The following is a 55,584-nucleotide window of genomic DNA, read 5'->3' as shown; positions in this document are numbered from 1 at the left end:
GAGTGCAAACCCCGATCCGACGAGAAGAATGGCGTCGGTTAGCGCAGCATTTTCCTGATGACGCGCAAGCCATCCAGTAATGGACGCATCCGTCAAAGGCAGAGCGTTAAGAACCAGAGGCAGAAAACGTCCCAGGTTGAAGACCAGGAAGATGCCAACCGCGAATGCAAGCGAGCCGGAGAAGAGAGCCGCGCCCGTCACAGCATAGAGAAGCGGGGTCTGGACATAGGTGAGATAGTTCAAGCCGAGCGAAAAGCCGTAAAGGAGGCCGATCATCCACTTGGGGAAACGCTGCCGCGCATCATGGGGAACTTGGCAACGCCGCTGCGGATAGGGCACCTTGATGAAACCGAACTGGTGCGCGCCGTAGACGACCAGAAGAACTGCGAAAATCGGAAGCGTATAGGGAAGATAGGCTTGCACGCCGAGCGCAGAGCCAACAAGGCCCAACGTACCGCCGATAACAAGCGCTCCGAATGCGTAGCCGACGGCATGAGCGACGAGCGTGGGAGACCAGGCAAGAACATTGCGAAGTGAGAACGTCCCGTTGGGGCGCAACAGACAGACACTCGAGTATCCGCAGGGCGACCAAGTAGACAGCAGACCGCCCGCGAATGCGATCCCGATCAGCAGCCACATGGTTGACGTTTCGAGCGCAACGCCTGCTGCAAAGTAATGGGCAGCAACGACGCCTGCACCGGCACTGAACGCCATCAGGGCGAATCGAGTGAGTTTGGAGCGTGGCTCCGCAAAAACTATCGCGTCAGCGACGCGCTCAACGCTGTCCGCCCCACCGGCAACCGCGCCGGTGTGGTCTTGCCAAGTTTCGGCCATTCTACAGCCTCCAAAAATGTAAGTGCGCTTCCAGGTTATTGTTATTGTCCGGCACGGAGCCACGTTGGGCAGCCGGATTAGTCGGATCGTCGGCGACTGCGCGCCGCAGCGACCACGAATGGCCTCCTTCAAAACCGACTTGCTGCAGGGGAACGCAACAGGCCGACATCTCACCCTCGCCGTCCACACGAGATCCGGACGACGTCACGTCAGCACTGCGTTGCACGATCGCGTGGAAACGAACGGAACTATTTCAATGCGACATTGAGTGCAGAATGACGGGGCATCTTTTCATCCGCCTCGAACCACCCTTACAATTTTGACAGGAAGCAAAGTTTGCGCGCTCAGAGCCTCGAGAGCCCCTTAACCACATAGCCGGACCGCAACCGCAATCCCAGTTGCGGCCGCCTCGTATCGGGAACGTTCGGGAAGTGGATGAAGACGTTGAGGCCGGGCTTGTTGTCCGACAACTCGATGCGCGCGCCGTGCAGCTCTGCGATTGCGACCGCAAATGGGATCCCGAGCCCATGGCCGGGCTTGTCCCCCGAGACGTCAATTCGATAGAACCGCTCAAATAGATTTTCGATTTCCGCAGCGGGAACGCCGGGGCCGTTATCGCTGACTGTAACGTTGAGACCGTCGACACCCTGCTGCATGTTGATGCGCAATGTTGTGCCGCTAGGGCAATACTGGATTGCGTTTTCCAGGAAGTTCACGATCATTTCCATCAGAAGCTCGCGATCGCCACTCACCGGGCGCACACGGCTTGTCGTAATGGACGATTCCAACTTCAGCCCATGGTCGGAAATGATGGGCTCATAGATGTCGATGATGTGAGCCAGCAGCGCGGGCATATCGACATCGACGAAGCGTGAACGCCAATCCCCAGACTGCAACTGACCGAAGTTGAGCAGCGCTTCGAACATGGCCACCAGGGAATCGATCTCCTGGATGCATTCATCGATTTTTCGCAGGAATTCAGGATTGCCGGCCTCGCACTTGCTTGCCAGCTCCAGCCGCTGCCGAAGGCGGGTCAGTGGCTTCTTTAGATTGTGAGCAATATCCGAGGACGTGTTGTTTAGATTCTGGATCAGCGTCCGGGAGTACGCGAGTGACCCATTTATCGCTTCAGCGAGATCGCCAAGGGGCGTGTCGACGCTCGGGATCATCACGCGGCGTTCCACATCGCCGGCCGCAAACGCAAACAGCGCTGCCTTCATTTCTTTGACAGAGTCTCGCGACTGTCTCGACAACAGCGCCGCAACGAGCCAAGCCACGCTGAGAGCAGCCGCGAGCAGGAGCGCAAAAGCTCCAAGCAGCATGTCGCGCGTTTGCGCCACACCCACTTCGCTCTGTCCGACGAGCAGATTTCCAGATGTCAACGGCGCCGTTGCAACGTGCACGCGGCGCGTAAAGAGACCTCTGCCGACGATGAAAGAGTGGATGGATTGCGACGCCGCACGCCAGGCATCCTGAGGAGAAACGAGTTCCGAAGTATGTAGGATCGTAACGCCCGCTTCGTGCTTGATTGATAGGAACGGATCTTCCTGCTCGCCCCAGAGCTTCCTATCTTGAGCCAGCTCGATCAGTTTCTCCAGCCCGTGCTGGCGTTCGTACGCGACCAGCGTCTCAAGGACGCCCGCGACCCTCGTCTCGGTTCGATCAACGAGCGTCCGGTTAGACCCCAGAAAGACATTCGAGAAAATAAGGCTAAAGCAAACGGTGATAAGAACACCAGTGCCCGCAAAAATCTGAAGCTGGCGCCGCGTAAACTGAAAGTCAGCCTTCATATATGGAATAACCGCAACCGCGAACCGTGTGGATCAACTGTGTTCTAAAGGGCTTATCGACCTTTGTTCTCAGTCGCGAAATATAAGTCTCCACGACGCTCGTTTTGGGTTCGAAACGAAATCCCCACACACGCTCCAGGAGCATCGTCCTCAGAACCACGCGCCCTTTGTTGCGCAGGAGAATTTCCAGTAGCAAACACTCTCGCGGCAGCAAGTTGAGCTGCTGACCACCGCGCGTAACGATGCGATGAGCAACATCCATCTCTAGATCGCCCACGGTCAGCTTCTCGTGCTCACCCCGCAGCGGAGAGCGTCGGCCCAGCGCATTCACACGCGCGAGAAGTTCCGAAAAAGCGAACGGTTTCACGACATAGTCGTCGCCGCCGACGTCAAGTCCTTGCACCCGATCGTTAATCCCGCCGAGTGCAGTGAGAAAGAGAATCGCAACCTTTCGCCCACTGCTCCGCAACGTGCGCGCGACGGACAACCCGTCCAGCCCCGGAACCATACGGTCCAAGATCACGAGATCGAAGTCCTCCTGAATGCCCAGGAGAACGCCGTCCTTTCCGTCAGTCACGACATCGACGGTGTGGCCGGCCTGGCGCAGGCCGTTACTCACGAACGCCGCGGTTTCGACGTCGTCTTCGATCATCAATATTCGCATAACCGATGCCTCAATGCGTCAGTCCGCGCGATCAACTTTCTTGCCTCATACTCAAAATTTGACAGTGGTGCAACAAACCACCGCAGGTCGAATTCAAACGTCGAATTTATGTTCGACATCTCGCCTTGGGGTTGCGAATTTTCGCCGAACCCCTTCTGAATCCATTCCTTCCATTACATTCCATGTAAGATTTTTGTTTTGATTGCCGAGCCCAATGCGCACGACCAATGTGAGTGAAAGTCACGTGAACGGATAGGCGCTGTGCGTCGCATCCAACAACGCGGCTCTCTTGGCTGGCTCATCGCGCGCGGGGGCTCTATGGAAGACGAACTCTCTTCACGAAGCGGGAAACACGAAAGCGAGGCTTCTCTTCCCTCCGCTCCTCGACGCAAACCTCCGTCGCAATCACCACAGGTCAGCCGCCGCGATTTCCTCGGCAACGTCGCGAAATCCGCAGGCGTCGTGTGTCTCGCAGCCGTCGCGCTCGATCAATATGTTCGAACAGCTCGCGCGACCCAGGCCAAAGCGCTGAGGCCGCCAGGAGCAATCAAAGAGGAGGACTTTCTCGCAGCATGCGTGCGCTGCGGTCTCTGCGTGCGCGCTTGCCCCTACGACACCTTGCGCTTGGCGACCATGGGAGACGAGGCAGCACTCGGAACGCCCTATTTCATTGCTCGCGATGTACCATGCTTTATGTGCGAGGACGTCCCCTGCGCCAAGGCGTGCCCGACCGGTGCCCTTAACAGCGAGATCCCGAACATTCGCGCGGCCGACATGGGCCTTGCGGTCCTCGTCGATCATGAGACATGCCTGAACTACAAGGGCATGCACTGCAGCATCTGTTATCGCGTTTGTCCCATTCGCGACGAAGCGATCACGCTCGAGAAGCAAGTGATCAACGGCCGCCAGATGGTCATACCCACCGTTCATTCATCGAAATGCACGGGCTGCGGCACATGCGAAAAGCAGTGCGTTCTTGAGGAAGCCGCGATCCGCGTTCTGCCGCGACCGCTCGGACAAGGCAAAGCCGGCCGGAACCACGCTGGACGCCCCATAACGGGTCACGGAACCCTGAAGAGGGATCTGTGAGATGAATCCCAAGGCGATCGTCGCGAAGTTGACGTCGGAGTCCCGGTCCTATGCAGCGACGCGTCGCGGCTGGCTGTTCGCACATCGATTTTGGTTGCTGCGCCGCACCTCACAAATTCTGGTCCTAGCCATCTTTCTGACGGGACCATGGTTCGCAGTCTGGATCGCGCGGGGTAATTTTGCATCCAGTGAGATCCTCGGAATACTGCCCCTTAGCGACCCCTTCATCTTCCTGCAGTCGATAGCAGCGCGGCACAAGCCGATCGCCCTCTCGGTCATCGGCGCGCTTACGATCACCGCATTTTACTTTCTCGTCGGTGGACGCGCGTACTGCAGCTGGGTGTGTCCCGTCAATGTCGTCACCGACACTGCCCATTGGCTGCGCGACAAGCTCGGTCTTACGCGTGATCGGAAGCTCGACAGGCGAACCCGGCTCTGGATCTTGGTGGCCGCCTTCGTCGCTTCGTTTGCTACCGGCACCATCGCGTGGGAATTCCTGAATCCCGTCAGCATCCTTCAGCGCGGTATCATATTCGGCATTGGCGCTGGCTGGGGCATCATCGCTGCCGTCTTCATGCTCGATCTCTTCGTGACGCGACGCGGCTGGTGCAGCCACTTGTGCCCTGTCGGGGCTTTCTACGGACTGATTGGTTCGCAGAGCGTCATTCGCGTAACCGCGGCAAACCGCACGGACTGCACAGACTGCGGTGCCTGTTTCAAGGCGTGCCCGGAACCGCACGTCATTACACCCGCGCTAAAAGGGACGGGAACGCATCTCATACTGTCGGGAGACTGCACGAACTGCGCAGCGTGCATCGATTCCTGCTACATCGACGTCTTCCAATTTGCCAATCGATTGAGCAGCGAAGTTGGATCAGAGAACCCACAAACGGCGAAGCCTGCGTAGGCGAGCCAGTTTGGTCGAACCTAGCGAAAGCTCAGCTCGCGATTGGCCGCAGGCTGAGGGCGTTCCTGATCTCATCGAGGATGGCTGGATCGTCGATGGTCGCGGGAGTCTTGAAATCGGCTCCATCCGCGATCTTCTTGATGGTGCCGCGGAGGATCTTGCCTGATCGCGTTTTGGGCAGGCGTCCGACAATGCGCACCGTCTTGAACGCCGCGACCGGGCCGATCCGCTCGCGCACGAGCGCGACGATCTCTCCCTCGATATCCTTTGCATCCCGCTCAACGCCGGCCTTGAGCACGATGAACCCGACCGGCAACTCGCCCTTCAGCGCATCGGCAGCGCCAATGACTGCACACTCGGCCACATCCTTGTGAGACGAGAGGACCTCCTCCATCGCTCCCGTCGAAAGCCTGTGTCCGGCGACGTTGATGATGTCGTCGGTCCGCCCCATGATGAAGAGGTAGCCGTCTTTGTCCCGGAAACCCGCATCGGCGGTTTTGTAATAGCCCGGAAAATGATCGGTGTAGCTCCGGCCGAAACGCTCCTCAGCGTTCCAAAGCGTCGGAAAACAGCCCGGAGGCAGCGGAAGCTTGACGACGATGTTTCCAAGCTCCCCCGTCGCGACCTCGTGGCTATCCTCGTCAAGAACGCGAATATCGTAGCCCGGCATTGGGACCGTCGGTGAGCCCGGCTTCACCAATAGCGCGCCGAGCCCTACCGGATTGGCGGCAATGGCCCAGCCGGTTTCCGTTTGCCACCAATGATCGATGACCGGAATGCCGAGAGCCCACTCGGCCCAGCGCACCGTGTCCGGATCGGCCCGCTCACCCGCCAGGAACAGCGTTCGAAGGCTCGACAGATCGTAGTGCGCCACCAGGCCCGCGTTGGGATCCTCTTTCTTGATCGCGCGAAGGGCGGTGGGAGCGGTAAAGAACGCCGCCACCTTGTGCTCTGAAATCACGCGCCAGAACGCGCCTGCATCAGGCGTGCCCACCGGCTTGCCCTCATAGATGATAGTGGTGTTGCCGTTGAGAAGCGGGCCGTAGATGATGTACGAGTGGCCGACCACCCAGCCCACATCCGAAGCCGACCAGAACACCTCCCCCGGCGCAACCCCGTAAACGTTCTTCATCGTCCACATGAGGGCAACCATGTGCCCACCGGTGTCGCGCACGACGCCTTTGGGCTGCCCGGTGCTCCCCGATGTGTAGAGAATGTAGAGTGGATCGGTTGCCTTTACAGGAACACACGCAGCCTTCTGCCCGGCAGCGCGCGTCTGCGCGACGAGCTCGCTCCAATCGAGATCGCGGCCTGCTTGCAGAGAGGCCGTTTCCATCGGACGCTGTAGGATGACGCAATGCTCTGGCTTGTGCGTGGCCGCTTCGATGGCCGCATCGAGCAGAGGCTTATATTTGACGACGTGCTTCGGCTCGATCCCGCAGGAGGCCGAAACGACGACCTTAGGCTTAGCATCATTGAGACGCACCGCAAGCTCGTTGGCGGCGAACCCGCCGAACACCACAGAATGGATCGCGCCGAGTCGCGCTGTGGCCAGCATGGCGATGGCGACTTCCGGCACCATCGGCATATAGATCAGCACGCGATCGCCTTTCGAGACGCCGAGCCCCGCAAGCGCCGCAGCGAAAACCTCGACCTCGTCGAGCAGCTGCGCGTAGGTCAGCGTACGCTTCGTGCCGGTGAGCGGGCTATCGTAGATGATGGCAGCCTGTTCACCGCGGCCTGCCGCCACGTGCCGGTCGAGACAATTGTGAGCCGTGTTGCACTCGGCCCCCACAAACCAGCGACCATAGGGACCGTTGCTCGCATCGAATATCCGGTCGGCCGGCTTGAACCAGTCGACGGCCTTCGCCGCCTCCGCCCAAAAGGCCTCCGGATTGGCAAGCCATCCGTTATAGATGTCCCAGTATTTGCTCATTCGCTTGCTTTGCGTTCAAAAAGGTCCCGGACCGCGATGCGATCCGGGACCCGGGATGTTGCCGCCCGCTTTAGATGCTGTCGATTGCTTCTGCAGACTCAGGCAGGATCTGCCCCCCGTCGACGACAATCGTCTGTCCGGTGATGTAGGACGCCTCCTGCGAGGCCAGGAACAAAGCTGCGTAACCGATGTCCTCCACCTTGCCGAGACGCTTGAGCGGAATGGCCTTCGCCATGCCGTCCAGATAGCTCTGGCCGAGGTCCTGCAGACCTTCAGTGATGATATTGCCGGGCATCACCGCATTGATCGTCGTGTTGTAGCGCGCAAGCTCCATGGCCGCCGTCCGGAGAAAACCGAGCTGGCCCGCCTTCGAGGCGCCGTAGTGAGACCAGCCGGGATAGCCCGTGATCGGTCCGGTAATCGACGACGTGACGACCACACGTCCCTTACCCGCCATCTGGAAGGCCGGAATGCAGGCCTTTACGCAGAGGAATGTGCTCTTGAGGTTGGTATCCATTACCTGATCCCAGTCATCCGGCGAGAGATCGACGATCTTCTTCTGCGGGAAGACGCCGGCATTGGCACAAAGAACATCAACCTTGCCGAACGTTTCGAGCGTCTTGGTCACGAGACCCTGCACGCTTCCCCAATCGGAAACATCCGAGGCGTGCGCGACAGCCGTTCCGCCCGCAGCGCGGATCTCGTTGACGGTCGCCTCGGCGTCGCTGAGACCGCGCGCCGTCACCATCACCTTTGCGCCCTTCGCAGCGAAAACCTTCGCAATTCCCTTTCCGATCCCTTTGGAGCCACCCGTCACGATGACGCTCTGGCCGGCGATTGAGGTCAGCATTCTCTAAGTCTCCCGTATCAGTCCGAGGATTTGCGCGTGAAGCGGTTGATGAGCAGCGGCACAGTAAGGGCGATCGCGACGAGCACGATGGAGGCCGCGACCGAAAGCACACCCACTGTAGGCACGAGCGGAGAGTAGCCAGACACCATCTTGGCGTAGAGCCACTCGGGTAGAGTGAGGTCTGCTCCCGTCGTGAAAAGCGACAAGGGAAAATTGCCCCAGCTCAGGAGGAACGAGAACAGGCCCGCCGCCACCACACCCGGCATAAGCAGCGGAATGGTGACCTCGCGCAGGATCTGCCACGTAGAGCAGCCCATATCGCGGGCCGCCTCCTCCAGAGCCGGATCAAAGCTGTAGGCGCGAATGGCGATGATCAACGTGGCGATCGGCGCAATCCACACCAGATGGGCGATAATGGCCGTGTGCCACGTCGGCGTCACGCCGATGGCGTTGAACCACATCAAAAGTGCAAGCCCCAGAACCGACTGCGGGAAGAAGATCGGCAGCAGAATAAGCTTCTGATAGAGCCGCCGGTAACGCCACTGGTAGCGCGCGAAAGCAAGGGCTCCGAAAAAACCGAGCACCATCGAAACGAGCGTCACAATCACCGCGACCTGGAGCGAGATCCAGAGAAGATCTGAGACCGTCCCACTTTCCAGCGCCTGAGAGTACCACTGTGTCGTGTATTGGCGGATGGGAAACGAGAGATAGCGCGACGTGGAGACTGACGCGAACCCGATGGCCACCAGCGGCAAATAAAGGAATGCTAGGATCAGGACCCCATAAGCGTAGAGACCTGCCCGGCCGGCCTTGGAAGGATGCATCAGCGCTTCCTCCCCATGATGGCGTCGAGATCGATGCGCGTAACGCCGAAGATCGCAAGGCTGCCGACGACAGCGATCAGCGTCATCGCCAGCGCCGACCCGAGCGGCCAATTCTGGCCATAGGTGAAGGAGCGTTCGATCTCGTCGGAAATGACGATGACGGCCCGCCCTCCGAGCAGCTTCGACTCGGCGATCGCACCCGCTGTCAGAACGAAAGTGATGAGGCAGCCCACGGCAATGCCGGGTGCAGAAAGCGGCAGCTCGACCTCGCGGAAGATCTGCCATCTGGTCGCGCCGAGATCGAACGCAGCCTGTCGCGCATCATCGGGCACCATGGCGATGCCCTGCGCCAGCGGAAACAGCATGAACGGCAGATAGACATACACGAGCCCGAAGATGATGACGGGAACGTTGTAAAGCAGGCTGTCGAAAGATTGCCCCGTCCAGCTCCGCCAATAGCCTTCGATCAGCCCGCCCTTCATCAGCGTCAGCACCCAGCCGAACAGACGAATGTTTTCAGAGACGAACAGCGTCATCACCACGCCAATCGTCAGCACGAGCGTGAATCGTCCGAAGACCTTCGCCATCGCGAACGCTAGCGGCCAACAGATGATGAAAAGGATCAGTGTTGCCGCGAAGGCCATCGCGAGAGACACGAGCAGCGACTCCCAATACCCCTCCTGCACCATGATCGCGTAAGAGGAAAAGTCCGGAAAGTTACCGAGCGAGAACACCTTCTGCGGCATCACCGAGAATGCAGCGACCACGCCCAAGGGGGCCAGGAAGCCGGCCGCGAGAAAGAGGCTGACCGGAAGGGCGCTCAGGAGGCCGAGGCGTTGGTTGAGCCGCTCCACGCTACTCCTCCTGAATGAGATGCGCGCGATCGAGATCGAAGCCGATTTTCGTGCTTTGACCCGGCTCCCACGAGACACGGTTTTCCCGCGACAGCTCTACCGTCGCCTTGTACCCCGTATCGAGCTGGACCAGGTATTGCACGCGCGAGCCGAGTAGATACTCGGACTCGACAATTCCCTTGGCTGTCACGTCGGCAGTCTCTGCAAGGCCGAGCAGGCGCACGCTTTCCGGCCGCGCCATGAGATAGCCCCGAAATCCAGGACGCAATCCGCCTTTCGCTGCACACGCAGGATCGATCGAAAGATGCTCGAAGGAGACGCTATTTGCGGTGCCGTTTGAGCGGAACAGGTTCACCTCGCCCATGAACTCCGAAACAAAGCGGCTCTTTGGCTTGGCATAGATCTCTTCAGCGGGGCCGAGCTGCTCGAACCGCCCCGACCGCATGATCGCGATACGATCCGACATCACCATCGCCTCTTCGAGGCTGTGTGTGATGTAGATGAACGTCTTTCCCGTTCTCTGGTGAAGGTCCTTGAGCTCCTTCTCCAGCATCTTGCGAAGCCTGAAGTCGAGAGCCGACAGCGGTTCGTCGAAGAAGAGAATTTCGGGATCGAACGCGAGCGCGCGAGCAAGCGCCACGCGCTGGCGCTCGCCGCCCGAGCACTGTTGAATGCGCTTGTCGTAGTAGTGCTGAGGCAGCCGCACTAGATCGAGAAGCTCCAGCGCGCGAGCCCGGCGCTCGGCCGGATCGACACCGCGGATCTTCAGCGGGAACTCGATATTCTGTCCGACGGAGCGATGTGGAAACAGCGCGAGCGACTGGAACACCATGCACGTCGGACGCTTGTTCGCGGGAACGTTGTCGATCCGCCGGTCGCGCAGCCAGATCTCGCCGCTCGTCTGCTCCTCCATGCCGACGAGGAGGCGAATGAGCGTCGTCTTTCCGCTGCCAGACGGCCCGACGATTGCGAGAAACTCGCCGTCGTCGACGGTCAGATTGACGGAATCGAGCGCCGTGAACTCGTCGAAAGTCTTCTTGAGGTCGACAACGCGGAGGATCGGCGAATTCATCTGTGTGTGTCTGGAGGTATCGGCTTCACGGGAAAAGTCCGCCTTCCCCTGGGGAAGGCGGACCGGTGTTGCGATGTTCATCGACGCTTCGCTGCCGTATAGATCTTCAACAGCCCGTCATAGTCGGGAACGATCGAGAAGTCGGCCGAGCGCGAAAGCTCTTCCGACAGGCTGTCCCACTGGATCGCATCCAGCTCGGTGTTGTTCCACAGCTTGAAGATCTCCGGATTGCCCATCTGGCTCACCGGATTGTACGTGCCCTCCGCGAAGCTGACGGCCTTCGCGATTTCGGCCCTCTGCACGAACTCGAGGAAATCTTCCGCAAGCGGGCTGACATCGGGATTGTTCACCACCGAGGTCAGCTCGACCCACACCACGCCGCCCTTTCCGTTCACAGGGCCGCTGTTGGGCGTAATCGCGCGAATGTTGGTGGCGCCATCGAAGCGAGCCGGGCTCGCCGTATAGGTGCCGCCCGTGAAATACGCGTCGATCTCCCCGTTGATCAACGCCGTGTTCATCGCCACGAGATCGTCGCTCAGCATCTTGGCGCCGCCGAACACCGTCTTCGTAACCTCGGTGAACTTGGTGATGCCGTCCTCGCCCACCGGCTTGAACGGATCGATCCCGGCCGTAAGGCACAGATGGATGACGTTCCAATTGTCGTAGGTGAGAACACCGAAACGGCCTTTCATGGCCGGATCGAGAAAGATGGACCAGCCCTGATCCTCGGCGGCCTTGCGGCTGATCTTGTCCGTATTGACGACGAAGCTGAACGGCCCGTAGCGCTGAGGCATGCCAATCAGCTCGCCACCTTCGGCGAAGGCGAGTGGATAGGGAGCCGAAAACTCCGGAGACATCTTCGCGAAATAAGGAAGAAAGCGATCCTTGTTGAGCGGCTTGATGAGCTTTTCAGGAAAGAGTTGCTGGCGCGCCCATGGCTGATTGACGTTGATCAAATCCCAGACTTTCAGCTCGCCTGCGCGGAGCTTGTTGATCATGTCGGGATCGGAGGTGCCGCTTTCCGCGCGCGCCGTTACGCCCGGAAAAGCCTTGCGGAACGGGCCCAGCACGTTGTCCGTGTTGTAGCCTTCCCAGCACAGGATGTTCATTTCTTTGTCGCGCGCGGCGAACGCCTGACGCACGGATCCGAACGCGGCAAGTCCCGCGGCGGCTCCCACGCATTTCGTAAAATGACGACGAGTGAGCTCCATCAAACCTCTCCCTGGGATGGCTCGGTGTTTCCCCTAGATTTTTTGGACCTGATTTTTTTTGCGGTCCTAATCTTGGCCCGGCGCGCACGTGTTCGCATCACGCCGAATGAGCGTAGGATCATCGGTAATTGTTGTGAAACGCAAGCGGAATGTTGCAGAACGAAGAGTTTTTCTTTATCTCCATTGGAAGCGAGCAAGCAGGACGCAACCGATGGCTGGACTTTACGAAGACGGATTCGTTGAACAATTGCGCCAGGGCTTGTGTGGCCTGACGCGGGATTGGGGGCTTGCGTCAGACTGCAACGTAACCACTTTGAATATATCGGAAAATGCCACTTTCAAGGCCGTCGATCGGAGCACGGGAAAGCCGATAATTCTCCGCGTCCACCGTCCCGGCTACCACGCGCGTGACGAGATCGAATCCGAGCTTGAGTGGATTCACGACCTGCGCCGGGAAGACATTGTTGCAACTCCCAAACCTTTGCCCCGGAAGGATGGCAGCTACATCGGCAGCATGTTCGCAGCGGGCGACGATCGCCACGTCGTCGCTTTCGAATTCATGAGTGGATCTGAGCCGGCCCAGGGCGACGGCATCGTCGCCGGTTTCCGCGAGCTCGGCGCAATCAGCGCGCGGCTCCACCGCCATGCACGCGCCTGGCGGCGCCCCTCCGCGTTCCGCCGCAAGACGTGGAATTACGAGACGATGCTCGGCGCGACGCCGCTGTGGGGCGACTGGCGCGATGCGCTCGGCCTCGACGCATCTGGCAAAGCCGTCCTTGAGCGCACAAGCCGCGAACTGCAGACGTTCCTCGCCGAATTCGGAGAAGGACCGGAGCGTTTCGGTCTCATCCACGCAGACTTGCGGTTAGCCAATCTCCTCGTCGACGGAAATCGCCTGGGCGTCATTGACTTCGACGACTGCGGCTTCAGCTGGTTCGTCTACGACTTTGCCTCCGCCGTGAGCTTTTTCGAGCACGAACCAATCGTCGCCGAACTGCAGGACTCATGGGTCGACGGCTATCGCTCGGTCGCCCCGCTCTCGGACGCGGATGTCGCCGCCATTCCGACCTTCGTCATGCTTCGGCGCTTTCTCCTCACCGCCTGGGTGGCAAGTCACGCCGAAACCCCGACAGCGCAGTCGCTGGGAGCGCCTTTCACCCGCGGCACCGTAGAGCTTGCGGAAGCGTTCCTTTCAAAAACAGAGCAATAGGTGCGCGCTGACTATGGCCAAGAAGAATACCAAGACGCAGCCTGCAGCCCGTCAGATTCTGGACATGAACGCGTTCGACGCGGAGACGAGCGCGAGCACGTCGAGTCCTCTCCTGCAACGGCGCATTGCCAACGTGGGCGCTTCGGCGGTCCTGTTCTATCGCGAGCCGCTGGAAATGGTGTCCGCCAGCGGATCGTGGATGACGGCCGCGGATGGAAAACGCTATCTCGATTTCTATAACAACGTCCCTTCGGTCGGTCACACCCATCCGCGCGTCGTGGCGGCGGTGACGGACCAGATCTCGAAACTCAACATCAACTCCCGCTATCTCAGCAGCGTCGTGGATCTCTATCTCGACGCCTTGAAAGCGACGTTCCCCGCTTCTCTCAGCAACGTCGTGTTGTCGTGCAGCGGCAGCGAAGCGAACGACCTCGCCCTTCGCATCGCGGCAGCGACATCGAGAGGAACAGGGATCATCGTTTCCGAGAACGCCTATCACGGCAACACGTCGATCATTTCGGACATTTCGCCCTCCGCATTGAAACGGCGCAAGCTGCCCGATCATGTCGTAACGGTCCCAGCGCCGTCGCACGCGGGCCAGAGCGGCTCGATTGAGAACGCGTTTGCGGCCGACATGACGCGGGCCATCGCGGAGCTCGAAAGGCGGGGCCACAAGTTTTCGGCATTCATTTGCGACTCGATCTTCTCGAGCGATGGCGTCTACGCCGATCCTCCGGGCTTCCTGCGCAAGGCGGTCGAGATCGTGCACAAGGCGGGCGGCCTCTACATCGCCGATGAAGTGCAGCCGGGCTTCGCCCGAACAGGGGAAGCGTTCTGGGGATTTGCACGCCACGGCGTGGTGCCCGATGTCGTAACCATGGGAAAACCCATGGGCAATGGCTTCCCGATGGCGGGCCTCACCACCCGTCCGGACCTGCTCGCGCGCTTCTGCGAGGATACAGGCTACTTCAGCACGTTCGGAGCAAACCCTGTTGCGGCGGCGGCCGGAATGGCCGTGCTGAACGTCATCCACGACGAGCAACTTCAGGACAATGCGCTGCGCCAGGGGAAACATATCACGGCGCGGCTGCTGGATCTCGCTGCAAAAGACGACCGCATCGCGGAGATACGTGGTGCCGGCCTCTTCCTTGGGATCGAGCTCTGCCGTCCCGGGCAGAAAGAGCAGCCCGACGCTGAACTGGCGTCGAGCGTCATCAATGGTCTCAAGGATCGCGGCGTGTTGATCGGTGCGGCGGGACGGTTTGGCAATACGCTCAAGGTTCGCCCGCCGCTCTCGCTCACCGAGCAAGAAGCCGACATCTTTGTCGACCGCCTGGAAGAAGCGCTGTCCGCTATCGCGGCAACCTGAACAAAGCCGAGCAAGCGGCCTATTCGGTTTCAGCGATTTTCAGCTCGACATCAGCCGTCTGCATGGCTTTGAGAAGCGCGTTTTGAGGCACCTCGTTAGTCACCAGAAGATCGACTTGGCTCCAGCTCGCGTAGCGGGCCGTGTACATCTGATCAAACTTGGAGTCGTCGGCCACGATCATGCGGCGGTTGGCCCGCTGGATCATCGCGGAATATACATCCGCCATCTCGATGAGAGCGTCACTCGCCCCGTCCGGCGCGAGACCGCTGGCACCGAGAATGACCCACTGCGCGTTGTATTGCTCGAGAAACCGCAGCGTCTGGGCACCGTACATCGCGCCCTCGCCCGCGTGATAGAAGCCCGGCGTCATCAAGACCGTAATTGTCGGATTGGTCGCCAGCGCCGTGGCAATCGCGAACGAATGCGTGATGACGGTGACGTTCTGCATGCCTGACGCCATGCGCCTGGCGACGTGCAGCGTCGTGGCCCCCGAGCCCATCATAAAGACACGTGCGCCGTCGAACATTTGACACGCCGCCTTTGCGATCCGTGTCCGTTCGTCAATCAAAAGCGTATGCCTCTGCGCAACGGAGGGTTCTGCGGCCTTCCGCAGAATAGCACCCCCATAGGTGCGGCTGATCAACCCCTTGGTCGTCAGCTCATCGAGGTCGCGGCGGATGGTCTCGGTTGTAACCCGAAGCGCCTCCGCCAATTCGCTGACGCGCAGCGTCGGCCGATCCGAGAGCAAGGAAACGATTTCCCGCTGGCGAACGTTCTTTTTGCTCATGTCTTGGGTCAGAGGGAACTGAATGGTCTCGCTCCACAGGTCGCGTGACGAAGGAAAGGAGTCTGCAGGCAGGCGACGAGAAAACCCTATCTTACGCACCAGGAACGCGCCGTCTAGAAGGCGACCTTGATTTGGGTTGCACCGCCGATGTACGCAAAAGCTAATGCGCTTCAGGAGCAGCTCGGCGCGCTCGTGAGCGAATGTTCGTCAACGTCGGTGGAGCACAGTGATGGCGCATCCCGTAGTGGCCGTTGTGGGATTGGGGGCCTATGGGGCAGCGACCGCCTATCAGCTCGCAAGGCGCGGCGCGACCGTGCTCGGCTTCGACCAGTTCGCGCCACCCCATGCGTTCGGTTCGAGCACGGGCGAAACACGCATCACGCGCTTCGCTGTGCTCGAAGGCGAGGAGTACGTCCAAGCCGCCATCCGGAGCGTCGAGATCCTGTCCGAGTTGCAGGAACGTCGCGAGGAACACCTGTTCTTGCGCAACGGGTTCACGCTCATCGCCAATGACGCGGCGGACAACGCCATCGTCCACGGTGAGCGAGGAGCCCTCAGGCGAACCATCGCGCTTGCGCAGAAATTCGAGATCCCACATCAGATCTTTGAGCGCGGAGCACTAGCGAAGATCTTTCCGGGCTTCGCCGTGCGCGGTGACGAAACAGCCTACTACGAGCCGGGATCCGGCACGCTGTTCCCTGAAGCCTGCATCGCGGCACAACTCGACGAGGCCCGATCTCTCGGGGCCACGCTTCGAACGAACGAGCGCGTGCTCGCCATCGAGCCCTCCGGCCAGGGCGTGGAAATTCGGACCGGCGAGGGCAGCTATCGCGCCGATCACATTGTCGTCGCAGCCGGCGCATGGGTTCGCCAGTTCATACCCGAGCCTATGCGCGCGAAGTTCCGCATCACGCGGCAGGTGTTGTATTGGTTTGCGCACGAAAACCCGACCGCGTTTTCTTCGTCCAATCACCCGAATTTCATCTGGCCCCATCTGGATCAGAACGGGGCGGGCACCTTTTTCTATGGCTTCCCGTGTCAGGCGAATGGCGACGCCGTGAAAATCGCCACGCAATCGGATGATGACATTGTCACCGACCCCGACCGCCCATCGCCGCCTGCTAGCGAAGCCGAGGCGCAACAGATGTTCGCGGTTCACGCACTCGGACGCTTTACCGACATCACGCCGCGGCTGAGGAAATCGGCGACCTGCCGCTACACGAACACACCGAAGGCGAAAGCGCTGATCGCGCAACACCCCGACACGCCGCAGGTGACGATCGTCTCGTCCTGCTCGGGCCACGGATTCAAGCTGTCAGCGGCCATGGGCGAAGCGCTCGCCGAACGCGCCTTGGGTCAACGTCCGAGCCGCGTCGATCTCGATCACTTCGGCTGGGACGCGCTTTGAGCGGAGCTCAATTCTTGCTGTGAGCGGATCTCAGTCCCTATTCTTGAGCATGAAGGCGACACGCGTGAAGTTGACCATCAGATCCTCCTTCACCGACGGAGGCAGACCGACACGATCGATGGCAATCGACATGCATTGCAGCCACTGGTCCCGCGCCGCCGCGCCGATCTCAACGTGCTCGTGCATTTCGCGCACGTTGGAATGCCCGTACTTTTCGATATAGAGGCGCGGCCCCCCGAGAAAACCGGACAGAAAGTTGAATTGCTCGATGCGCGAATGCGCAACGCCATGGCCGCGGAGGTGGAGCAAGTGCAGCTCGCGTCCCTCAGGCTCAAACTCGATAATGTCGTAAAATGTCTCGATCAGAGATCGAAGCCCCTCTTCGCCGCCCACGCGGTCGTAGAGAAGCCGCTCGTCCCGTTTCGCGCCGACACCATACCTGCCGAGCTCAACATCGGGGCCAGATGCGTCAGTGGGCACTGCTGTCCTCCCGCCATAAGATGCATTATGGATGCATGTTTATCAGGACAGGGGCCTCAGGTCCAGAAATTGCGTTCACAGGGCTGATTTGAATCAGATTGCCTTGTCTTCGCGGAAACGCCCGAAGGATTTCATCACGCCGTCGCCAAACATCGTGACCTCATAGGTCTCAGGCTCGCCGCCTTCCATGCCTGGAGATCCAATCGGCATGCCGGGCACCGCCAGCCCGCGCGCGGAGGGCCTTTCGGCGAGCAGGCGCTTGATCGCGACGGCCGGGACGTGCCCCTCGATGGCATAACCGCCGATTTCTCCGGTATGGCAGGAGGCCAGCTCAGGCGGAACGCCAAGCCGCGCCTTGATCGCCTTCATGAGCGGCGCATCGTTGACTGTCACGCTGAAGCCATTGGCGACAAGATGATCGACCCATTTGTGACAGCAGCCGCATGTCGGATTGCGAAACACGACCATGGGAGGCAAAGGCTCGGCGCGCACCCCGCTGGCAAGCACCAATGGCCCCATGGAGAGCCAACCCAACACGAGACGGCGATCGAGCAACGTCGGCTTGGCCACGATCCACTCCTTCGACGATCATCGCGCACTGCGCGCAATGACTTCCATCAGCTCTTCGATCTTCTGTTTCTGATCGGCCGAGTTGCCGCTCGCCATGGCGTGCGCAACGCAATGTCCGATGTGATCCCGCAACACATCCTGCTCGACACGGCTCAGCGCGGCGCGAACCGCCGCGATCTGCGTGACGATATCGATGCAGTAGCGATCCTCCTCAACCATGCGGCTGAGGCCGCGCACCTGCCCCTCGATGCGAGAGAGACGTTTCAGGCGGGAAGCTTTATTGGCGTTCGACATACTTGACGGATACCGTATGGGGGTATATCTGTCAATGCATACCCCCAGGGGGTATAAGAGGCGACGGAGGATGTTTTGTCATGGCCCAGCACGAGACCCATAAGCACGGCTCCTGTTGCCAGCACGGAAGTCAGGGACACGCAGCAGGACACGGCCAATCGGGCGTGAAAGACCCCGTTTGCGGCATGACCGTAGATCCGGCAACCGCCAAGCATCGGCACACCCACAACGGCGAGACCTATTACTTCTGCGCCGCGCGCTGTCGCGAAAAGTTCATCGCCAATCCGGCGCAATATCTTGATCCCGCGCAAACCAACGCCAAGGAGGAAGCCCCTCCCGGCACGATCTACACCTGCCCTATGCATCCCGAGATCCGCCAGGTCGGACCGGGATCGTGCCCCATCTGCGGCATGGCGCTCGAACCCGAAGTCGCGACCGCCGACGCCGGACCGAACCCGGAGCTGGTCGATTTCAAGCGCCGCCTCTGGATCGGTCTCGGACTGACGCTGCCCGTATTCGCGCTCGAGATGGGCAGCCACGTCCTGGGACTTCATATGCTCCCCGGCCAGACCTCCAATTGGATTCAGCTTCTCCTCGCAACGCCCGTCGTCCTATGGGCCGGCTGGCCGTTCTTCGAGCGCGGCTGGGCGTCGATCAAGACGCGCAACCTCAACATGTTCACGCTCATCGCAATGGGAACAGGCGTGGCGTGGGTCTACAGCATCGTCGCCACCCTTTGGCCTGGGCTTTTTCCAGCCTCCATGCGCGGTCATGACGGCTCGGTCCCGGTCTATTTCGAAGCCGCCGCCGTCATAACCGTACTCGTGCTCGTTGGTCAGGTGCTGGAGCTCAACGCTCGTGAGCGCACCAGCGGCGCCATTCGCGCGCTTCTCAACCTCTCGCCAAAGATGGCGCGTCGCATCCGTAAAGACGGCACGGACGAGGACGTGAGCCTCGATCAGGTCGTCACCGGTGATCGCTTGCGCGTACGCCCTGGCGAACACATTCCTGTCGACGGCGCAATTCTGGAAGGTCGCAGCACCATCGACGAGTCGATGGTGACCGGCGAGCCCATGCCTGTGACAAAAGCAGTCGGCGACGATGTCATCGGCGGCACCACGAACCAGTCTGGCGCCTTCGTCATGCGCGCCGACAAGGTCGGACGTGACACGATGCTGGCCCGTATCGTGCAGATGGTGGCTGACGCCCAGCGCAGCCGCGCGCCGATCCAGCGCCTGGTCGATCAGGTCGCGGCCTGGTTCGTTCCCGCAGTCATTCTCGTTGCGCTGCTCGCCTTCGCCGCCTGGTCGATCTGGGGGCCGGAGCCGCGCTTCACGTATGGATTGGTCGCTGCCGTCTCCGTCCTTATCATCGCCTGCCCTTGCGCGCTCGGCCTCGCCACGCCGATGTCAGTCATGGTCGGCGTCGGCCGTGGCGCCAAATCCGGCGTCCTGGTCAAGAATGCCGAAGCACTCGAACGCATGGAAAAGGTCGACACGCTCCTCGTCGACAAGACCGGAACGCTGACCGAGGGCAAACCGCGCGTCGTCGCCGTGCGAGCAGAAAACGGACTCGATCGAAACGAGCTGTTGCGTCTCGCAGCCAGCCTTGAGCGCGGAAGCGAGCACCCGCTCGCGTCAGCCATCGTGCAGGCTGCACAGGAGCGTGGGCTGACATTGACGGAACCCAAGGGGTTCGACTCGCCGGTCGGAAAAGGCGTCCTCGGATCGGTGGACGGCAAGTCGATCGTCATCGGCAACCGCCGCATCATGGCCGATGCCGGCATCGCAACCGACAACCTCGACGAGGCGGCCGACGACATGCGCCGCGACGGCGCCACAGCTATCTACGTCGCCGTCGATGGCAAAGCCGCCGGCCTCATCGCGATCGCCGACCCGATCAAAGCCACGACGGCAGCCGCAATCGCCGCTTTGACGAAGGATGGCATTCACGTCGTGATGCTGACGGGAGACCAGCGCACCACGGCGCTCGCCGTCGCGAGGCAACTGGGCATCGACGACGTCGAGGCTGAAGTCTTGCCGGAGGACAAAAGCAAAGTCGTTGCGCGCTTCAAAAAGGAAGGCCGCGTCGTCGCCATGGCGGGCGACGGCATCAACGATGCACCGGCACTCGCCGCAGCCGACGTCGGCATCGCCATGGGCACCGGAACCGACGTGGCGATGGAAAGCGCAGGCATCACGCTCATGAAAGGTGATCTTACAGGCATCGTGCGCGCCCGCGCTCTATCCGAGGCGGCCATGGCGAACATCCGCCAGAACCTCTTCTTCGCCTTTGTCTACAACGCAGCCGGCGTGCCGATCGCGGCGGGTGTGCTGTATCCGGTCTTCGGACTCCTGCTCTCGCCCATGATCGCCGCAGCCGCAATGTCGCTCTCATCCGTCAGCGTCGTCGCCAACGCGCTGCGCCTGAACCGAGTCAAGATCTAGCCCTCTGGAACCGGAACTTTCTCGACATGCAAATCACGGAGACCGCATGAAACGTTCGCTCGCGCTCGCGCTTCCCATGGCCGCCATCCTGGCCGCATCTGCCTTGGCGCAGGACCCGCACACAGGGCATGATCGCGGAAGCCACGATCCTTTAGCAGCAAGCACGGCAGCGAAGAGCGAAGCGACGAAGGCCTTCGAAGACGCCAACAAGAAGATGCACGACCAGATGAATGCCGCACTGACTGGCGACCCTGACGTCGACTTCATGCGAGGCATGATCCCCCATCACCAAGGCGCAATCGAAATGGCCGAGATCGTGCTCAAGTACGGCAAGGATCCCGAAACGCGCAAACTGGCCGACGAAATCGTCAAGGCCCAGACCGCCGAGATCGCCTTCATGAAGGACTGGCTGGCGAAACGCCGCAAATAGCACGCAAGGAAGGGCGCCCTGACCGGCCCCGCTGACAGACGGAAACAGGGCGCCCATCTCGTGCGCGCAGAATACGGAAAATTGAACTTTAGCGGCGTTTCGAAACCCGGAAGTCACCTGCCGGGTTTCGAACGAGGTCATAGTGTCCGATAATTAGTAGCCCTTCGGACACCAGGATTCCTTGGACGACTTGCAGGACACGGGGAACGCGTTTGCCATTTTTTCCGCGGCAGCCCATTCGTCATCATCGATGCCGTTGTTCACATCAGCGTCCATCGCCGTAAAGGTCGGCGCCGGATCGAGCTTCAGCTTCGACACGTTTGCCTCGTACTCCGTGCGGCTGATACGGCCATTGCCATCAGTATCGAGAGTTTTGAAGCTGCCCGCCCAATCAGCCAGCGCCGCAGAGGCCGGAAGCAGGGCTGCTACTGCAATAACGAATACTTTCCTCATCGTTTCATCTCCCATTGGTGTCGTCTTGCTCTCTTGAGCTTCGATGGCTTGGAAACGAGAGAACGCGCGCCGGGAACGTAGCTCGGCGTCATATCCGCTCACATCCGCTGCCCGTCGAATGAGGGCGCGCCTGCGACACTTTCACAAGGTCAGGAGAGGCAAAGTTGCATGGGACTTTTTGCAGATCTCGTCGGACCAATCGGCATCGAATACGGGATTGGACCCAGCAATGTCAGGTACGAACCTGCGAAACCAGAATGCGCGTGGTGAATGGGTAACGCCTTGGAAGGAAAAACGGCTCCGCCGCTCGCGAAAAACCTCCCGCCACACCCCTGGTCCGCCTAAATATAACATCACTATGAATCGACGCGGGTCTGACCCCGACCTCGACGCAAGGAGCGCCGTCATGATGAAAGTTACGCTCGCCGCAGCCATTGGCGCGCTGGCGCTGGTCTCGCTGCCGCTCGACGCAGACGCCGGCGAACGGCGCGTCAAGCGCGAACGCGAAGTCGCGCGCGACTGCACCCCCTATAACGGCCCCTTCGGCTACTACGGCAATCCCTGGTGCGACGGTGGTTATAAGTACGCGGAGGATTACCCGCCCGGCACCGGTCCCTACTTCGACGTTATGGACCTTCCGCAGGTGCAGCGTCTCCGTCGCCGGATGGAATAGTCGCGCGGAACTTTACAATCGTGTGATGTTGGCTTGAGCAACGCCCTAACTCGGCGCGTTGTCATGAGTCTGCCCATGTTTCAGTGACTTTGTGATCGCTCACGCCACGATCGGAGTGATCATGAGAAAACTGAAATTGATCGGCGCCATTGCCGGTCTGACTTTGATGGGACTATCCGCCGCCAGTGCGGCCCCCGGCTTCTCCACCGCAAACGTCAATGTCCGCACAGGTCCCGACACGAACTTTCCGAGCGTCGGCGTCATCCCTGAAGGAGATCCCGTCGAGATCGCAGGCTGCCTGCGCGACGAATCCTGGTGCGATGTGATCTGGGCGGGCAACAGAGGCTGGGTCTACAGCGAGTACCTCGCCTTCGAGAGCCGCGGCGAGTACGTCTCGCTGCCGGACGTTGGCCCTGCAGCGTATAGAGTTCCGTTTGTGACGTTCGTCGCCGGCGACTACTGGGACCGCTACTACCGCGGCCGTCCCTGGTATCACGACCGTGCCCGTTGGGTCGATTTCCGCTGGCGCCCGCGTCCGGGCTGGCGTGCTCCGCCGCCCGGCCCGCGTCATCCCGGCTGGTGGCGCGCGGGTTACCACGCCCCGCGGGGCATGGGTCCGCCGCCCGAGCGCTGGAGGCGGATGGAACGCCGGGACGACCGTCATGACAGGCGCGACGACAGACGGCACGACAGGAGGGACGACCGGCGCGACGGTATCCGCACCTGGGATTACGGCGGCGGTCGGCATTGAGCCGAACAAAAGTTGCAGAAACGACATCTAAAGCCCCGGAAATCCGGGGCTTTTTTCATATCTCCGCTAGCGCAATCGAGTCTTGACAATCGGGACGAACAGCGTGAACATAACAAGAACATCCACAACGTTTACCGCCAGACTGCAAAGCGTCGCCCCCGCACCGGGGTACATTTTTTGTCGATACATCGAGTCGGAAGGAACGGCATGACCGAACCCACCATCAGCTGCCCGAACTGCAGGACCGAGATCAAGCTCACGGAATCCCTTGCAGCCCCGCTGCTTGCGGATACCCGCAAGCGGTTTGAGCAGGCCCTCGCCCGCAAGGATTCCGAAATCGCCGAGCGCGAGACCGCCGTGCAATCGAGACAGGCCGCGCTGGAGAAGGAAAAGGCCTCACTCAGCGAGCAAGTGGCTGCGCGGGTCGCAGCCGAGCGTGAGCGCATCGCCGCTGAGGAGGCCAGGAAGGCGAAGCTTCTCGCAGCGTCCGACATGGAGCAGAAGAACAAGCAGCTCGCCGAGCTTCAGGACGTCCTGCGGGAACGCGACGGCAAGTTGGCCGAAGCGCAGAAGGCGCAAGCCGAGCTGATCCGCAAGCAGCGCGAACTGGACGACGCCAAACGCGAGATGGACCTCACCATCGAAAAGAAGGTGCAGGAGTCGCTGAGTGACGTGCGCCAGAAGGCGAGGCTCGAGGCAGAAGAGGGCCTCAAACTGCGCGTGCTCGAGAAAGAAGAGCAGATTTCTTCCATGCAGCGCCAGATTGAGGAGCTGAAGCGCAAGGCCGAGCAGGGCTCGCAGCAGCTGCAGGGCGAAGTGCTTGAGCTCGAGCTCGAGGCCTCGATCCGCAGCAAGTTCCCGCGCGACATCATCGAGCCTGTACCCAAGGGCGAGTTCGGCGGCGACGTGCTCCAGCGGGTGCACGGGCCTAACAACCAGCACTGCGGCACCATTCTCTGGGAGTCGAAGCGCACCAAGAACTGGAGCGACGGCTGGCTCGCCAAGCTGCGCGAAGATCAGCGCCGGGCCAAGGCCGAGATCGCCCTGCTCGTCTCAAACGCGTTGCCGAAGGACGTGGTGGCGTTCGACTTCATCGACGGCGTTTGGGTCGTGGAGCCGCGCTGCGCGCTTCCGGTCGCCATCGCGCTCCGCCAATCACTGCTGGAAATTTCAGCGGCACGTTACGCAACTGACGGCCAGCAGACCAAGACGGAGATGGTTTATCAGTATCTGACCGGCCCACGCTTCCGGCACCGCGTCGAAGCGATCGTCGAGAAGATCAAAGACATGCAGGAGGATCTCGACCGCGAACGCAAGATGATGACCAAGCAGTGGGCCAAGCGCGAGCAGCAGATCCGCATCGTTATCGAATCCACCATCGGCATGTACGGCGACGTGCAGGGCATCGCCGGCAAGGCCCTCGACGAGATCGAGGCCTTCACGCTGCCGATGATCGAAAGCGGTCTCGATAGCGAACGCGAAGACAACGTGAAGAAGCTGGCAAGCTGAGCCCTTAGACCTCAGCCTTCACGTGCAGCGCCTGCGTTGAACTGAGACTCCAGGCTGGCGTAGAGGTGGTGCATGTCGAAGACCGCCCCCTCCAGAAAGACGAGGCCACCGGCCTCGTCCCACACGCCGCCTCCATCCTCGTGCACCCAAACGTAGTGCCCGGCGGAATGCAGAAGACGATAGTTGATCGTCCAGTTCTTGCGGCGCCCAAGGCCTTGCACCACGGCAAGATCGACGGCAGCGCCGTCATCCGGATGAATAAGCGACGCAAACGAACGTACGCGATTGCCGAGCACCTCCGATGCATCGAAACCGAAACACCGCTGGAAGCCGGACGTAAGCTCGAGCATCGTGAACTCCCTGTCGGCTCTACACCGATAGAGGAAGCCGTTCATGCGGCCGAGCACGCTTTCGAGAAATGGAGCTTCGCCATCCGGTGATGAGCTCATGCACGAGTCTCCCGACGTTTGGTCGAAGCGATACCCGACACCATTTCGCGTTACATCGTCAATGCGACCCAAGAGGCTCCGTGTGCGTGAAGGATGAATTCTCCACGCGAACGAACACGAAGATGGATCAACATGCTCCGCTCTGATCAAAAATTGATCAGCACGTATCGCCGGAAGCAGGGCTCCGCGAACTCAGCCGACGAAAGCGCGGGAACTTTTCTCTGGTCTACCGGCCGCGCAGAACGTTGAAACGCTGGACCCACCTCCAGGCGAAGCCTAGACAAGAGAGGAGGACTGAAGATCGGGCAAGGAACGATCGAGGGAAACGGATGCTGCGGATCTTGCGCCAGCACTGGCAGGGAGAAAACGGTCTCTGGACCAGCCTCCTGATCTGCACGTTGCTTTTGGCAGCTGTCGTCTTCATCAGCGCAGTAAGTTTCCTGGGCAGCCTTTCACCGGACCTTCCGCCCTATTCCCGCATGATCCGGGGCACGACAGTGTTCTTGATCGTGTTGGCGTTTGGGATTTGGCAGCTGGTCGGCACGTGGCGCGCATCGAGTGCCACACGCGCTGAAACGAATTACCGATTCAGCCGCTGGACAGCACGGCTGGGCGCCCTCGGCGTTGCGGCCGTGGCCATCACCATGTTTGCAATGCTGCCGTCGCTGCTCGTCCAGCTGTACGACCTCGCCAACGACCGGGATCACTTCGGGCTCGAGGGCAATAGTGTTCTCGCCGACGGCACGAATTTGCTGATCTCCGGTCACTTCTCTTGGGGACTTCTCGATAAGGTCGAAGCCGCACTGGCCGCGAATCCCGACATCGATACGGTTGTCCTCAACAGTCCCGGCGGTCATTCCGGCGTTGGCCGACGGCTGAGCACCATGTTTGCCGAACGCCATCTCGACACGGCTGTGGTGTACCTCTGCGCAAGCGCTTGTACCTATGCCTTTTCAGGCGGCCAGCACCGGTTGGCCGGTCGAAAGGCGCGCATCGGTTTCCATGCCGAGGCAAGCAACAATCCGCAGACCCTGAAGCTTTCCCAGGCGAACGCCCTCGCGTTCTGGACGAAGTTCGGCCTGCCGCAAGATTTCATCCAGAAGGCGAACGATACCCCCCCTGAAGACGTTTGGTTTCCCAGCCTCAAGGAGTTGCAGCAGGTCAACCTCGTCACGGATCTGATCCGCTAAACCCACCCTTGAGGACCGGCGGCGACGACAGGAGGATGTTCACCATGTCCCATCGCATACTGGTCTTGTACGGATCCTACCGATCGGATCGCATGGGCATTCGGCTGGCCGACTTCATCACAAAGCGCTTGGCGGCGCGCAGCGCGGACGTGGAGCTGATCGACGCTAAGGCCGTCGGCCTTCCCATGCTCGACCGGATGCACAAGGAATACGCGAAGGGTACAGCACCGCCCGCCATGGAAGCGCTCGCAACGAAGATAAAGGCGGCTGACGCCTTCGTGTTTGTGACCGGCGAATACAATTGGGGCATGCAGCCCGGCCTGAAGAACTTGACCGACCACTTCCTCGAGGAATGGTTCTGGCGCCCCGCCGCCATTGCCAGCTACTCCGCGGGCAGAATCGCGGGCGCCCGCTCGAACCTTACCTGGCACGGAACGCTGTCCGAGATGGGCATGGTCGTCGTCTCGAGCGTGCTGACCGTCGGCCCCATTTCCGAAGCCCTCGACGACAAAGGCGAGCCGACGACCTCGGGCGCCGGACAGGCGCTCGATAAGTCCTTCCCGCGCTTTGCCGACGATCTCGCGTGGTGGACCGACGCCGCCAAAGCCCAGCGCGCGCAAAAGGCTCCCCCGTACTGAACCGGTACGCGGTGGTGCTGCGCAATCGTGCCGATGCCGTCATCCGCAAACGACGTCACTCTCCCGCGCCGCCGCGCTATCGGGCTTTCTTGTTCCGCTTCACCCGGACGGACTGCACCGCGCTCCGGCATGGATCGCCTACCAAAGAACGAGGCTCGATTCTCACCAATGAGCCTTCCAGATCTGCGACGACACGCAGTTGAGTGGTATTGTCCATCACCGCGGTGCACCACGTAGCGTGTATCGCTTGAGCTCTTGGTCATCGCGAGCTTCTCCTCCTTGGAGAAGCAAGAAAGTCTCAAATCCTTACAAGAGGAGGAAGAGCATGACCGGCAAACTTCTCATATCGGCACTTTTCTCCGCGACGCTCATGACCCCAGGGGTTCTCCTGGGAGCCTCACTCGAACCGAAGGGATCAACGAGCTACACGTCGCACTATGTGTTTTACCCCATCGGAACCATAGAAATACCGGGTGTCGGCAAGAGCACGGCGCTGCAGATGATCGGCACAACCGAGAACACCAAAGGCCAGGACGCTTTCGACAAGATGAAGGCGAGGTGTTTCGCCGTGAACGTTGAAACCGGTGACAAAAAGTGGATCGACGGCGGTTGCGCGATGACCGACAACGACGGAGACGTCGTCTTTTCAAGCTTCGATACGCGCGACCTCGACAAGTCACAGCCCAAAATGGACTGCGGCACGCATGTCATCACGGGCGGCACCGGAAAGTACAAAGGGATCACCGGGCGCGAGCCATTCTCCTGCGTTTCACTTCCGGCACCTAAGGGCGAACTGTCTGGAGCGTTCGCCATGGATATTCCGCACAACACGACGTGGGAAATCCAATCCTCTGCCGCTACAGGTGCGAGCACCGGAGAGGGTGGCAACAAGCAGTGACGAAAGCGCGGGAGGGGATACGGGGCCCCTCCTGTCCGTGAGTGTAGCGCTTCACGAACCACAGCGTGAATGAGAACTGATCTGCCGAACCTCAGCGATGCACCGCAACCTCCTATCGCAGCGAACGCTGAGAACGAAATCTCTCCGCCGCAAATCGAACGAACTCCTGGACACGCGGGGTATCCGCGCGCGTTGACCGATACACGAGGTGAATGGGAATTGATGTCTCCTCGAAACGCTCGAGGATTGGTTTCAACAGACCGGCTTCCAGCGCCGCGCGCGCCTGATAGGAAAACACGCGTGTGATCCCCACGCCCGCAATCGCCGCTTCAACTGCAGCCTCGGCCGTGGTGACGGAAAGCCGGGCCCGAACCCGTACGCTTTTCCGGCCATGGCGTGCGCTCTTGAAGACCCACCGCTGTCCAGCAGCCACGCCGGCAAAGGTCACGCAGTCATGGTTGGCAAGGCCCATGATCGTTGAAGGCGTTCCGCTTCGTTCGAGGTAGAGAGGCGACGCACAGGTCACGAGCCTCAGCGATCCAACGCGCATCGCCAAGAGTGCGGAATCCGGCAATTTCCCGATGCGCACCGCGACATCGAGATCCTCCTCCAAGAGATCAACGACACGGTCGACAAGGATGAGCCTCGTATTGATCCGGGGATACGCTGCGAGAAACTCGGCAATCACCGGCAGCACATGCAGGCGCCCGAAGCTGACGGGCGCCGTGATCGCAATCTCACCGGATAGCTCGGTCGTCTGGCCTGCAATGCGATTTTGCGCGCTTTCGAGCGTTTCCAGCACCCCACGGCACGCCTTCAGGTATTCGCGCCCCGCATGGGTCAGCATCATGCGCCGGGTTGTGCGGTCCACCAGCGTGACGCCGAGATGCTCCTCAAGCTGTGAAAGCAATCGGCTGATGTTGGTGAGCGGCTCGCTAAGATGGCGCGCCGCAGCGCTCAAGCTTCCTGCCTCGGCCACTTCGACAAACACAGCCATGGCCCGAAGGCGGTCCATCTACTATTCCATTTTCCGGAAATATCCTTCCTGATTTTCCTATCTATCGGAGAAGAGACCAATACGCCAGTGTGATGCATCGGCAATCACGCGTCAGAAGGAACATCACAATGGCGGCGAAGCTCTATGACCTCGAGCTTTCGGGCAATTGCTACAAGGTGCGCTTGCTGTGCGCCCTCTTGGGTGTGCCGCTCGAAATCATCCCCGTGGATTTCCTATCCGGCGCACACAAGAAATCGCCCCTGAGCGACCTCAATCCCTTCGGCGAGATTCCCATCTTTCAGGACGGCGATCTGGTGTTGCGCGACAGCCAAGCTATCCTCGTTTACATCGCGCGCAAATGGGTTCGCGAAGATTGGCTCCCGACCAATGCGGAAGAACTCGCCCGAGTAAGCGAATGGCTGATGGTTGCCGAAAACGAGATTGCGCGCGGCCCCAACGATGCCCGCCTGCATGACAAGTTTGGATACAAGCTCGACGTTGATCAAGCTCGTGCAAAAGCCGCGCGCGTACTTGGCATTCTGGACCAGCATCTTGCGACGCGTTCCTGGCTGGCGCTTGGGCGGCCCACCATAGCCGACATCGCCTGCATGCCGTACGTCGCCCTTGGTCACGAAGGCGGCGTGCCGCTCGACGGCTACCCGGCGGTCGCGGCTTGGGTCAGCCGGATCAAAGCCCTTCCTGGCTTCATTGGGATGCCTGCGATCTGAGCCTGACTTCGCGGCGTACCCTTCCGTTTGAAGGAGGCTATGCATGGCCCGTTACGTCTCGGACGTTGCATTTACGCCGGCCGTCAAGGCGGAACAGGTACGCCACGGATCGCGCCGTCAGTACGAGCGGATGGAGAACAGCAAAGGTTGGGCGAATGTCGTCACGCCCGATCTCGCAGCCGTGCTGGCAGAGGCCAGATCCTTCTACCTCGGAACAGCAAACGCGGAAGGCCAGCCCTACATCCAGCATCGCGGTGGGTCACCGGGTTTCCTGAAGGTGATTGACGAGCACACCCTCGGATTTGCCGATCTGGCCGGTAACCGGCAATACATCACGGCCGGTAACTTGTCGGAGAACCCACGCGCATTCATCTTCGTGATGGACTACGCGCGGCGCAGACGCGTGAAAATCTGGGGACGCGCTAGGGTTGTCGAGAACGACGACGAGCTCTTGTCGAGTCTTCGGCCCTCGCAAGGAAATGCGATCGCGGAACGTGCAATCCTGTTCGAGATCGAAGCGTGGGATCGCAACTGTCCTCAGCACATTCCCCAACTTGTACCGATCGAGGACGTGGAAGCAGCCATCCTCAAACTCCAAGGGCGCATTGCAGAGCTGGAAAGCGAAGTCGAACGCTTACGCTCCCCTCGCTAGTTTGGCTGACACACTCTTTGACTTGCAGGCAGCGCTTTCCTAGACGACAGTGCTGCTCCGCAAGAGGGGCGCATGCTGACGTTTTCCACCGACGACCTGCCGGCGAAGGACCGGTTCGACCATTGGGTCGAAGTCAGGGGCAAGCAGCTTTTCGGCGTTACGATCGAGCTTGAAAAGGCGAAGCGGGGAGATTTCCATGGCCGCTTCTCCGCCGCCACGATAGGCAGCGCCACGCTCGCTGAAATGCACGCGTCCACATATCGCGTCAGCCGGACTCAGGCGGACATCGACCGCCTGGCAAGCGACAGCCTTTGCATCTCGGAGCAGGTGCGCGGGCCCGGTTGGATGGACATTGGCCGCGACCGCGTACGCGCAATCACCAATTCCGCGCTCATCGTCAGTCATTCCGACATGCCTTATACCGGGATCCCGACTCGCACCGACGGTTTCCACTTCCGCATGCTCAAGATCCCATTGAAGGGACGCGACACGCTCGCCAAGGGCGCACGCGCGCTCGACCACGAGCCCCTCGCGGCGGGCCTATGGCTCACCAAGCTCATCGGCGCGGGCTTTGCCGCGCTTGTCGAGCAAGGTTCGTCAATCGCGGATCCGGAAGCGGCCGTTACAAATCTCGGCCAGTTGGCGTTGCTCGTGCGCGGTCGCGCAGCACCCGGCTCACCGGAAAGCCGGGCCGCTATCCACTTCGGCCAGTATCACGTCGCCCGCCGGACAATGATCGAGAACTTGCACCGCGCGGATCTTTCGCCTGCCCTCGTCGCCAAGCTTCTGGGCATCTCCGTTCGCGGCCTGCACCTGTTGTTCGAACCGACGGGACAAAGCTTCTCGCGCGCGGTTACAGCAGCGCGTCTCGCCGAAGCCCACCGGCAATTGCTTGCCGACCCGGCACGTCCCGTCGTCGACATCGCCTTTGCGTGCGGCTTCGAGAGCATGGCTACTTTCTATCGTGTTTTCCGCCATACCTACGGATTTGCCCCGAGCGAACTCCGCAACGAAGCCGTGCCACATCGCGTCTAGCGGATCACGACTTTGCGCGGAATGAGACGACAACCCCCGATTCGCTCGGGCATAGAGATTTGTCCACTGAGGGAGACTTGAAAAATGAAACGCTATGCTTTGGTCGCACTGCTCGCTTGCATCGCCTCGCCTGCCTTTGCCGACAAGAATGCCGATGACGCCAAGTGGATCGGCGACTGCGTGATCGAGAACAAGGACGAGAAACAGGCGGCCGACGTCGTCACCAAGTATTGCACCTGCATGAACAATCAAATGTCGGACAATGAATCGCGCTCGATCACCGAGTGGGAAAAGGCCAATCCCAAAGTGATGGAGCAGTGCAGCAAAGAGTCGGGCTGGAAGAGCAAGTAGCACACGGCGCGACAACTACTGGATTCGGCCCGCCGTTCTGCGGCTGCGGACCGGATTCTGTTTGGAACCAAACACCGCCGATGCGCGGCTAGAGCCCCGCCAAGGCGCAGACGACAGGAGGTGACGACGGGCCAATAATCGAGCTTGGGTTCGCGCGCCTCTGCTGACAAATACGCACGAGTTCAGCTTGCGGCAAAGGCGGATGGCCCAACTCCAACAGGCGATCGACGAGGCGCGCTGCCAAGTCTTTGTTGAGGCGCGCGCGCGGATCGGTCTTGAGAGCAGTCGCGAGGGACACGTAGTTGTACCGTTCCGTTGGAGGTCCAGAGCCGGAATCCACCTCGAGAATGACAAGCTTTCCAAGATTGACGACCTCGCCTGCCGCAACAGTGAAAGTCGCAAATCCCTTGGGATCCGACGATATAGCCTGCATTAACTTAGTGCCGTGGGAAGGGCGACACGTCGCGGCAGCAACCGCGTAGGTACCGGGCTCGATCTGCATCGAGCCGATGATCTCATTGCCCGCATCGACAACATAGCCCGTGCCAAGCTTTAGCCTGATCTTGTAGAGCCTTTGACCATCAAGTTGGACGTAGAGTTCCGTCCTCTCCGCCCTGTTCAGGGGCGCCAATCCGATCTCGGTGCAAGACCTTTCTGCGTTGCTATCGAGAGACGCAGCCATGACGATGACTGCCTTGCCGCTCTTTCCGAGCGCTTCGATGCTCAAATCATCGGAAACTTGACTAGTGCACGCGGCAAGTGTCGTTGCCGCGGCCAACGCGAGAAGACACCAGCGTCGACGAGAACTCGAATGCGCCACACCGCCCTCTAGTTCTCGTCCATCTTAAGCGCGGCGATGAAGGCTTCCTGCGGGATCTCGACCTTGCCGAACTCGCGCATCTTCTTCTTGCCGGCCTTCTGCTTGTCGAGCAGCTTCCGCTTACGCGAGATGTCACCGCCGTAGCACTTGGCAATCACGTCCTTGCGGAGCGCGCTGATGGTCTCGCGCGCGATGACCTTTCCGCCGATGGCCGCCTGGATCGGAATCTTGAACAGATGCGGCCGGATCAGCTCCTTGAGCTTTTCGCACATGGAGCGTCCACGGCTTTCCGCGCGCGTACGGTGCACGATCATTGAGAGAGCATCGACGGGCTCGTCGTTGACCAGGATCGAGAGCTTGACGAGCTCGTTCTCCTCGTAGCCCTTGATCTGGTAGTCGAACGAGGCATAGCCGCGTGAGACGGACTTCAGCCGGTCGTAGAAGTCGAACACCACCTCGTTAAGCGGAAGCTCGTAGACCAGCATGGCGCGCGTGCCGACGTAGGTGAGCTGCTTCTGGCGCCCGCGCCGATCCTGGCACAGCTTCAAGACGGAGCCCAGATACTCGTCCGGTACCAGGATAGTTGCCTCAATCCATGGCTCCTCGATGTGATCGATGCGGACCGTATCCGGCATGTCGGCCGGGTTGTGTAGCTCGATCATCGAGCCGTCGGTCATATGGATGTGATAGATGACCGATGGCGCCGTGGTGATGAGGTCGAGATTGAACTCGCGCTCAAGCCGCTCGGTGATGATTTCGAGATGCAGAAGTCCCAGGAAACCGCAGCGGAAGCCGAAACCCAGCGCCGCTGAACTTTCCGCCTCGAACGAGAAGCTGGCGTCGTTCAGGCGCAAGCGCGCCATGGCGTCGCGCAGATCCTCGAAGTCCGCCGCATCGACGGGGAACAGGCCGCAGAACACGACCGGTTGCGCCGGCTTGAAGCCCGGCAGTGCTTCGGACGTCGGGTTCTTTTCGTCGGTCACGGTATCGCCGACGCGCGTGTCTGCGACTTCCTTGATCGCAGCCGTGAAGAAGCCGACTTCGCCTGGCCCCAGCTCCGCCAGCATCTCCTGTTTCGGGCGGAAGATGCCGACGCGCTCCACCTGATAGTGGCCGTCGGTCGCCATCATCGTCACCTTCTGGCCGCGCTTCAGCGTGCCGTCGATGACGCGCACCAGAACGACGACGCCGAGATAGGCGTCGTACCAGCTGTCGACGAGCATGGCCTTCAGCGGCTTCGAGGCATCTCCCTTGGGCGCTGGAAGGCGCTCCACGATCGCCGCAAGCACCGCCTCAACGTTGAGCCCGGTCTTGGCCGAGACACCGATGGCATCCGAGGCGTCGATGCCAATCACGTCCTCGATCTGCTGCTTGACCCGGTCTTCGTCGGCCGACGGCAGGTCGACCTTGTTCAGAACCGGCAAGATCTCGAGATTGTTGTCGAGCGCCTGATAGACGTTGGCCAGAGTCTGGGCCTCGACGCCTTGGCTTGCATCGACGACCAGGATCGCGCCTTCGCAGGCAGCAAGCGACCGCGAGACCTCGTAGGCGAAGTCCACGTGGCCGGGCGTATCCATCAGATTGAGCTGATAGATCTTGCCGTCCTTGTATTTGTAGTCGAGGCGCACGGTCTGCGCCTTGATGGTGATGCCGCGCTCGCGCTCGATGTCCATCGAGTCGAGGATTTGCTCCTTCATCTCGCGGTTCGACACGTTTCCGCAGATCTGGATCAAACGGTCCGACAGCGTCGACTTGCCGTGATCGATGTGCGCGATGATGGAGAAGTTGCGGATCAATGAGGTATCGGTCATGCGCCGCTGCTTATCACCTCGCGCGACACCGCAAAAGGGCGATCCGGCCCTTATTGAAGCGGCCAGAGACCGCGCCCGCCGAGACAAGACAGCGCACATATTAGAACTATTCTAATAATTTGGGAAACGCTTTGACTTGGCACGGATATTCGCCGGAACACGCCGGCAAGCATCCGCACGCTCGAAGCCCCTTAGTCTTGACGTTGCCATATGGGTCGGCATGAGTGGCGGCGAACCGAAAGCCGGATGGATCCGAAATGCGATTTGCACGCCCCCTTGCCGTTGCCGCGTCCCTCATTGCCACCGCCATTCTTGTGACTGCAGACATTCCGGCCACGGCAGGAGGCATCGAGTTCGGCCCGTCGGGCGAGGCGCCAAAGGCTAAACCTCAGAAAAAGAAGGCTCCGCCAGCGGTAGCCCCCGTTCCGGCCGCGGACGGAGTGGCCACGGCCGCCCCGCCAGCAACGCCCTCCGCTCCGGCAGCTGCCACACCTGCTGCCGTGCAGAGCCCCGCCGTCCCACAAGCTGCTGGCCGCGTCTCGACCAAGGGCCTGCCGCCGCCGCCGGCCCCCCGCAACTGCAAGACGAGCTGGGCCTTCGACACCTGGATGCGCGACTTCCGGCGTGAGGCGGCCGCCGAAGGCATCAGCCAGCGCACCATCTCGATGGCGCTCGACGGCATGACGCCGGACCAGGGCGTCATCGCGCGCGACCGCCGCCAGGGCTTCTTCGCGCAGAGCTTCCTCGACTTCTCCGCCAAGCTCGCCACCCCCAACCGCGTTACCAACGGCCGCGCCCAGATCCAGAAAAACCGCGAAGCTTTCGACCGCGCCGTAAAGGAATTCGGCGTGGACCCCAGCGTCATCACCGGCTTCTGGGCCCTCGAAAGCGACTTCGGCGCCGGCATGGGCAAGCTGCCGATCATGCGCTCGCTCGTAACGCTGGCCTACGATTGCCGCCGCGGTCCAATGTTCCGTGACGAACTGAAGGCCGCACTGCAGATCATCGATCGTGGCGACATGACACCCGAGACGATGATCGGCTCCTGGGCCGGCGAGATCGGCCAAACCCAGTTCCTGCCGACCCGCTATCTCGAGCACGCCATCGACTATGATCGCGATGGACGTCCGGATCTGTTCAGCAACGCCACCGATATCATCGGCACCACCGCCAACTACATGAACCATCTCGGCTGGCGTCCGAACGAACCCTGGCTGCAGGAGGTTCGCGTTCCGGAGCAGATGCCGTGGGATCAGTCGGATCTTGCGATCAAACATCCGCGCTCGCAGTGGGCGGCGTGGGGCGTCACGAAGGCGGATGGCCAACCGCTCGAGAAGGACGCGATGCAAGCGTCGCTGCTCCTACCGATGGGCCGCTACGGACCGGCCTTCCTCGCCCTGCCGAACTTCGACGTCTATCTGCAGTGGAACCAGTCGCTCAACTACGCGACGACCGCCGCCTATCTCTCCACCCGCATCAATGGCGCGCCTCCCATGCGCCGTGGTCGCGAGGGCATCCCGGTGCTCAGCATCGACGAAGCCAAGGAGCTGCAGCGCCAGCTCGCGGCGCGCGGATACGATGTCGGCGAGATCGACGGCTTGATTGGTTTGAAAAGCCGGCAGGCCATTAAAGCCATGCAGATCAAGTACAAGTTGCCCGCGGACTCCTATCCCACACTGGAATTGCTCGCAGCGCTACGTAACGGCTGATCTTCTCGGCATCCATCATCATAAAGACTTTACCATCGCTGCGCCGGCTTCTTACCAATCCGGCGCAGACGGCTCATCATGGGCCAATGGGGCGCGGGGACGCCTCAAGATGGTCATTGGATTGCTCCGACCGCGTGTGGCGTTCCGGTCTCCGCCGCAAGAATCCGGCGATAATTGCAGCCCGGAGCATTTTCCGGCGGCCAGCGCCGTCGTAAGACGTAAGTCAAGTCGATTGCAAAAAGTCGCGACGGGTAGGGAGTAAGCGCTGTGCAACGGACGGTCGTAAGTGGACTCGAAGAGCGCTTGGCCCGCATTGGCGCTGTCGCAGACCAGGAGTACGGCACCACGCACGAACTCGAAGCGGCACTCCGCTCGGCGTATGGCCTCATCCACGACACAGACCTCGCCGAAGCCGATCGCCGGGAAGTTACGCACGCTGCGCCCTATCTCATGCATAGTCTCTTCACAGTCCGCATGCGCCTGCGCGACCGCATCGCAGCCTGGCAATCGCAAGGCATCTTTGCGCGGCCCGCGCAGAATGCCCTGAGGGATGTCTTCCGCATCGCACGCTACGCATCCGACATGCTGGGCGAGATCGCATCCGGCAATCCGCGGCTCGCGCCGGGAGAGAAAAGCAAGCGCGCGTTCACCGGCTCCGCTTGGAACACCCTCGTGCATCGCGCCTACGAGACCGGTCACAACATCCCGTTCAGATCCGGCGACGTCCTGGTCATGCGCGGAAGCGCGCACAACAGCGCCGCCATCGCCCGTATCGGTGACGTCGACACTCAGTTCAGCCACACGGCCATCGTCTACATCGACGCCGATGGAAAACATTGGCTCGTCGAGGCCCTGATCGAGGACGGCGCCGTCATCAACACGCTCGAGCACGTGCTAGATCACAACCTCGGACGTGCTGTTCTATACCGCTTTCATGATGCGGCCATTGCCGAGCGCGCCGCCAAACTCGCCCATGCTCGCGTGCTAGCATCCAAGTCGGGCTACGGCCGGCATATTCCCTATGACTTCACGATGCGTCTCAAAGGACGCCGTTCGCTGTTCTGCGCCAAGCTCGTTGCACAAGCCTATTCCGATGCGACCAACGGCAAGGTCGTGCTGCCGGCCTACAAGACGAAGTTCGACCAGCGTAACAACAAGGCCTTTTTCAAGAGCATCGGTGTGCGCGCCAAGGAAACCTACGCGCCCGGTGATATCGACCTGGATCCTCGTTTCGATCTCGTTGCGGAATGGCAGGACTACAGGCTCACGCCGCTCCTGCGCCGCCAGGACATGGTGATGACCAAGTTCTTCGAGTGGATGGAGACGCGCGGTTACGCGTTCAAAGAGGATTTCGCAATCAAGCTCATTTCCGTCTTCGGACGGCTATCGAGCTATCTCTCGGACCGCGCGAAGAACCTGATCTCCAGCGTCGTGCCGAAGGTGCCGCGCAATATGAGCCGCGCCTGCGTTGCCACCATCGCCATGCTGCACAAATCCGCAGAAGAAGTGATGCCGTCGCTCAATGCCCTCGACGACAATCATGTATCCATGACCGGCTTTCCACTTCACGGCCGGGACATGCTGGATCATCTGGAACGTCTGCGGGAAGTCTCCGACGGTCGCATCGGATACCTGCTCGGCCCGGCGTAGAAGCGGACGACCTAGCCCTCGGCCGGCGGAGCCGACGCAACGGGCCGCAGCGCGATCCGGAGACACAGGTACAGGAAGAAGTACAGCATCTCCCAGCTCAGCAGCGTCGTGAGCTTGAGCCCCAGCCCAGCGTAGTTGTCGTTGAAAACGGCATCGAGCAGCAGAAGGGCCAGCGCCGGGAAGAGGACGGTGAATGGAGCTCGGGCAGCGCCCCGCCAGCCGCCGCCAAGCGCTGACCAGGCCACGATATGGGCCAGTACGAATACCAATGTGAGACTGAGCGCGCACATGAGTGCAACCTCCACAGGCCATCCACCCGCAGAGCTAGGCTAACAAAGCCGGGTCAATTCCCAGTTGAGCGCTTTCTTAAAATTGTAGGGGTCGTCCGGAAAAGTTGCCCTAGGACCCTACCCCTTGGGCTTGGGCGGCGGCCCGGCTTCGAAATTCGGCACGGCATCGGTCGTGATATCCCAGTGCGGCCGGCGCTTCGTGTACAGCACGATCTCGGGCTCGAACCAGCTGCTGTCATCGAACGCCCCGGCGGCCATGACGATCATGCCGGGACGCGCCTTGCTGTAGAGGAAAAGGCGTCCGCCGCAGGTCGGACAGAAGTGCCGGGTCAGGACATTGCCGCTGTCGGCCGTGCTGGCGAAGCTCGCCGTCGTGCCGGTCACCTGCACATCCTCAATGCGGAAGATGGCATTTGACATATGCCCCGTTCCCGAGGCGCGCTGGCAGTCGAGGCAATGACATTGCGCCATGCGGATCGACGTACCTTTGATCGTGAAACGAACCGCCCCGCAGAGGCATCCGCCGGTCGCATTCACTAGTTCCCCCATGGGTCTCCCTACTGCCTAGTGCAGCTTCACATGCGGCTCCGTGCGCCGCGTCAGCAGCCGCGACACGGAATCGAGCGCGACCTTCCAATACCCGTGCAGCGCCGTCTCGTGCATCTTGTAGAGCGAGCGATACATGAGCTTAGCGACGAAGCCCTCGATCAGCATGTTTTTCCCCGTGACGAAGCCCATCAGGCTCCCCACCGTCGAATAGTGGCCGAGCGAAACCAGCGAGCCGAAGTCGCGGTACTTGAACGGCTTCAGCGGCTGACCGCTAAGCCGTGCAATGATCTGCTTCACGAGATGCGAGGCTTCCTGGTGCGCGGCCTGGGCGCGCGGCGGAATGGGCTGCGTCTCGCCGGGCGGAACCAAGTAGGCGCAATCGCCGAACGCAAAGATGTTCGGATCGAGCGTGGTCTCCAATGTCGGCTTGACGACGAGCTGCGTCGAGCGGCTCACCTCGAGGCCATCCATGTTCTTGAGCACGTCGGGGCCTTTGACACCAGCCGCCCACACCACGAGCTCGGACGGAATGAAATCGCCGTTGGCGAGCTTCACGCCGGTGGACGTCACTTCCGTCACGCGCGCATCGGTGCGCACATCGACGTTGAGCTTCGTCAGAATATCCTTCGTCGCCTGCGAAATGCGCGGCGGCAACGCCGGAACGATACGATCTGCCGCTTCGATCAGCGTGATGCGGATGTCCGTCTCCGGATTGATCTTGTCGAGTCCGAACGCGACGACGCCGCGGGCAGTGCCGTGCAGCTCGGCGGAAAGCTCGGTTCCCGTTGCACCGGCGCCGATGATCGCCACGTGAAGCTGTTCCGGACGGATGGGCTCGCGCTGCGTATTCGCGCGCACGCAAGCATTGATCAGGCGGCGATTGAAGCGCTCCGCCTGCTCCGGCGTATCCAGCATGAGGGCGTGCTCCTTGACGCCGGGCACGCCGAAATCGTTCGAGACGCTGCCGACCGCAATCACGAGCGTATCGTAGGGGAGCCAGCGGTCCGGCGTGATCTCACGGCCGTCCTCATCGACGGTGCGCGCCAGGTGCACGAGCTTCTTGGCCCGGTCGAGGCCGATCATCTCGCCGTAGCGGTACTTGAAGCCATGCCAGTGCCCCTGCGCCATGTACTCGACCTCGTGCCGGTCGACGTCCATGCTGCCAGCGGCAATTTCGTGCAGCAGCGGCTTCCAGATATGGGTGCGCGAGCGATCGACGAGCGTGATTGCGGCGCGCCGCTTGCCGAACCAGCCATCCTTGCCGAGCTTATCGCCGAGCCGTGTCGCCAGTTCGAGCCCGCCGGCCCCGCCACCGACCACGATGATGTGATGCAGATCCGGCTTGGGCAGGATCAACGGTGCCGAGCTATCCGTCGTCATTACGTCTGCAGACATTCGTGTCTCCCGCACAAGGTCTTGCGTGCCTCTGAGAAGCACGACCAAAGAGTATTGGATCGCCCAGCCTCTTAGCAGGAATTGGCCGGAGGGGTGCGACAGAATATCTATTAGTCGGAAAAGCGTTGAGAGGCCGTTGCCTCACGCCCCGCCTCCCGGACAAACGCCGATCAGCTTCGGATTTCGCCGCCGGTCGCCTTCTTGACGTCGGCGATGACCTTCTGGGAGATCGCCTCGATCGCCTTGTCGGTCAGCGTTTCCGCAATGGGCTGCAGCGTGACCTCGATGGCCACGGATTTTTTGCCCTCGGCCGCGAGCGCTCCGCCCTCGAACACGTCGAACACAGACACAGCCGAAATCAATGCCTTGTCAGCGCCCTGCGCCGCACGAACGACATCACCGGCGTTAACGCCGCGATCGAGTACGAACGCAAAGTCGCGCTTCACCGGCAGCAGGTCGGACTGAGCCAGAGCCGCCTTTGCGCGGCTCTTGCGCTTCTCCGGCGGGAGGGCGTCGAGAAACACTTCGAAGCCGATCACCGGCCCGGCCACGTCCAGCGCCGACAGCGTCGCCGGATGGATCTCACCGAAATAAGCAAGCACGGTTTTGGGTCCGAGCCGCAGCGTGCCCGAGCGCCCTGGATGATACCAAGCGGGCGCATCGCGCGTGATCTGAGCCTTGCCCGCATCCACGCCCAGCGCGGACAGAACGGCCGCGGCATCGGCCTTGGCGTCGAACACGTTCACGTCCTCGGCCTTGCCATCCCAATGACGCCCACCGCCCGACGCTCCAGCCGTGCCGGCCCGTACGCCGGCCGCCGCGAGGTACTGATCCTCGGGCGTGTCGCCACGATAGGCCTGACCGAGTTCGAACAGCGCCACGTCGCCGAAGCCGCGATTGCGGTTGCGCTCAACGGCGGCGAGCAGGCCCGGCAGCAAGCTCGGACGCATCACAGCGAGATCGACCGAAATCGGATTTGCGAGTTCCACCAGCGAAGCCCCGGCGCCGAACAGCTCGGCCTGCGGCTTGGGCAGGAACGACCACGTCACCGCCTCGACCAGCCCGCGCGCAGCGAGCAAGTGCCGCGCCTTGCGCGCGCGCTTCTGCTTGTCTGTCAGGACCGGCTTCGAAACACCGCTGGTACGCGGCAAAGGCGTTGCCGGGATACGATCGATACCGGCGATGCGCACCACCTCTTCGACCAAGTCGGCCGCGCCGTGAATGTCCGGCCGCCATGACGGCGGCGTCACTTCGAGCAGGTTACTCTCGCCGACGAGCACGCAGCCCAGCGTCTCCAGCGTCGTCTTGATCTCATTGGCCGGCAGCGATAGCCCCGACAACTTCTCGACGCGTCCGATATCGAACAGGATGACGCGCTTCGTATCCGGCACCTTGCCCGCGACCGTCGCCTTCGAAGGCTTGCCGCCGCAGAGCTTGAGGATCATCTGCGTCGCGAGATCGAGCCCCGGCAGCACGCTTTCGGGATCGACGCCACGCTCGAAGCGATAGCGCGCATCCGTCACGAGGCCGGTCTTGCGGCCCGTTGCTGCCGTACGCAGTGGATCGAAGTAGGCGCTCTCGATAAGCACGTTCGTGGTCGCGTCCGTCGAGCCGGACGCCTCACCGCCGATGATGCCGCCGAGACCGAGCGGGCCGCTGTCGTCGGCGATCACGCACATGGTCTCGTCGACCTCATGCTCCTTGCCGTCGAGGCCGAGGAACTTTTCACCGGCCTTGCCGAGCCGCGCTGCGACAGCGCCCTTGAGCTTGTCCGCGTCATAGACGTGAAGCGGCCGCCCGCGATCCTGGCTGATGTAGTTGGTCACGTCGACCAGCGCGTTGATCGGCCGAAGCCCGACCGCCTTGAGCCGGTTCTGCAGCCACTCAGGCGACGGGCCGTTGGCGACACCCTTGATCAAACGCCCGGCGAACACGGGGCACGCGTCCTCAGTGCCCTTCGCGAAGTCGAGCTTAATCGCAATCGGATTGTCGATGCCGCCTTCAACACCCGAGATCGCCTTCTCGTCCTTGAGCGTGCCGAGCCCCGCAGCCGCGAGATCGCGCGCGATGCCGCGCACGCCGGTGCAATCCGGCCGGTTGGGCGTCAGCTTCACCTCGAACACCGGATCGTTGAGACCGGCGACGTCGATGTAGCGAGCGCCCACCTGATCGGCCATCTCGGCCGGCAGATCGAGAATGCCCTCGCTGTCGTCCGCAAGCTCGAGCTCCGCCGCCGAGCACATCATGCCGTTCGAAACGACGCCGCGAACGGGCTTCTTCTCGAGCGTGATTTTGGAACCCGGAATGTATGCGCCGAGCGGCGCGAACACGCTGACCATTCCGGCGCGCGCATTCGGTGCGCCGCACACCACCTCGAGCAGCGGCTGGCCCTTCTCGACCTCGACTTGCACCACTTGCAGCTTGTCGGCATTCGGATGCCGCTTCGCTTCGACGATGCGCGCAACGCGAAACGCGCCGAGCTTTGCGGCCGGATCCTCGACGCTCTCCACCTCGAGACCGATGGCCGAAAGCTTGGTCGAAATCTCCTCGACCGTCGCCTTGGTCTTGAGATGATCCTTGAGCCAGCTGAGCGTGAACTTCATGAGGATGCTCCACCTTCGCTGAGCGAAGTGAGGGAAGAAAAAATCAGGTCGAAAGCCCGCCGGCGAGCGTCGGCACGTCGAGCACGGAGAAACCGTAGTGGCGCAGCCAGCGCAGATCCCCGCCGAAGAACGCGCGCAGGTCCGGTACGCCGTACTTCAGCATCGTGAGCCGATCGAGACCCATGCCGAAGGCGAAGCCCTGGTAGACGTCGGGATCGAGGCCGCAATTGCGCAGCACGTTCGGATGCACCATTCCGCATCCGAGGATCTCCAGCCACTGCCCCGGCTTGCCGATCGCCTCCGCGCCGATGTCGACTTCCATCGACGGTTCCGTGAACGGGAAGTGTGACGCACGGAAGCGCATCTTCACGTCCGAGACCTCGAAGAAGGCTTTGCAGAACTCTTCGAGCACCCACTTGAGGTGCCCCATGTGGGTCGTCTCGTCGATGACGAGGCCTTCGATCTGATGGAACATCGGCGTGTGCGTCTGATCGCTGTCGCAGCGATAGACGCGCCCCGGCGCGATGATGCGGATGGGAGGGCGGCGCGCTTCCATCGTGCGGATCTGCACCGGGCTCGTGTGCGTGCGCAGAAGCAGACGCGAGCCGTCCGCCTTCGGCGGGAAGTAGAAGGTGTCGTGCTCCTGCCGCGCCGGATGCTCGGCCGGGATGTTGAGCTTCGTGAAGTTCATATCGTCGGTTTCGATATCCGGCCCTTCGGCCACGTCGAAACCGAGATCGGCGAAAATCTCGACGCACTCGTCGAAGACCTGGCTCACCGGATGAATACGGCCCAGCGCCTCCGGCCCCGGGCGCACGGGCAGCGTCACGTCGGCCCGCTCGCTTGCGAGCCGCAGTTCGAGAGCAGCTGCTTCGAGGTTCGTCTTCCGCGCTTCGAGCGCCTCGGTGACGACGGTCTTCACGGCATTGTTGGCCGCGCCGAATGCCTTGCGCTCCTCGGGAGGCAAGGTCGCGAGCTTCGCCATCTGCTGGGCGATGGGGCCCTTCTTGCCCGTCACCTTCACGCGCACGGCTTCGAGCTGTCCGAGATCCTGCGCCGCAGTGATCTCAGCCAGAAGCTCGCTCTTGAGCGTCTCGAGCTCGGACGTACCGGACATCACGCGCCCTTTCTGTTGGGTTGAATAAGCCCAAGGGGGTCTTCCCGGCCGAAGCGCTCTCGCGCAACAAGCCGGGACCCAGGGCTTACACCCACGGCGCGGAATGCTGAGCCGCGGGCTTTCGCCCGGGTTGACGGGCTTGGATTAAGCCGCGCTCTTCGCAGCAGCGGCCGCCTGATCGACGAGGGCCTTGAAGGCAGCCGCGTCGCGAACGGCGAGATCAGCCAGCACCTTGCGGTCGATGTCGATCCCGGCCTTCGAGAGGCCGAAGATAAATCGGCCGTAGGTCAGGCCATGCTCGCGCGTGGCGGCATTGATGCGCTGGATCCAGAGCGCGCGGAACGTACGCTTGCGACGCTTCCGGTCGCGGTACGTGTACTGCATGGCCTTTTCGACGGCCTGCTTGGCGACGCGGATCGTGCTCTTGCGGCGGCCATAGTAGCCCTTGGCGGCCTTCAGAACTTTCTTGTGCTTGGCGTGGGCGGTAACACCGCGTTTTACGCGAGCCATGGGTTTGCTCCCTTAATGACTGGAATTGGGGTCTCGGAGTTCTCGTCGAACTCAGCGGGCGTAGGGCATGTATTTCTTCACGATCTTGGCGTCGCTGTCGTTCAACACCATCGTGCCGCGCGCATCGCGAATGAACTTCGCGTGACGCTTGATCATGCCGTGCCGTTTACCCTGGGCAGCCGCTTTGACTTTGCCGGTGCCAGTCATCTTGAAGCGCTTTTTGGCGCCGCTCTTGGTCTTCATCTTGGGCATTTTGCTCTCCTTAAGTTGGAAAGCGGTCCGCAGGCCCGGCTGCGAACAGCTGGGCGAACCCAACGCCTTGCTGCAAAGCAATAAGCGCAAAAGGGATGCTTTTTGCGGGAGCCGCAGATAGTAAAAGCATGAAAAGCCGCCACGGCATGCCCCGCCGGGCGGCTCTGGTCGGACTTATAGGGGGACCCTTTTCCTTTTGCAACACAGAGTTCTCGGGGGTGGATCAGTGCGGCAACGTACGCCCGCAGCGCACAACGCGTCGCTCTGTGCTCGTCTTGGGAATATCCAATCCTCTTAGAACTTTAATTGAGTTGCATAAACCCACCTGGGTGCAAAACCTTTGTTCTAGTTCGGGGTCACCGCTGGGGTCACAGCAACGGCCAGCTAGTTCTCCCAAAGACCCCAGACTTGCTCCAGAAGTATCGCCATTTACTCATGCTGTTCAATTTGGCAGGGCCAACAGTGCTCTTGAAAGCATAGTGTTTTGGGCCCCTGCAACATCTTGCCTTCGCAGAAAAGCCGGTTCATATAAGGCCATCGAACACGCCTTGGTTCACTCTGCGACAGCGCCCACGCTGAAACTGGAAGTCTCCATCGCGCGATTTGATGACATCTCCGGTCATCGGGTCCGGAGGTTATGACGATCTGCTTTGGAGGCACTATAATGTCGAACGGCACCGTAAAGTGGTTCAACGGTCAAAAAGGGTACGGCTTCATCCAGCCTGAAGAAGGCGGCGCTGATGTTTTCGTACACATCTCGGCCGTAGAGCGCGCCGGTCTGCAAACGCTCCGCGAGGGCCAGAAGATTGCTTACGAGACTGAGCGTGGCCGCAACGGCAAGATTGCTGCCGTGAACCTGCGTCCGCTCTAAGTCGAGCAAATACGGATGAGCACGGGGAGCGGAGAGGTCTGCTCCCCGTTGCTTTTGCAGTGCATGTTGATGTGTTGAATTGGATCACCGAGGGACTGAATGGCCAAAGAAGAAATGCTCGAGTTTGAAGGCGTGGTGGAGGAAGTGCTGCCCGACGCCCGCTGCCGCGTAAAGCTCGACAACGGCCACGAGGTGATCGCCTACACATCCGGTCGCATGAAAAAGAACCGTATTCGTATTCTCGCCGGCGACAAAGTCACCGTCGAGATGACGCCTTACGATTTGACCAAGGGCCGCATCAACTTCCGTCACAAGGATGCGCGCTCTGGGCCTCCGCCGTCATCGGTTGGTCCTGGCGGTGGTCCTCGCCGTCCGCGTTAGACTTGGCTATATCATCCCTCGAGACAAATTTCTGATGTCTTGAGGGAGACGCCGCATGGCGCTCACGCACCTTCGAACCATCCCGATCCTTCGCAGCTTCGACGAGGCGAAGGCCCGCGAGTTCTATGTCGACTTCCTGGGCTTCAAGGTTGACTGGGAACATCGCTTCGAGCCCGGCCTGCCGCTCTACATGCAGATGAGCCGCGACGGAATTCTCCTCCACATCTCCGAGCATCACGGTGATGGCTCTCCGGGGACACGCTTCCGGATCGTCATCAAGGGGCTCCGTGACTTCCACGCCGAGCTCAGGGACAAGCGCTACAAGAACAATCGTCCGGGCCTCGAACAGCCGGACTGGGGCGGGTTGGAAATGACGGTCGTCGACCCAGTCGGCAATCGCATTACATTCGTCGAAAACGACAACTGATAGCAGGGACGTCCTCTCGCCTAAGGATAAGCAAATCCAAAGCGATACCGGATGAGCTTGCCTCGCTCGAACTCGTACTCTGCGTAGTAGATCGGATAGCCGAACTTCCCAAGCTCGGGATCGCGGTCGGCACCAGTGATTTCATACTCGAAGAAGAGCTCGTTCCCCGTTTTCTGGCGGGATTTGAAGCACGTCCCGAACAGCTTCTCGACCTCGGCGACGGTCATGCCGAGCTCAACACCGCGCTCCGTTTTGAAGCTCTCGACCGGCAAGTCCTTGAGAGCAAGCGCCTCCGCCCCTGCAACGCGCACCTCCACTTCGGCGTACTCGTCATCGTCGGCGCCATAGTGGGCAAACAGCACCAGCTCCTGCGCACCATTGGTCGAGACGAAACGCGCATGAGGCAGGTCGTCTTCGCTTTCGCCGAGCTTCACATCGCCACCGACCACTTTGATCGCGCTGTCGCGATCCGTCAGCGTAATGCCACTGATCATCGTGTCCGGCGCCTTCATGCGGCACTTGGCGGTCGCACCTCCGGAAAGAAGCACACAGGCCAGCGCGGGCAGGACGCACGAACTGAAACTCAAACGAAATCGCATAGTGCACGACCCCCGCCGGCTGCCGGTCCCACGCGTGTCTACACGCGCCCTGTCGGCAGTTTTGCTTGATGTCAATCATTCCCGGGAGGGGAGAGCATAGCCAATTCGAATTCGCTGACCAGAGCAAATTCCGAATGCGGCGCATCGAGACTACGACCGCTAGACTGGTCGGGCTCGGCTCATTTTCAGCTCGCGCGAGCGGGACTCGCTGCGCTGACGCACGGGACCAAGCGCGCTTTCGATATTTGTGAGAAAAAGCGCCGCAGCCGTCGGCCACGTGAACGCCAGCGCGGCCTCGCGAACGCGCGCACGATCGAGTTGATAGGCAGCCAGCGCAGCTTCCTTGAGGTCTTTGCCGAGCACGCCGGACACGCCGGTCGTAACGAGATCTTTTGGACCAATGACGGGAAACGCCGCCACCGGCACGCCGCAAGCCATGGCCTCAAGCATGACCATGCCGAACGTATCCGTGACGCTCGGGAACACGAACACGTCGGCAGATGCGTAGCACGCGGCAAGATCCGCACCCTCACGAACGCCCGTAAAGGTCACGTCGGGATAGGTGGCTTCGAGCTCCGCAAGCTGCGGACCATCACCGACCACGACCTTCACGCCTGGAAGATCGAGACGAAGGAAGGCCTCGATATTCTTCTCCACCGCGACCCGCCCGGCGTAGAGAAACACGGGCCCATCGCCGAACAGTCGCACGGACTGCGGCCGAAACAGCTCCGTGTCGACGCCGCGGGTCCAGGGCATCAGCCGCTCGAAGCCTCTGCGGCGCAGATCGGACGCCAAGCTTTCCGTCGCAACCATCACACCCGCGCTGCGAGAATGAAAGCGCCGCTGAATGGCATAGACCCAACTCTCGGGGATCGGCCAGCGCGCGCTGACATAGTCTGCAAAACGGGTATGGAAGCTGGTCGTAAAAGGTATCCCACGATGCCGGCAATGCCGCCGCGCCATCCAACCGACCGGTCCCTCAGTCGCGATATGGATGGCGTTGACCTTCGCTTCGTCGATCAGGCGCGAGCAGTGCCGCTGATCTGGAAGCGCCAGCCCGATCTCGGGATAGCTCGGACACGGAACGCACCGGAAGTTCTCAGGGCCCAGGACCACAAGCTCGACGCCGATCGACTTCAATTCATGCGCGAGCCTCTGATAGGTGCGTACGACTCCGTTAATCTGTGGGGTCCAAGCGTCGGTGGCGAGCAGAATCCGCATCAGGCCGCCTGGAGTGCTGCGTCCGTGACCAGAGTCCCCGTCCGCGCACGCACCACGTCGTGCCACCGGATCAGCTCGAGCTCTCCGGTTACTGTCTCGCCAATGGCGGTACAGCTCTCAACCCAATCGCCGGTGTTGATGTAGCGCACGCCGCCGATGTCGCGGTTCGCGGCGTGGTGGATATGGCCGCAGATCACGCCATCCACCTGATGGCGATGCGCTTCCTCCGCAAGGTTCTTCTCGAACTCGCCGATAAAGCTGACCGCAGTTTTTACGCGGTGCTTGAGATAAGCGGACAGCGACCAATAGCCGAGACCAAGACGCCGGCGAATGAAGTTCAGCGGCCAGTTCGACCACAGCGCCAGCTCGTAGCCGCGATCGCCGAGGAAAGCGAGCCAGCGCGCATAGCGCACCACGACATCGTACTCGTCCCCATGCAGCACGATGAAACGCCGGCCATCGGCCGTCGTGTGAAACGCCTGCCGCTCGATCTCGATGCCGCCGAAGTGCATGCCCGCGTAGTCGCGAATGCCTTCGTCGTGATTACCTGGGATGTAGATGATCCGCGTGCCTTTGCGCGCCTTACGCAGCAGCTTCTGCAGCACGTCATTGTGTGCCTGGGGCCAGACGGCGCCGCGCTTGATGCGCCAGAAATCGAGGATGTCACCGACCAGATAGATTGTCTCGGCTTCGGTGTACTTCAGGAAATCGAGAAGCATTTCCGCCTGGCTGGCGCGCGTCCCAAGGTGCACGTCCGAGATGAACAATGTCCGGTAGAAGCGTTCGGTCCCCATGCGCCAAGCCTCCCATCCGCACGGATTGCGGTGTTGCTTGGCCCGTTACAGGAGATTTTCATTTCAGCAGTGTGACAGACGGGTGTCTCCGGCGTCAGAGCGTGACCGGCCGGCAACGGAACAGAGCGGCTTAGTAAATGCGAACTGGAAAGTAGCGCTCGACAAGCTCTTGGAAGCGCCCGCTTTGCCGAACGCGCATCAGCGCGCCATTAATCAGAGACTTGATCTGTGGATCACTGCGCGGCACGGCGACCGCGAGCCCGTCACCGAAATACTTGGGTTCGAGGAACGCCCCGCCCTTGAATTCACAGCACTGGCGGGAAAGTGACCCGTTTAGCCAGAACGCCAAGCTGATCGCGTCGTCGAAAATGAGATCGACCTTGCTTTGTTGTAGCGCCTCCCGGGCAAGCTCGGGGTTTTCGAATACGACGATCCGGCTATCGCGAAAGAACGCTTTGATAAAGGCCTCGTGAGCCGTCCCCTTGGCAACGCCAATAGTCACGCCGTCCAGACGATCGGGATTGACCTCCGCGTAGTCCGTCCCGGCCCGGCTCGCGAACCGGCCAGGCGTATAGAAGTACCGGTCCGTGAAGTCGACGTCAGCGAGCGTTCCGGCCGTCACCCGGTGAGCGGCGATCACCGCATCTGCGTCCCCACGCTTCAAGGCGATGAGAAGCTCTTCCCAGGGGCGCACCTTGATATCGCACGCCGCGTTGACCTCGAGACAGATTGCGCGCGCGAGATCGACGTTGAACCCGGACAGTACGCCTTCGTCGTCGTAGTAGTTGAAGGGGGGAAACTCGCCCTCGGTGAGGAACCGGATCACGAAGCGCCGGGGTTCTGCCGCGCGTGCAGCCTCGCCCTCCGTCGCAGTCACGGCGGCATTCTCCTGGCCACGCGCGTCACCGAAAGTCCCCAGCGCGACGAACACGCCAACGACCAAGGCCGAAACCCAAGCTCCAACCGAACGCGCGTTTGCGGTGAATGGGGGAGGGAACGTCATGCAGTAGCAGGCCTCTCGGAGCGTATCTCACCAGAATCCTATTTAACATCGAAGGCAATATGGCAAGATCGCTACAAGCGAGAGCGGGGCATAACCCGCCCAATGCAGGAGCGCAGCCGAGGGGAGCGTCTCAAAAAATGCCTCCGCAACAATTCGGTAGCTCAGACCCGGAGCGCCGAGACGTGGAGTTGCGCTTGAGTCCGGACGAGCTGCCGCCTGCGCAGCGGCCGTGGGACCAGCCCGGCCACGATTTCGACGCCACGGCGGCAGCGCATCTCGACCACGCCAAGAATGCCTTGCGGCGCACCCGGCCGGACCTCTCCGCCGGCACGCCGACCTGGCGCTGGCAGAAATGGATCCTGCTTCTCGCCTTTCTCGTTTTCGGTGCCGCGGCAATTTTCGACCCGCATTACGCCATCTTCGTCTTGGCGGCCGTACTCGTCTTTCCATTCTTCTGTGTCGTCGCGCTCCGCGCCGCCGCGCTTTGGTTCACGGCCTTTCCCTCGGCCAAACAGACTGCCACCGTCATATTTGAGACCGACGCAAACCTTCCGCGCTACACTCTGCTCGTCCCGCTCTATGACGAAGCCGAGATTGCAGCCGAGCTGGTCGGCGCGCTGTCCGCAATCGATTACCCGGTCGACAAGCTTCAGATCCTGCTGATCCTCGAGGAGCTCGATATCCGGACGCGGCGAGCCGTCGGCGCGATGCAGCTCCCAATTCAGATGTCGGTCGTGGTTGTTCCGGACGGCAGTCCACGCACGAAACCTCGGGCCCTCAACTATGCGCTTTGCCGAGCGACCGGCGACCTCGTCGTGATCTACGATGCCGAGGACGTACCGGAACCCAACCAGCTTCGCCGCGCCGCCAGCCTGCTTATGGCCAATCCGAAACTCGGCTGCGTCCAGGCGCGCCTCAATGTCCTGAACGACAGCGAGACATGGCTGACGCGCCAATTCGCGATCGAATATACGGTTCTGTTCGACTGCATCCTCCCCGCGCTCGAGCGGCTGACCCTGCCGGTTCCTCTCGGTGGAACTTCGAACCACTTTTCGAAGGCCGCACTGGAAGCGGTCGGCGGGTGGGATCCTTTCAACGTGACCGAAGATGCTGATCTCGGCATCCGCCTCGCACGCACGGACTGGATGGTGCAGGTCGTCAACTCCACGACCTGGGAGGAAGCACCGGCCACCTTTAGAAGTTGGCGAAACCAGCGAACGCGGTGGCTCAAGGGCTGGATGCAGACCTACCTCGTGCATATGCGCAAGCCCCTGAAGACCGCGCGCGACCTCGGCTGGCTGCGGTTTTTCGGGCTTCAGATCCTGATGGGCGGCCTCATTCTCTCGGCCCTCGTTCATCCCTGGTTCTACGTCGTGGCCGCCATGGAAGCCGTGCACGGCCCGTTGCGCTCACTCGACCACCAGGGCCTCTCCGACGCCGTCTGGGTACTCGGCATCGTCAATCTGATATTGGGCTATGCGACCGGGGTCGCGCTCGGTTGGGTTGCCGTCGCCGGACGCGGGCGCCAGCGCCTGGCATGGTGGGCGATCCTGATGCCGATCTACTGGCTGCTGATCTCATTTGCCGCGTACCGCGCTCTGTATCAGCTCGTGACCACACCCTACAGCTGGGAGAAGACACAGCACCGGTCTCGCTCGGATTTCGCGACGCGGCCGATTGAGGAGAGCGGCGAGGAAAGCGCCGCAGATCTCGCCTAGGTCACTGCCCGAACCCGAGCGATGCGAGTTCGACTTGGCACTTCTTCCCGAGCTGGAAGTATTTCACCAGCACGCAACGCTTGACCTTGGCGACCGTCGGATCCTTCCCGATGCAGAGGCGGCGAACGTCGGTCTCACAGGCAGCGCGGAGCTGAGGGGTCACCTCCGGCGGAAGCTTGAAATCTTCGGCCAGAGCCGCGGTGCCCGCGATGACACCTGCGCAGGCCAGAACCGATCGCTTTACGCGCATTGTTTTTACCCCTCATCCTGCCACTGACTTTCCGCCCTCATTCACTGCACAAAAAGGGCCAAATTGTGCATCGCAGTAAGTTGCTGGGGAATAAGGTAAACTCGTTTCAGATCGCGTAATCCGCAGCGCCCAAAATGGGGCCTCGGCCGTCCACATGCGCAGACGGCGGAGAAAGACCCTGCAATTCCGAATGGTTAAGACCGGCGGCTAGTCGACAGTGGTCGAAGTCACCCCGGTCGAAACGGGACAGGAGACGCCTGTCCCGCCGAGCCCACAGTACCCGTGCGGCACCTTCGCCAGATATTGCTGATGATAATCCTCGGCGAAGAAAAACTCGGGAGCCGGCAGAATCTCGGTCGTGATGGCACCATAGCCCGCACTAGAAAGCCCCTTCTGGTAGGCGGTCTTCGAACGTTCCGCGGCCTCGCGCTGCGCATCCGAAAAGTAGTAGATGCCCGAACGATACTGCGTGCCGACGTCATTTCCCTGCCGCATGCCCTGCGTTGGGTTGTGGCTTTCCCAGAAGGTCTTGAGCAGCGTCTCGTACGAGATCACCTTTGGATCGAATACGACGAGTACGACCTCGTTGTGCCCGGTCTTGCCCGTGCACACCTCCTCATACGTCGCATTTGGCGTGAAGCCGCCGGCGTAGCCCACGGCCGTCACCCAGATGCCGGCCCCGAGTTCCCAGAACTTCCGCTCGGCACCCCAGAAACAGCCGAACCCGAACATCGCGGTCTCGAGGCCCTGCGGATAGGGCCCCTTGAGCGCCCGGCCGAAAATGAAATGCTCGGCAGCCGTCGGCAGCGCGTTCGGTCGCCCCTTGAGAGCGGTCTCCGCCGTCGGCATCTCAGTCTTCTTACGCGCGAACAGCATTTTGCCACCTGTTTGGATAGTCTTTGCTGAAAGCTATACGAAAGCCGGACCGGTCAGTTGCGAAACACACGGTCACGTTTTCGAGATGGCGCGCAACTGAGCGGGAGTACGGCATGGACGTCCTGAGTTGGGTCTTCTCTGCGCTCTTGTCCATCGCTAGCGTCGCCTGGTCCATCGTCTGGTTTCTGATAAGTGGCTGGGTCTCGACACTGCTTCAGATCGCCGTGCTGATCGTCGCCATCTACGGCATCAAATATGGGTGGCGCCGCGCGCCATACGAGATATGGCGCCGGACGCAAACGTTTCTGCGATTCTTCTGGAACTGGATTCGTGCGCGCGAGCCGGATCAGAAACCGGCCGCCGAGGGGCGGGAGGTCATCCGAGAGATCCGCGTCCGCGAATTCGGCGACATCAATCTCTCGACGGCGATGTCGCTCCTGACGCTCGTTGGGATTGCCGCACTCGGCACCCAAATGGGCCAATGACCCTATCGGGTTGGGCGAGCAGCACCTTACCCGCCGACAACACGCCGCTCTCGCCGGGACCCGGCCAACCGCCGGGCATGATCCGCGGTAGCCCGACGCCAGCTCTCCTTAATCTCACCCTGCGAATTCAGCCAAGCCGCGAATTGGGGGTTACCCTCAAGAAGCCCCCCAACGAGAGGGGCCGGGATGTCCCCCGATCTGATCATGTCGCGAAGAAGTTCCCAGTTCATGGGGTCGTGGCTAGCCAGCCAATCGTCGAAGGTGATCACCGCTCAGTCCGTTCTCCAGAATCGCAGATGACAACCAGAGATAATACTGCACGCTTAGGTTGTGAATGGGTTCCGACACCCTCAGGGGGCCGAAATGCGGATGTGGTTGCAGACGAATTAACGGGGCCGGCCTTCGGTTCTGCTATCCAAAGCTCGGAATCTGCAGGATCTTTTGAAAGAATTGTCTGAGTACAGCTTTGCGCCTTTTCACATCGAGCGAGGCCGCAACATGTTGCTCGAGGCCGGGAATGCGATCGAGAAACCCACGCTCGCGGGCGACAGATATGATCTCGGCGTAGTGCTTGTAGGCTGCACGACTCGCGACATCGAGCTTGCGAACTTGAGACGCGCTGATCGTCCTGTCGGAAAAAATATCGGGGCACTCACCCGTGAGCGCGAGAAGCATGATTTTGGTGCGCAGACACTTGGGGCAGATCCCGCAGTTGTGCGGCCGGAATCGCTTGATTCCGCAGAATGAAATGGCGTGCAAAGCAGTCTTGTCACCCAGGATGCACTCAAGTTTCCGGATTCGGCTCACGCCCTGCGACACGGTATCCATTCGGAATTCCGAGCCGGCAAAATAGGCATTGGTGACGTGATTGGTCCCCCACGGGAAAACCATCATGTCCTGCGCGAGCGTGAGATCAGCCGCGAGAACCCCGCGAGAGAATCGCCCGGAGCAGAGGAAAAGGCAGCTTGCCAACACGAACGCGTGCGTCATGCCGAGTTGGCGCACATGGCGACCCGCATTCGTTTTGACTGAGATGTGATGAATGCCGTTCTCATCCAGAAGCGCCCGCGTTTTGTGGAGCAGATCCTGAAACTGGCGCGAATCGTCGGACTTGTAGTCGAGCCCTTGAACCGTCAATCCGTGTGTAAGGTTGGCCCGTTCCTTCTCGCTGATCAGCGCGTACGTGGAATCGACGCCGCCCGAGAACAGAAGAACCGAACCCCGCTGATCGGAAGAATTCGAGACCTTCGCGACCGGCGCATGAATTTCGATCGGCCGATAGAGCTCCGGCACCCACATCGCCCAAACACGGGCGAGCCCGCGGGCATTTTCCAGCGCAATGGGATCCACGGGTGCATCGATTTCGAGGTTGGCACCTTGGCGCATCGCCAAAGGCAACATCAGCCAAAGGGAAAAATCGGCTGGGATAGCGGAAGCGACCTCAATACCCGACACTTCGAACGATACCGGATCCGCTCCGTAGCGGACCTCAAACCCATTCCGATCTCGAACGACTTCGACCTTCATGGCGCGGCCTCGCACAAATGCGGGGCCTGTGCGGCAATTACCCCCAACGTCAGGGTGCGGGACCGCAGGCCCACTTCGATTTGTCGCTGCAAGCTTACCAAATCAAAGAGCCGCCGGCAGGCACTTCAGCAGCCCACGAACGGTTACGAACAGGCAACTTGCGATGGCAGCCAGGGCCCCCAAACGCAAAAACGCCGCTCAGGTAAAAAACCCAAGCGGCGCTTTGTGTAAGTGTGTGAAGAGGATGATGAATTCTTTTATTTCGCGTCACGATTTCGCAGACCTGGCGACGACCTACTCTCCCGCGTCTTAAGACGAAGTACCATTGGCGCTGGGGCGTTTCACGGCCGAGTTCGGAATGGGATCGGGTGCAGCCACCCCGCCATAATCACCAGGTCGGCGAAAGCGTGAGGCGAAATTCTGGTCTTTCCGTGCTTATTCCTACGCTCATCTTCGCGCGCCGTCACTTGGGCCAAAGGCCCAAGCGCGCAAGGCGCGCCGGCATAAATGCCGCCCCATCGGAGCAACCCGCGCGTCAGCGCGGACTTGCTGCGTGAGATCCAAGATGAGCATTGCTTAATGAGAGCGATGCAAGTTCAATCGAGCTATTAGTACCGGTAAGCTACATGCATTGCTGCACTTCCACACCCGGCCTATCAACGTTGTGGTCTACAACGGCTCTCAAGGGAGAAATGATCTCGAGGTGGGTTTCCCGCTTAGATGCCTTCAGCGGTTATCCCGTCCGCACATAGCTACCCTGCTGTGCCGCTGGCGCGACAACAGGTCCACCAGAGGTGCGTCCAACCCGGTCCTCTCGTACTAAGGTCAGATCCTCTCAATTCTCCTACGCCTACGGCAGATAGGGACCGAACTGTCTCGCGACGTTCTGAACCCAGCTCACGTACCTCTTTAAATGGCGAACAGCCATACCCTTGGGACCTGCTCCAGCCCCAGGATGAGATGAGCCGACATCGAGGTGCCAAACGATTCCGTCGATATGGACTCTTGGGAATCATCAGCCTGTTATCCCCGGCGTACCTTTTATTCGTTGAGCGATGGCCCTTCCACACAGAACCACCGGATCACTATGGCCGACTTTCGTCTCTGCTCGACTTGTCAGTCTCGCAGTCAGGCGGGCTTATGCCATTGCACTCGACGGTTGATTTCCGACCAACCTGAGCCCACCTTCGCACGCCTCCGTTACCATTTAGGAGGCGACCGCCCCAGTCAAACTGCCTACCATACAATGTCCCGGGACCGGATGACGGTCCGCGGTTAGACAACCATGTTCATAAGGGTGGTATTTCACATTGCGGCTCCACAAGAGCTGGCGCCCCTGCTTCAAAGCCTACCACCTATCCTACACATGCAAACAC

The 55,584-nt window shown here is 60.9% G+C and carries 56 protein-coding genes and 2 rRNA genes (2 of these 58 only partly in view); 24 read left to right on the top strand and 34 right to left on the bottom strand.

The window, feature by feature from the left end; genetic code table 11:
• The 3 genes from VHO05_RS09890 to VHO05_RS09880 all read right to left on the bottom strand — a co-directional run.
• A protein-coding gene (locus tag VHO05_RS09890) for a cytochrome c biogenesis CcdA family protein (protein ID WP_329646415.1) crosses the window boundary here: on the bottom strand, window positions 1–834 show its 5' portion. It extends 21 nt beyond the left edge of the window; only the first 834 of its 855 coding nucleotides appear in the window; the start codon lies at window positions 832–834; its stop codon lies beyond the left edge, outside the window.
• A gap of 344 nt (window positions 835–1,178) precedes the next feature.
• Window positions 1,179–2,624: a HAMP domain-containing sensor histidine kinase gene (locus VHO05_RS09885; protein WP_329646414.1), complete on the bottom strand. Its 1,446-nt coding sequence runs from the start codon at window positions 2,622–2,624 to the stop codon at window positions 1,179–1,181.
• Window positions 2,614–3,288 carry a response regulator transcription factor gene (locus VHO05_RS09880; RefSeq protein WP_329646413.1) on the bottom strand — a complete coding sequence of 225 codons (675 nt, stop codon included), beginning with the start codon at window positions 3,286–3,288 and terminating at the stop codon, window positions 2,614–2,616. Before VHO05_RS09880 ends, VHO05_RS09885 begins: the two co-directional genes overlap by 11 nt.
• 318 nt (window positions 3,289–3,606) lie before the next feature.
• Between VHO05_RS09880 and napG the strand changes: the two genes are divergently transcribed.
• Together napG and napH are read left to right on the top strand one after the other, a co-directional pair.
• Window positions 3,607–4,377, top strand: coding sequence for a ferredoxin-type protein NapG (gene napG, locus VHO05_RS09875; RefSeq protein WP_329646412.1), 771 nt, complete (start codon window positions 3,607–3,609; stop codon window positions 4,375–4,377).
• A gap of 1 nt (window position 4,378) precedes the next feature.
• On the top strand, window positions 4,379–5,284 hold the full coding sequence (napH, locus tag VHO05_RS09870; RefSeq protein ID WP_329646411.1) for a quinol dehydrogenase ferredoxin subunit NapH: 906 nt from the start codon (window positions 4,379–4,381) through the stop codon (window positions 5,282–5,284).
• A 31-nt stretch (window positions 5,285–5,315) separates the two neighbouring features.
• On the opposite strand, the gene VHO05_RS09865 is transcribed toward napH, so the two are convergent.
• The 6 genes from VHO05_RS09865 to VHO05_RS09840 form a co-directional block, all read right to left on the bottom strand.
• Window positions 5,316–7,220, bottom strand: coding sequence for a propionyl-CoA synthetase (locus VHO05_RS09865; RefSeq protein WP_329646410.1), 1,905 nt, complete (start codon window positions 7,218–7,220; stop codon window positions 5,316–5,318).
• A 70-nt stretch (window positions 7,221–7,290) separates the two neighbouring features.
• Window positions 7,291–8,070: a 3-oxoacyl-ACP reductase FabG gene (gene fabG / locus VHO05_RS09860; protein ID WP_329646409.1), complete on the bottom strand. Its 780-nt coding sequence runs from the start codon at window positions 8,068–8,070 to the stop codon at window positions 7,291–7,293.
• A 17-nt stretch (window positions 8,071–8,087) separates the two neighbouring features.
• Window positions 8,088–8,894, bottom strand: coding sequence for an ABC transporter permease (locus VHO05_RS09855; protein ID WP_329646408.1), 807 nt, complete (start codon window positions 8,892–8,894; stop codon window positions 8,088–8,090).
• Window positions 8,894–9,748 (bottom strand): ABC transporter permease, encoded by an 855-nt coding sequence (locus VHO05_RS09850; protein ID WP_329646407.1) that lies wholly within the window; start codon window positions 9,746–9,748, stop codon window positions 8,894–8,896. The genes VHO05_RS09855 and VHO05_RS09850 overlap by 1 nt, the downstream gene beginning before the upstream one ends.
• A 1-nt stretch (window position 9,749) precedes the next feature.
• Window positions 9,750–10,820, bottom strand: a complete 1,071-nt coding sequence (locus VHO05_RS09845) for an ABC transporter ATP-binding protein (protein WP_329646406.1) — start codon at window positions 10,818–10,820, stop codon at window positions 9,750–9,752.
• A 77-nt stretch (window positions 10,821–10,897) separates the two neighbouring features.
• Window positions 10,898–12,031: a PotD/PotF family extracellular solute-binding protein gene (locus tag VHO05_RS09840; protein ID WP_329646405.1), complete on the bottom strand. Its 1,134-nt coding sequence runs from the start codon at window positions 12,029–12,031 to the stop codon at window positions 10,898–10,900.
• A gap of 211 nt (window positions 12,032–12,242) precedes the next feature.
• Between VHO05_RS09840 and VHO05_RS09835 the strand changes: the two genes are divergently transcribed.
• Together VHO05_RS09835 and VHO05_RS09830 are read left to right on the top strand one after the other, a co-directional pair.
• Entirely contained in the window at window positions 12,243–13,241 is a 999-nt protein-coding gene (locus tag VHO05_RS09835) for a phosphotransferase enzyme family protein (protein WP_329646404.1), read from the top strand.
• 13 nt (window positions 13,242–13,254) lie between these two features.
• Window positions 13,255–14,610, top strand: a complete 1,356-nt coding sequence (locus tag VHO05_RS09830; RefSeq protein WP_329646403.1) for an aspartate aminotransferase family protein — start codon at window positions 13,255–13,257, stop codon at window positions 14,608–14,610.
• Window positions 14,611–14,629: 19 nt separating this feature from the next.
• Here VHO05_RS09830 and VHO05_RS09825 read toward each other — a convergent pair whose 3' ends face one another.
• Complete coding sequence (locus tag VHO05_RS09825; protein ID WP_329646402.1) at window positions 14,630–15,397, bottom strand: DeoR/GlpR family DNA-binding transcription regulator; 768 nt, start codon at window positions 15,395–15,397, stop codon at window positions 14,630–14,632.
• A gap of 229 nt (window positions 15,398–15,626) precedes the next feature.
• Between VHO05_RS09825 and solA the strand changes: the two genes are divergently transcribed.
• A complete protein-coding gene (gene solA, locus VHO05_RS09820) occupies window positions 15,627–16,805 on the top strand; it encodes an N-methyl-L-tryptophan oxidase (protein ID WP_329646401.1) in 1,179 nt (392 codons plus the stop codon).
• Window positions 16,806–16,835: 30 nt separating this feature from the next.
• On the opposite strand, the gene VHO05_RS09815 is transcribed toward solA, so the two are convergent.
• The 3 genes from VHO05_RS09815 to VHO05_RS09805 form a co-directional block, all read right to left on the bottom strand.
• Window positions 16,836–17,285, bottom strand: coding sequence for a group II truncated hemoglobin (locus VHO05_RS09815; protein WP_329646400.1), 450 nt, complete (start codon window positions 17,283–17,285; stop codon window positions 16,836–16,838).
• A gap of 93 nt (window positions 17,286–17,378) precedes the next feature.
• Entirely contained in the window at window positions 17,379–17,804 is a 426-nt protein-coding gene (locus tag VHO05_RS09810) for a DUF411 domain-containing protein (RefSeq protein WP_329647502.1), read from the bottom strand.
• A 69-nt stretch (window positions 17,805–17,873) separates the two neighbouring features.
• Window positions 17,874–18,149, bottom strand: coding sequence for a metal-sensitive transcriptional regulator (locus tag VHO05_RS09805; RefSeq protein WP_329646399.1), 276 nt, complete (start codon window positions 18,147–18,149; stop codon window positions 17,874–17,876).
• 80 nt (window positions 18,150–18,229) lie between these two features.
• Between VHO05_RS09805 and VHO05_RS09800 the strand changes: the two genes are divergently transcribed.
• On the top strand, window positions 18,230–20,596 hold the full coding sequence (locus tag VHO05_RS09800; RefSeq protein WP_329646398.1) for a heavy metal translocating P-type ATPase: 2,367 nt from the start codon (window positions 18,230–18,232) through the stop codon (window positions 20,594–20,596).
• Window positions 20,597–20,642: 46 nt separating this feature from the next.
• Complete coding sequence (gene copM / locus VHO05_RS09795; RefSeq protein ID WP_329646397.1) at window positions 20,643–21,026, top strand: CopM family metallochaperone; 384 nt, start codon at window positions 20,643–20,645, stop codon at window positions 21,024–21,026.
• Between the two features lie 153 nt (window positions 21,027–21,179).
• Here copM and VHO05_RS09790 read toward each other — a convergent pair whose 3' ends face one another.
• Entirely contained in the window at window positions 21,180–21,479 is a 300-nt protein-coding gene (locus VHO05_RS09790) for a hypothetical protein (protein WP_329646396.1), read from the bottom strand.
• Window positions 21,480–21,885: 406 nt separating this feature from the next.
• On the opposite strand from VHO05_RS09790, the gene VHO05_RS09785 reads away from it, so the two are divergent.
• The 3 genes from VHO05_RS09785 (at window position 21,886) to VHO05_RS09775 (ending at window position 24,412) form a co-directional block, all read left to right on the top strand.
• Complete coding sequence (locus tag VHO05_RS09785) at window positions 21,886–22,152, top strand: hypothetical protein (RefSeq protein ID WP_329646395.1); 267 nt, start codon at window positions 21,886–21,888, stop codon at window positions 22,150–22,152.
• A gap of 121 nt (window positions 22,153–22,273) precedes the next feature.
• A complete protein-coding gene (locus VHO05_RS09780) occupies window positions 22,274–22,903 on the top strand; it encodes an SH3 domain-containing protein (RefSeq protein WP_329646394.1) in 630 nt (209 codons plus the stop codon).
• A gap of 207 nt (window positions 22,904–23,110) precedes the next feature.
• The gene (locus VHO05_RS09775; RefSeq protein WP_329646393.1) at window positions 23,111–24,412 is read left to right on the top strand and encodes a DUF2130 domain-containing protein; all 1,302 of its coding nucleotides are present in this window, start codon (window positions 23,111–23,113) and stop codon (window positions 24,410–24,412) included.
• 11 nt (window positions 24,413–24,423) lie between these two features.
• Here the strand turns inward: VHO05_RS09775 and VHO05_RS09770 are convergent, their stop codons facing one another.
• The gene (locus VHO05_RS09770) at window positions 24,424–24,861 is read right to left on the bottom strand and encodes a PAS domain-containing protein (RefSeq protein WP_329646392.1); all 438 of its coding nucleotides are present in this window, start codon (window positions 24,859–24,861) and stop codon (window positions 24,424–24,426) included.
• A gap of 329 nt (window positions 24,862–25,190) precedes the next feature.
• On the opposite strand from VHO05_RS09770, the gene VHO05_RS09765 reads away from it, so the two are divergent.
• The 3 genes from VHO05_RS09765 to VHO05_RS09755 all read left to right on the top strand — a co-directional run bounded on the left by VHO05_RS09765 (window position 25,191) and on the right by VHO05_RS09755 (window position 27,587).
• Window positions 25,191–26,051: a hypothetical protein gene (locus VHO05_RS09765; protein ID WP_329646391.1), complete on the top strand. Its 861-nt coding sequence runs from the start codon at window positions 25,191–25,193 to the stop codon at window positions 26,049–26,051.
• A 44-nt stretch (window positions 26,052–26,095) separates the two neighbouring features.
• Window positions 26,096–26,689 (top strand): NAD(P)H-dependent oxidoreductase, encoded by a 594-nt coding sequence (locus VHO05_RS09760; RefSeq protein ID WP_329646390.1) that lies wholly within the window; start codon window positions 26,096–26,098, stop codon window positions 26,687–26,689.
• 325 nt (window positions 26,690–27,014) lie between these two features.
• Window positions 27,015–27,587, top strand: coding sequence for a hypothetical protein (locus VHO05_RS09755; RefSeq protein ID WP_329646389.1), 573 nt, complete (start codon window positions 27,015–27,017; stop codon window positions 27,585–27,587).
• 112 nt (window positions 27,588–27,699) lie between these two features.
• On the opposite strand, the gene VHO05_RS09750 is transcribed toward VHO05_RS09755, so the two are convergent.
• Window positions 27,700–28,602 (bottom strand): LysR family transcriptional regulator, encoded by a 903-nt coding sequence (locus VHO05_RS09750; RefSeq protein WP_329646388.1) that lies wholly within the window; start codon window positions 28,600–28,602, stop codon window positions 27,700–27,702.
• Window positions 28,603–28,712: 110 nt separating this feature from the next.
• On the opposite strand from VHO05_RS09750, the gene VHO05_RS09745 reads away from it, so the two are divergent.
• From VHO05_RS09745 to VHO05_RS09730, 4 genes are all read left to right on the top strand, one after another.
• Window positions 28,713–29,312, top strand: coding sequence for a glutathione S-transferase (locus VHO05_RS09745; RefSeq protein WP_329646387.1), 600 nt, complete (start codon window positions 28,713–28,715; stop codon window positions 29,310–29,312).
• Between the two features lie 43 nt (window positions 29,313–29,355).
• A complete protein-coding gene (locus VHO05_RS09740; RefSeq protein WP_329646386.1) occupies window positions 29,356–29,964 on the top strand; it encodes a pyridoxamine 5'-phosphate oxidase family protein in 609 nt (202 codons plus the stop codon).
• 72 nt (window positions 29,965–30,036) lie between these two features.
• Window positions 30,037–30,999: an AraC family transcriptional regulator gene (locus VHO05_RS09735; protein WP_329646385.1), complete on the top strand. Its 963-nt coding sequence runs from the start codon at window positions 30,037–30,039 to the stop codon at window positions 30,997–30,999.
• Window positions 31,000–31,083: 84 nt separating this feature from the next.
• Window positions 31,084–31,350, top strand: coding sequence for a hypothetical protein (locus VHO05_RS09730; RefSeq protein WP_329646384.1), 267 nt, complete (start codon window positions 31,084–31,086; stop codon window positions 31,348–31,350).
• Window positions 31,351–31,438: 88 nt separating this feature from the next.
• Here VHO05_RS09730 and VHO05_RS09725 read toward each other — a convergent pair whose 3' ends face one another.
• On the bottom strand, window positions 31,439–32,077 hold the full coding sequence (locus tag VHO05_RS09725; RefSeq protein ID WP_329646383.1) for a hypothetical protein: 639 nt from the start codon (window positions 32,075–32,077) through the stop codon (window positions 31,439–31,441).
• Between the two features lie 101 nt (window positions 32,078–32,178).
• Entirely contained in the window at window positions 32,179–33,981 is a 1,803-nt protein-coding gene (gene lepA, locus VHO05_RS09720; protein WP_329646382.1) for a translation elongation factor 4, read from the bottom strand.
• A 257-nt stretch (window positions 33,982–34,238) separates the two neighbouring features.
• Between lepA and VHO05_RS09715 the strand changes: the two genes are divergently transcribed.
• Together VHO05_RS09715 and VHO05_RS09710 are read left to right on the top strand one after the other, a co-directional pair.
• The gene (locus tag VHO05_RS09715; protein ID WP_329646381.1) at window positions 34,239–35,690 is read left to right on the top strand and encodes a lytic murein transglycosylase; all 1,452 of its coding nucleotides are present in this window, start codon (window positions 34,239–34,241) and stop codon (window positions 35,688–35,690) included.
• Between the two features lie 267 nt (window positions 35,691–35,957).
• On the top strand, window positions 35,958–37,340 hold the full coding sequence (locus VHO05_RS09710; RefSeq protein WP_329646380.1) for a YiiX/YebB-like N1pC/P60 family cysteine hydrolase: 1,383 nt from the start codon (window positions 35,958–35,960) through the stop codon (window positions 37,338–37,340).
• An 11-nt stretch (window positions 37,341–37,351) separates the two neighbouring features.
• Here VHO05_RS09710 and VHO05_RS09705 read toward each other — a convergent pair whose 3' ends face one another.
• The 7 genes from VHO05_RS09705 to rpmI all read right to left on the bottom strand — a co-directional run bounded on the left by VHO05_RS09705 (window position 37,352) and on the right by rpmI (window position 44,056).
• Window positions 37,352–37,630, bottom strand: coding sequence for a hypothetical protein (locus VHO05_RS09705; RefSeq protein ID WP_329646379.1), 279 nt, complete (start codon window positions 37,628–37,630; stop codon window positions 37,352–37,354).
• A gap of 117 nt (window positions 37,631–37,747) precedes the next feature.
• Window positions 37,748–38,179 (bottom strand): GFA family protein, encoded by a 432-nt coding sequence (locus VHO05_RS09700; protein ID WP_329646378.1) that lies wholly within the window; start codon window positions 38,177–38,179, stop codon window positions 37,748–37,750.
• Between the two features lie 15 nt (window positions 38,180–38,194).
• A complete protein-coding gene (locus VHO05_RS09695; protein ID WP_329646377.1) occupies window positions 38,195–39,574 on the bottom strand; it encodes an NAD(P)/FAD-dependent oxidoreductase in 1,380 nt (459 codons plus the stop codon).
• 170 nt (window positions 39,575–39,744) lie between these two features.
• Window positions 39,745–42,177, bottom strand: coding sequence for a phenylalanine--tRNA ligase subunit beta (gene pheT / locus VHO05_RS09690; protein ID WP_329646376.1), 2,433 nt, complete (start codon window positions 42,175–42,177; stop codon window positions 39,745–39,747).
• A gap of 43 nt (window positions 42,178–42,220) precedes the next feature.
• Window positions 42,221–43,294: a phenylalanine--tRNA ligase subunit alpha gene (pheS, locus tag VHO05_RS09685; protein ID WP_329646375.1), complete on the bottom strand. Its 1,074-nt coding sequence runs from the start codon at window positions 43,292–43,294 to the stop codon at window positions 42,221–42,223.
• 144 nt (window positions 43,295–43,438) lie between these two features.
• Window positions 43,439–43,804, bottom strand: coding sequence for a 50S ribosomal protein L20 (rplT, locus tag VHO05_RS09680; RefSeq protein ID WP_329646374.1), 366 nt, complete (start codon window positions 43,802–43,804; stop codon window positions 43,439–43,441).
• Between the two features lie 51 nt (window positions 43,805–43,855).
• Window positions 43,856–44,056 carry a 50S ribosomal protein L35 gene (gene rpmI / locus VHO05_RS09675; protein WP_020084060.1) on the bottom strand — a complete coding sequence of 67 codons (201 nt, stop codon included), beginning with the start codon at window positions 44,054–44,056 and terminating at the stop codon, window positions 43,856–43,858.
• A gap of 664 nt (window positions 44,057–44,720) precedes the next feature.
• On the opposite strand from rpmI, the gene VHO05_RS09670 reads away from it, so the two are divergent.
• The 3 genes from VHO05_RS09670 (at window position 44,721) to VHO05_RS09660 (ending at window position 45,735) form a co-directional block, all read left to right on the top strand.
• The gene (locus tag VHO05_RS09670; protein WP_020084059.1) at window positions 44,721–44,927 is read left to right on the top strand and encodes a cold-shock protein; all 207 of its coding nucleotides are present in this window, start codon (window positions 44,721–44,723) and stop codon (window positions 44,925–44,927) included.
• Between the two features lie 99 nt (window positions 44,928–45,026).
• Entirely contained in the window at window positions 45,027–45,308 is a 282-nt protein-coding gene (gene infA / locus VHO05_RS09665) for a translation initiation factor IF-1 (protein WP_026867740.1), read from the top strand.
• A 55-nt stretch (window positions 45,309–45,363) separates the two neighbouring features.
• The gene (locus VHO05_RS09660) at window positions 45,364–45,735 is read left to right on the top strand and encodes a glyoxalase superfamily protein (protein ID WP_329646373.1); all 372 of its coding nucleotides are present in this window, start codon (window positions 45,364–45,366) and stop codon (window positions 45,733–45,735) included.
• A 20-nt stretch (window positions 45,736–45,755) separates the two neighbouring features.
• Here the strand turns inward: VHO05_RS09660 and VHO05_RS09655 are convergent, their stop codons facing one another.
• The 4 genes from VHO05_RS09655 to VHO05_RS09640 form a co-directional block, all read right to left on the bottom strand.
• Window positions 45,756–46,334: a hypothetical protein gene (locus VHO05_RS09655; RefSeq protein ID WP_329646372.1), complete on the bottom strand. Its 579-nt coding sequence runs from the start codon at window positions 46,332–46,334 to the stop codon at window positions 45,756–45,758.
• 159 nt (window positions 46,335–46,493) lie between these two features.
• On the bottom strand, window positions 46,494–47,555 hold the full coding sequence (locus VHO05_RS09650) for a glycosyltransferase family 1 protein (RefSeq protein ID WP_329646371.1): 1,062 nt from the start codon (window positions 47,553–47,555) through the stop codon (window positions 46,494–46,496).
• The gene (locus VHO05_RS09645) at window positions 47,555–48,349 is read right to left on the bottom strand and encodes a UDP-2,3-diacylglucosamine diphosphatase (protein WP_329646370.1); all 795 of its coding nucleotides are present in this window, start codon (window positions 48,347–48,349) and stop codon (window positions 47,555–47,557) included. The genes VHO05_RS09650 and VHO05_RS09645 overlap by 1 nt, the downstream gene beginning before the upstream one ends.
• A 130-nt stretch (window positions 48,350–48,479) precedes the next feature.
• Window positions 48,480–49,352 carry a transporter substrate-binding domain-containing protein gene (locus tag VHO05_RS09640; protein ID WP_329646369.1) on the bottom strand — a complete coding sequence of 291 codons (873 nt, stop codon included), beginning with the start codon at window positions 49,350–49,352 and terminating at the stop codon, window positions 48,480–48,482.
• A 137-nt stretch (window positions 49,353–49,489) separates the two neighbouring features.
• Here VHO05_RS09640 and VHO05_RS09635 point away from each other — a divergent pair, with 137 nt between their 5' ends.
• The gene (locus tag VHO05_RS09635) at window positions 49,490–51,070 is read left to right on the top strand and encodes a glycosyltransferase (RefSeq protein WP_329646368.1); all 1,581 of its coding nucleotides are present in this window, start codon (window positions 49,490–49,492) and stop codon (window positions 51,068–51,070) included.
• Between the two features lies 1 nt (window position 51,071).
• Here VHO05_RS09635 and VHO05_RS09630 read toward each other — a convergent pair whose 3' ends face one another.
• Together VHO05_RS09630 and msrA are read right to left on the bottom strand one after the other, a co-directional pair.
• Window positions 51,072–51,320, bottom strand: a complete 249-nt coding sequence (locus tag VHO05_RS09630; protein ID WP_329646367.1) for a hypothetical protein — start codon at window positions 51,318–51,320, stop codon at window positions 51,072–51,074.
• A gap of 207 nt (window positions 51,321–51,527) precedes the next feature.
• A complete protein-coding gene (msrA, locus tag VHO05_RS09625) occupies window positions 51,528–52,196 on the bottom strand; it encodes a peptide-methionine (S)-S-oxide reductase MsrA (RefSeq protein WP_329646366.1) in 669 nt (222 codons plus the stop codon).
• 113 nt (window positions 52,197–52,309) lie between these two features.
• Between msrA and VHO05_RS09620 the strand changes: the two genes are divergently transcribed.
• Window positions 52,310–52,681 carry a hypothetical protein gene (locus tag VHO05_RS09620; protein ID WP_329646365.1) on the top strand — a complete coding sequence of 124 codons (372 nt, stop codon included), beginning with the start codon at window positions 52,310–52,312 and terminating at the stop codon, window positions 52,679–52,681.
• Window positions 52,682–53,092: 411 nt separating this feature from the next.
• Here VHO05_RS09620 and VHO05_RS09615 read toward each other — a convergent pair whose 3' ends face one another.
• The 3 genes from VHO05_RS09615 to VHO05_RS09605 all read right to left on the bottom strand — a co-directional run.
• Window positions 53,093–54,208, bottom strand: coding sequence for a hypothetical protein (locus tag VHO05_RS09615; protein WP_329646364.1), 1,116 nt, complete (start codon window positions 54,206–54,208; stop codon window positions 53,093–53,095).
• Window positions 54,209–54,489: 281 nt separating this feature from the next.
• Window positions 54,490–54,604: ribosomal RNA gene (gene rrf / locus VHO05_RS09610) — 5S ribosomal RNA — on the bottom strand.
• Between the two features lie 191 nt (window positions 54,605–54,795).
• Window positions 54,796–55,584, bottom strand: a 23S ribosomal RNA gene (locus VHO05_RS09605); it runs 2,007 nt beyond the window's last position.

This window comes from Hyphomicrobium sp., from assembly GCF_036262015.1.
GTDB lineage: Bacteria > Pseudomonadota > Alphaproteobacteria > Rhizobiales > Hyphomicrobiaceae > Hyphomicrobium_C.
The sequence above is the reverse complement of the archived record's forward strand: the minus strand, read 5'-3'. Positions and strand labels throughout refer to the sequence as shown.

Coding starts and splice junctions, on each gene's coding strand:
- solA (WP_329646401.1), top strand. CDS start 15,627: ATGGCGCATCCCGTAGTGGCCGTTGTGGGATTGGGGGCCTATGGGGCA.
- VHO05_RS09620 (WP_329646365.1), top strand. CDS start 52,310: ATGGACGTCCTGAGTTGGGTCTTCTCTGCGCTCTTGTCCATCGCTAGC.
- napG (WP_329646412.1), top strand. CDS start 3,607: ATGGAAGACGAACTCTCTTCACGAAGCGGGAAACACGAAAGCGAGGCT.
- VHO05_RS09750 (WP_329646388.1), bottom strand. CDS start 28,602: ATGGACCGCCTTCGGGCCATGGCTGTGTTTGTCGAAGTGGCCGAGGCA.
- napH (WP_329646411.1), top strand. CDS start 4,379: ATGAATCCCAAGGCGATCGTCGCGAAGTTGACGTCGGAGTCCCGGTCC.
- VHO05_RS09855 (WP_329646408.1), bottom strand. CDS start 8,894: ATGCATCCTTCCAAGGCCGGCCGGGCAGGTCTCTACGCTTATGGGGTC.
- VHO05_RS09790 (WP_329646396.1), bottom strand. CDS start 21,479: ATGAGGAAAGTATTCGTTATTGCAGTAGCAGCCCTGCTTCCGGCCTCT.
- VHO05_RS09800 (WP_329646398.1), top strand. CDS start 18,230: ATGGCCCAGCACGAGACCCATAAGCACGGCTCCTGTTGCCAGCACGGA.
- VHO05_RS09715 (WP_329646381.1), top strand. CDS start 34,239: ATGCGATTTGCACGCCCCCTTGCCGTTGCCGCGTCCCTCATTGCCACC.
- VHO05_RS09695 (WP_329646377.1), bottom strand. CDS start 39,574: ATGTCTGCAGACGTAATGACGACGGATAGCTCGGCACCGTTGATCCTG.
- VHO05_RS09630 (WP_329646367.1), bottom strand. CDS start 51,320: ATGCGCGTAAAGCGATCGGTTCTGGCCTGCGCAGGTGTCATCGCGGGC.
- VHO05_RS09735 (WP_329646385.1), top strand. CDS start 30,037: ATGCTGACGTTTTCCACCGACGACCTGCCGGCGAAGGACCGGTTCGAC.
- copM (WP_329646397.1), top strand. CDS start 20,643: ATGAAACGTTCGCTCGCGCTCGCGCTTCCCATGGCCGCCATCCTGGCC.
- VHO05_RS09825 (WP_329646402.1), bottom strand. CDS start 15,397: ATGAGCAAAAAGAACGTTCGCCAGCGGGAAATCGTTTCCTTGCTCTCG.
- VHO05_RS09885 (WP_329646414.1), bottom strand. CDS start 2,624: ATGAAGGCTGACTTTCAGTTTACGCGGCGCCAGCTTCAGATTTTTGCG.
- rplT (WP_329646374.1), bottom strand. CDS start 43,804: ATGGCTCGCGTAAAACGCGGTGTTACCGCCCACGCCAAGCACAAGAAA.
- VHO05_RS09865 (WP_329646410.1), bottom strand. CDS start 7,220: ATGAGCAAATACTGGGACATCTATAACGGATGGCTTGCCAATCCGGAG.
- VHO05_RS09615 (WP_329646364.1), bottom strand. CDS start 54,208: ATGAAGGTCGAAGTCGTTCGAGATCGGAATGGGTTTGAGGTCCGCTAC.
- VHO05_RS09705 (WP_329646379.1), bottom strand. CDS start 37,630: ATGTGCGCGCTCAGTCTCACATTGGTATTCGTACTGGCCCATATCGTG.
- VHO05_RS09650 (WP_329646371.1), bottom strand. CDS start 47,555: ATGCGGATTCTGCTCGCCACCGACGCTTGGACCCCACAGATTAACGGA.
- pheS (WP_329646375.1), bottom strand. CDS start 43,294: ATGTCCGGTACGTCCGAGCTCGAGACGCTCAAGAGCGAGCTTCTGGCT.
- VHO05_RS09635 (WP_329646368.1), top strand. CDS start 49,490: ATGCCTCCGCAACAATTCGGTAGCTCAGACCCGGAGCGCCGAGACGTG.
- VHO05_RS09760 (WP_329646390.1), top strand. CDS start 26,096: ATGTCCCATCGCATACTGGTCTTGTACGGATCCTACCGATCGGATCGC.
- VHO05_RS09765 (WP_329646391.1), top strand. CDS start 25,191: ATGCTGCGGATCTTGCGCCAGCACTGGCAGGGAGAAAACGGTCTCTGG.
- VHO05_RS09775 (WP_329646393.1), top strand. CDS start 23,111: ATGACCGAACCCACCATCAGCTGCCCGAACTGCAGGACCGAGATCAAG.
- infA (WP_026867740.1), top strand. CDS start 45,027: ATGGCCAAAGAAGAAATGCTCGAGTTTGAAGGCGTGGTGGAGGAAGTG.
- VHO05_RS09845 (WP_329646406.1), bottom strand. CDS start 10,820: ATGAATTCGCCGATCCTCCGCGTTGTCGACCTCAAGAAGACTTTCGAC.
- VHO05_RS09640 (WP_329646369.1), bottom strand. CDS start 49,352: ATGACGTTCCCTCCCCCATTCACCGCAAACGCGCGTTCGGTTGGAGCT.
- VHO05_RS09835 (WP_329646404.1), top strand. CDS start 12,243: ATGGCTGGACTTTACGAAGACGGATTCGTTGAACAATTGCGCCAGGGC.
- VHO05_RS09805 (WP_329646399.1), bottom strand. CDS start 18,149: ATGTCGAACGCCAATAAAGCTTCCCGCCTGAAACGTCTCTCTCGCATC.
- fabG (WP_329646409.1), bottom strand. CDS start 8,070: ATGCTGACCTCAATCGCCGGCCAGAGCGTCATCGTGACGGGTGGCTCC.
- VHO05_RS09660 (WP_329646373.1), top strand. CDS start 45,364: ATGGCGCTCACGCACCTTCGAACCATCCCGATCCTTCGCAGCTTCGAC.
- VHO05_RS09880 (WP_329646413.1), bottom strand. CDS start 3,288: ATGCGAATATTGATGATCGAAGACGACGTCGAAACCGCGGCGTTCGTG.
- VHO05_RS09840 (WP_329646405.1), bottom strand. CDS start 12,031: ATGGAGCTCACTCGTCGTCATTTTACGAAATGCGTGGGAGCCGCCGCG.
- pheT (WP_329646376.1), bottom strand. CDS start 42,177: ATGAAGTTCACGCTCAGCTGGCTCAAGGATCATCTCAAGACCAAGGCG.
- VHO05_RS09755 (WP_329646389.1), top strand. CDS start 27,015: ATGACCGGCAAACTTCTCATATCGGCACTTTTCTCCGCGACGCTCATG.
- lepA (WP_329646382.1), bottom strand. CDS start 33,981: ATGACCGATACCTCATTGATCCGCAACTTCTCCATCATCGCGCACATC.
- VHO05_RS09785 (WP_329646395.1), top strand. CDS start 21,886: ATGATGAAAGTTACGCTCGCCGCAGCCATTGGCGCGCTGGCGCTGGTC.
- VHO05_RS09770 (WP_329646392.1), bottom strand. CDS start 24,861: ATGAGCTCATCACCGGATGGCGAAGCTCCATTTCTCGAAAGCGTGCTC.
- VHO05_RS09655 (WP_329646372.1), bottom strand. CDS start 46,334: ATGCGATTTCGTTTGAGTTTCAGTTCGTGCGTCCTGCCCGCGCTGGCC.
- VHO05_RS09810 (WP_329647502.1), bottom strand. CDS start 17,804: ATGGGGCCATTGGTGCTTGCCAGCGGGGTGCGCGCCGAGCCTTTGCCT.
- VHO05_RS09745 (WP_329646387.1), top strand. CDS start 28,713: ATGGCGGCGAAGCTCTATGACCTCGAGCTTTCGGGCAATTGCTACAAG.
- VHO05_RS09645 (WP_329646370.1), bottom strand. CDS start 48,349: ATGGGGACCGAACGCTTCTACCGGACATTGTTCATCTCGGACGTGCAC.
- rpmI (WP_020084060.1), bottom strand. CDS start 44,056: ATGCCCAAGATGAAGACCAAGAGCGGCGCCAAAAAGCGCTTCAAGATG.
- VHO05_RS09830 (WP_329646403.1), top strand. CDS start 13,255: ATGGCCAAGAAGAATACCAAGACGCAGCCTGCAGCCCGTCAGATTCTG.
- VHO05_RS09780 (WP_329646394.1), top strand. CDS start 22,274: ATGAGAAAACTGAAATTGATCGGCGCCATTGCCGGTCTGACTTTGATG.
- VHO05_RS09740 (WP_329646386.1), top strand. CDS start 29,356: ATGGCCCGTTACGTCTCGGACGTTGCATTTACGCCGGCCGTCAAGGCG.
- VHO05_RS09700 (WP_329646378.1), bottom strand. CDS start 38,179: ATGGGGGAACTAGTGAATGCGACCGGCGGATGCCTCTGCGGGGCGGTT.
- msrA (WP_329646366.1), bottom strand. CDS start 52,196: ATGCTGTTCGCGCGTAAGAAGACTGAGATGCCGACGGCGGAGACCGCT.
- VHO05_RS09730 (WP_329646384.1), top strand. CDS start 31,084: ATGAAACGCTATGCTTTGGTCGCACTGCTCGCTTGCATCGCCTCGCCT.
- VHO05_RS09670 (WP_020084059.1), top strand. CDS start 44,721: ATGTCGAACGGCACCGTAAAGTGGTTCAACGGTCAAAAAGGGTACGGC.